The following is a 57671-nucleotide window of genomic DNA, read 5'->3' as shown; positions in this document are numbered from 1 at the left end:
GGCGACACCGGGCGCGAGGCGGGAACGGGGCGGATCGGGCGCCTGCTGGCCCCGGTGCTGGACGGCTTTGACCGCGGATTCGCGCGCTTCGCCGCGCTGTACGAGCGCACACTGGCCTCCGCGATGCGCCACCGCGCGCGCACGCTGGCCTTTGCCGTGGGGCTGCTGGCCGTGGGCGTGGGCGTGGGATTCCTTCTTCCGCGCGGGCTGCTGCCGGAGGTGGACCAGGGCGGCTTCCGGCTGCGGGTGGAGCTTCCCGAGGGGACGCCGCTGGAGCGCACGGCGGATGAAAGCGCGCGGCTGGAGCGGCGGGTGCGCGCCGACCCCGCGGTGCAGGCCGTGTTCAGCCGCGTGGGCCGGCAGCTGGCGGTGGCGGGGATGGACGACCGGCAGAGCGGATTGAACACCGCCGTGCTGGACGTGCGCCTGCGCGAGGGAGAGGCGACGGCGGACGCGCTCAAGCGGCTGCGCCCCGTGCTGGCCTCTCTGCCGCCGGGGTCGGTGGCGGTGGAGGCGGGACAGGCCACCGCGCTGGGGCGGCTGCTGGGCGGCGGCGAATCAGACCTGGCGGTGCGCGTGCGGGGGGAGAACCTGGACGCGGCGCTGGCCTACGCCGGGCAGCTGCAGCGCCGGCTGGCTTCCGAGCCCGCCGTGGTCAACGCGCGGCTGGGGACGGAGCTGGGGCAGCCGGAAATGCGGGTGGAGATCGACCGCGAGCGCGCCGCCGCCTTCGGCGTGGACCCGCGGCGCATCGCGCAGACGGTGGAAGGCTACATGAAGGGCACCGTGGCCACCGACCTGGTGGAGTTCGACCGCAAGGTGCCCATCGTCGTCCGCCTGCCGGACGAGGCGCGCCGGTCCGCCGCCACGCTGCAGGAGCTGCGGGTGGACGGGATTCCGCTGCGCGAGCTGGTGCGCGTGTACGACGCCGCCGGCCCCAGCGAAATCCGCCGCGTGGACCAGAACCGCATGGTGACGCTGCACGCGGACGCCGGCCCGGGCGGGGTGGACCACGCGGTGGAGCGGGTGCAGGCGCTGGTGGCCGCCACGCCGCCGCCGCGGGGTCTGCGCGTGGACATCGGGGGGGAGAACGAGGAGATGCAGCGCGGCTTCACGGGGCTGGCGTTCGCCTTTCTGCTCGCGCTCGTCCTGGTCTACATGCTCCTCGCGGCGGAGTTCGAGTCGCTGCTGCTGCCGTTCATCGTCCTGCTGGCCGTGCCGCTGGCCGCGGTGGGCGCCACCGTCGCGCTCTGGGTGACGGGCGCGGGGCTCAACACCATGAGCCTGATCGGGATGGTGATTCTGGTGGGGATCGTGGACAACGACGCCGTGGTCAAGGTGGACTTCATCATCCAGGCGCGAAAGCAGGGGATGACGCGCCACGAGGCCATTCACGCCGCAGGCCACGCGCGCATGCGCCCCATCGTGATGAACAGCATCACCGCCATGCTGGGACTGCTGCCGCTGGCGCTGGGCGTGGGCCCGGGCGCGGAGCTGCAGGCGCCGCTGGCGATCGCGGTGTTCGGCGGCCTGCTTTCCGCCACCGCGCTGACGCTGGTGGTGATCCCCGTCGCCTACGACGTGCTGGACGAGCTGAGCGAGCGCATCGCCGCGTGGATGGGGCGCGGTTCCGCGGCGGACGCGGAGCCCGCGGTGCCGGCCGGGCTGGCGGCGGGGGACTGATGGCCGTCCGCATCCTCCCCGCCCCGGGCCGCGCCCGGAGGAAGGGGCGCGCCGCATGATCCGCTTTTCCATCCGCCGGCCCGTGGCGGTGGGCATGCTGTACTGCGCGCTGGCGCTGCTGGGCGTGGCCTCGTGGTTCCGGGTGCCGCTGGAGCTGCTGCCGGACACGGAGCTTCCCCGGCTGCGCATTACCGCCACGTGGCGCGGCGCCTCGCCGGAGGTCACGGAGGCGTTCCTTACCTCGCCCATCGAGGCGGCCGTGCAGCAGGTGCGCGGGGTGGAAAAGGTGACCTCCACCTCCGAGGAGGGGCGCGGCCGGGTGGACGTGGAGTTCGCGCGCAGCGCCGACATGAACTTTGCGCGGATGGACCTGAGCGAGCGCCTGGCCGCCATGGACGCGTCGCTTCCGGAAGGCGCCGGCCGTCCGCTGGTGGAGCCGTACGTTCCCGAGGAGTTCGCCGAGCAGAACCGCCCGTTCCTGCGCTACACGCTCACCGGGCCCATGACGGCGGAAGCGCTGCGGACGGTGCTGGACGAGCAGGTGGCGCCGGAGCTGCGGCAGGTGGACGGGGTGGCCGCGGTGCAGGGCTTCGGCGGGCGCGCGCGCATGCTGGAGATCGCGCTGGACGAGCCGCGCATTCTGGCGCTGGGGCTGTCGCCGGAAACGGTGCGCCAGCGGGTGCGCGATCTGGAGGACGTGCGCGAGGCGGGAAGCGTGGAGCGGGGCGGAATGCGCTACACCGTCGCCATCCGCGAGCACGCGGGCTCCGCGGAGCGGCTGCGGTCGCTGCCGCTGGCCACGGACAAGGGGCGCATGGTGCGCCTGTCGGACGTGGCGACGGTGCGCGACACGTATGAGGATCCCACGACGCTGTACCGCATCAACGGGCACCCCGCCGTTTCCTTTCAGGTGGTCAAGGAGATCGGCACCAACGTGGTGCACGTGGCGGACGCGGCCAAGGCGCGCGCCGCCACCCTGGACGCGGCTCTTCCCGGCGGGGCGCGCCTCCTTCTGGACACGGACGAAAGCGAGGCCGTCCGCACCCAGCTGACGGACCTGCGCGGCCGGGCGCTCTCGTCGGCGCTGATCGTGTTCGTGGTCCTCTTCCTCTTCCTCCGCTCCGTCCGCTCGGCGGCCATCGTCTTTTCCAGCATCGCCTTTTCCGCCCTCATCACCCTCAACCTCATCTACTTCGGCGGGCTCACGCTGAACGTGCTGACGCTGATGGGGCTGGCGATGGGCTTCGGGCTCATCATCGACAACGCGGTGGTGGTGCTGGAGAACGTGTACACGCACGCCCGCACCGCGCCCGACGCCCCCACCGCCGCGGAGCGTGGCGCGCGCGAGATGGTGCTTCCCGTGCTCGCGGCCACGCTGACGACCATCATCGTCTTCATCCCCTTCGTGTACCTGCAGGGCGAGGTGCGGCTCTTTTACGTGCCGCTGGCCATCGTGGTGGGGTTCACCAACATCGCCTCGCTCTTCGTCACGTTCAGCTTCACCCCCGCGCTGGCCGGGCGGCTGCTGGCGGGACGGGTGCGCAGCATTCGCGAGCGCCCCGCGCCGGCGCGGCCGCCGCTGTACCTGCGCCTGTACGCGGCCATGCTGGGCGGCACGCTGCGCTGGCCCTGGGCGGCGGTGCTGGCGTCGGCGCTCATGCTGGGCGGATCGTGGCTGCTGTTTGACAAGTACGTCACCCGCGGCACCGTGTGGCGGGCGTGGGGAAGCCAGCAGTCGTACATCAGCATCAACTTCGACATGCCGCGCGGCGAGGAATTGGACCGCACGGACGAGCTGGTGCGCTCGTTCGAGGCGCGGCTGGCCGCCATGCCGGAGGTCGCCCGCTTCACGACACACGTGTACCCGCAGGCGGCGCAGGTGCGGGTGGACTTTCCCGACTCGCTGCAGGAAACCTCCGTCCCCATCTCCATCAAGGAGCAGATGGAGGCGTACAGCCACCTGTACGGCGGCACCGAGGTGCAGGTGCACGGCTACGGGCCGTCGTTCTACGGCGGGGGCGGGTCGCCGCCCAACTACAGCATCAAGGTGCTGGGCTACAACTACGAGCGGGTGCGCGAGATCGCCGAAGACGTGGGGCGCCGGCTGCAGCGCTTTTCGCGCATTCAGGATGTGGACACCAACTCGTCGGGCTCGTGGTTCACGCGCGACCGCGCCACGGAGGTGGTGCTGCGGGTGGACCGCGAGCGGATGGCGGCGCACGGCATCACCGCCGCGGAGCTGGTGCGCCGGGTGAACGCCGCCATCGGGCGCAACGGGCAGCGCGGGTTTCTGCGGCTGGGTGACGAGGAACTGACTTTTTCCGTCGCGCTGCAGGGGCACCAGGCCATGGACGTGGGGCAGATGCAGAACCTGCTGATCCCCGCGCCGGGCGGCGGCGCGGTGCGCGTGGGCGACGTGGCGCGGCTGGACGAGCGCGAGGTGCTCAACAGCATCGTCCGCGAGGACCAGCAGTACCAGCGCACGGTGAGCTACGAGTTCCGCGGCCCCAACAAGCTGGGCGACAAGGTGCACGCCGCGGTGATCCGCGCCACCCGCCTTCCCGCCGGCTACACGCTGGTGGGCAAGGAGGAGTGGAAGTGGTCGGATGACGAGCGGACGCAGATCTACGGGGTGCTGGGCATTTCACTGCTCCTCGTCTTCATGGTCACCGCCGCGCTGTTCGAGTCGCTGCGCCAGCCGCTGTGCGTGCTGCTGACCGTGCCGATGGCGCTGATCGGCGTGTTTCTCGTCTTCTTCTTTACGAACGCCAGCTTCTCGCGCGAGGCGTTCATCGGCGTGATCATGATGGGCGGCGTGGTGACCAACAACGCCACGCTGCTCGTGGATCACGTGAACCAGCTTCGCCGCGGCGGGGGGCTGCCGCTGCGCGAGGCGGTGCTGCGCGGTACGCTGGAGCGGGTGCGGCCCATTCTGATGACCAGCGCGGTCACCATCCTGGGGCTGCTGCCGCTGGTGCTGTTCAGCGAGGCGGCGGACGCCAACATCTGGAACGCGCTCGGCTATTCCCTGCTCGGCGGGCTGGCGAGCAGCACCGTCCTGGTGCTGACCGTGCTCCCCGCGCTGTACCTCCTTTTTGAGCGCGGCCCCGAGCGCCGCCGCCTGCGCGCTTCGCTGATCGAAATCGCCGGGGTCGCGGCGCCCGCCCGGGCCGAGACGGCGAACGTCTGATCGGCTGAGATCGGGCCTGCTGGACGGCTCTCGCGGAAGCAGATGATTTGCCGCAACAACTGCGGAAAGTCTCCCGAACAGATGGGGGACTTCACCTGCAACGGCGGGATCAGTCCCGTCGACCGTATCGGTGCGGAGCGCGCGCATCGTGAGCGAATGGAATCCGCCGCTCAAACAGCGGTAAGCCCCGACACCGGCCGCTGGCGCGTCCGGTTCGGGGCTTCAACTGCATTGTGGGATCGACAAGTCGTCCGCCTCCGCAGTCCGCGCAGGCGGACTTCGTGTTTTTCGAGGCGCGGTTTCAACCGCCGGGCGGTGATCCGCCGACACGCACGAACTCTCCGACCGTCGCGCCGCGGCCGCACGGACGACGCCACGCGCTGATCCCCGCGTGAGGGATTCGCGCCCGCAGGGCCGAGAACCCGGTTCGCGCGCGCACCGGGTTCGCTCGGCGAGATCAACCATGGCGCGAACCGGGGGCTCGGCGCCGTTGGCAACAGTTGTATCGTTGCCTACGGCGCGCGAAGCCCGACCCGGAGCGCAGCGCAGGGACACGCCCGCAACTTCTTTTTTTTCCAGCAGTTTCCCCGCCCGGAACGCCCCGTCCACACCATGCGCGCGGTTACGGCACCACCGTTGCGGCTGTAGCTTGCACCGGTCATCAGACGCGGCCGTATTCGCTCCAACCCGATTGCGCAGTGGACAAGACTTTTCGCAGGCTCTTCAAGCAGCACTTCGGCGCGCCGCCGGTGAGCATTCTCGAGATCGCCGGGGACGGCTCCGCGCGCAAGATGGTGCGCCTGGTGGGCGAAAACATGGAGACGGCGGTGGGCGTCGTGGGCCCGGACCCGGACGAGAACCGCGCGTTTCTGGCGTTTTCGCGCGCGTTCCGCGGCATCGGCCTTCCCGTCCCCGAGGTGTACGCGGTCGACAAGAAGGCCGGCGTGTACATCGAGGAGGACCTGGGCGAAACGACGCTGTTCGACGCCGTGAGCCAGGCCCGCCAGGCCGATCCGGACGCGGACTTCCCCGCCGCCATGCTCCCCGTCTACCGGCGCATCCTGGAGATCCTGCCGCAGTTTCAGGTGGAGGGCGGGCAGGCGGTGGACTACTCCGTGGCGTACCCGCGCGCGGCGTTCGACCGGCAATCCATTCTGTGGGACCTGAACTACTTCAAGTACCACTTTCTGAAGCTGGCGCACATTCCGTTTAACGAGGCGCGGCTGGAAAAGGATTTCCGCCGCTTCGCCACCTTCCTGCTGGGCGCCGACACGCGGCACTTTCTGTATCGCGACTTCCAGTCGCGCAACGTGATGGTGCGCGATGGCGAGCCCTGGTTCATCGACTACCAGGGCGGCCGCCGCGGCGCGCTGCAGTACGACGTGGCCTCGCTGCTGTACGACCCCAAGGTGGGCTTGACGGAGCCGCTGCGCGAGGAACTGCTGGAGCACTACCTGGAGCAGCTGGAAAAGCGGATGCCGGTGGACCGCGAGCGCTTTCGCCAGCACCTGCGCGGATACACGCTGGTGCGCATCCTCCAGGCAATGGGCGCGTACGGCTACCGCGGCTTCTTTGAGCGCAAGCCGCGCTTTCTGCAGAGCGTGCCGCAGGCCATCCGCAACGTGGAACGGCTGCTGGAAACGGGCTTCGTGCCGGTGGAGTTGCCGGAGCTTCGCGCCGTGCTGGAGACGATCTGCGGCAGCACCACGCTGCGAAAGAAGCAGCCCACGCCACAGCCCGGGCTGACCGTGTACACCGGCAGCTTCAGCTTCAAGCGCGGCTACCCGGACGATGCGGGCGGCCACGGCGGCGGCTTCGTGTTCGACTGCCGCGCAGTGCACAACCCGGGACGCTACACGGAATACGCCAGCCTGTGCGGCTGCGACGAGCCCGTGAAGGACTTTCTGGAAAGCCTGCCGGAAGTGGAGGATTTCTGGATGCACGTGCGCGGCCTGGCCGAGCACCACGTGGGCGTGTGGCTTACGCGCGGCTTCAGTTCGCTGAGCGTCAACTTCGGGTGCACCGGCGGGCAGCACCGCTCAGTGTATTTTTCCGAGCGGCTGGCCGCTTACCTGCGCGCCAACTATCCCTCGGTGCACGTGGTGGTTACGCACCGCGAGCAGGACCACTGGCCGGACCGGGAGCTGGCGATGGCGCAGATGGCCGGCGCCGCCGCCGGCGCGCAGGAGCGCGGCTGATGGACGCCATGATCCTGGCGGCGGGGCTGGGCACGCGCCTGCGCCCGCTGACGGACCACACGCCCAAGGCGATGATCGAGGTCGGCGGCGTGCCCATGCTGGAGCGCGTCGCCCGCCGCCTGATCGCCGCCGGCGCGGACCGGCTCATCATCAACACCGCGTACCTGGCCGAGCAGATCGAGGACTACGTCCGCGCGCACGACGGCTTTGGCGTGGAGGCCGTGTTTTCGCGCGAGGACCCGGGGCCGCTGGAAACCGGCGGCGCGCTGCTGGCAGCGCGTCCCCTGTTTCGCCGCGACGGGCCGTTCTTTCTGCACAACGCCGACATCGCCACCGACCTGTCGCTGGACGACCTGCTCGCCGCGCACCACGCGGCGGGCGATCCGCTGGTGACGGTGGCGGTGCTGGACCGGCCCTCCGCCCGCAAGCTGCTCTTTGACGAGGACGGACTTCTGGGGCGCGTGGATGAGAGCAAGGGCGTGGACCTGCGCGTGCGCCCGGCCCGCGGCGCCGTGACCGCGCTCCCGTTCGCGGGCGTGCACGTGCTTTCCCCGCGCTTTCTGGACCTGCTGACGGAGACCGGCGCGTTCAGCATCCTGGAGCCGTACCTGCGGCTTGCGGCCGCGGGCGAGCGGATCATGCCCTACCGCGTGGATGGCTGCGCCTGGCTGGACATCGGCCGCCCGGAGCAGCTGGAGGCGGCGCGCCAGCGCTTCCCCGCCTGACGACTCCGGTTACGCCAAGCTGAATCGGATTCAACGCCGCGCGACTCTCCGTCGCGCGGCGTTCTACGTATGCTCTGCCGTTCACGCCCCCGGCAGAGCAAGAACGCGTAAACCCTCCCTGCGTGCAGCGTCGCAGTGCTTCTGGTCCGCGCTTACGAACGTGAGTTCATCCTCTGCGGGGATGTTCTGCTGGACGAGCAACGCCGACGCGACGTGGAGCGCATCACCAGGACGAAGCTGCTGCCGCTCGATGATCGGGACCGCCTCACGCATGCATTCGGATACGGCATTCATGTGGATCGGGATCGCGCCGTTGAAGTCGGCTTGAACGCGAGGCAGCGTCCGCCGTAGGGCCGACACGCTAAGTCCCTTGCGTGCGGCAGACGGACCACGTGCGATCTGCTGCAGCGCGGAAACGGTTTCCGGCAACGCCAGATCGCAAACGAGTACGCGGTCTCTCGTGGAAACCTGAGCCGAGTTCCGGAACAGATCGCGGACGGTCTGAGAGCCCGGTTCTACCACGTAGAGTTTTACGATGGCGGAAGAGTCCAGAAAATATCGTTTCACAGACGGGTTGCCCGCCGGAGCCGGATGAGTGCTTCACTGGCCAATTCCCCCTCTACGTGGATTGGCTCCGGCAACTCCCAGTCGGGAGCCGGATTGGGAATACGGATCGTGACGCCACGCTCCGCCATGCAGCGCTGAAACGCCACGTCGTCCGGATGCGGCTCCGGCTTCACCGGATCAGGCGCTGAACCCACCTTCTTCTTGGACATTCGAATCTCCCGGGTTTTGCATTCCATTCCTGGGCGGTGAGGAACGCGTCCTTACCGCCAGCGATCCCGACTACGACGAACCAGGCTATCTGGACACCAGATACCGCGAGCAGCCAACGTGCTGACACGGTTTGGGGTCCCGGACCGCTACACCCTCTCCGCGAGCGGCTCTCCTGTTCAGATCTGCACACGGGCAGGCCCTCCTCTTCAGCCGCGCGGCACTGCCGTGCATCCCCGCTCACGAACACGAAAGGCAATCCGGTGCCCATCGTCTCACGTGCGGTCAGCGCAGCGGCGATGTGGACGGCATCCGCGCCCCGGACCTTTCGCCTGTCGACCACATCGGCCGCAAGCGGGATGCAGCTGCTTGCCGTGATGCTCACGGCTGCCTCGGTTTCCAGCATCTGTGCGCGTACCAGCGGCAGCGTGCGACGGTACGCGGCCGGACTGAGTCCTCTCCGGCCGGCGTTCGGCCCCGTGGAGATCTGCTGAAGCGCCGAGATGGTCTCCGGGAGCGCGAGGTCACATGCACAGATGCGTGCTCGCGGAGGATCGGCGGCTGCGCCACGCACGAGTTCCCGAACCGTCGACCAGCCCGGCTCAACCACGTACAGGCGGACGATCGCTGACGAATCCAGAAAATACAGCTTCACAGGCGTCCCGAACGGCGCAGTTCCACGAGCATGCGGCTCACCTCCTGTTCGGTGAACGGGAGAAAACGCAGAGCCTCCCAGTCGATCTTGACTCCAGTAGTCCGCACCGGCACGACAACTCCCGCCTCCTCCCACTTCTTCCGGCGGGCCTGCCAATCAAGCTCGGCCTGGACACTGTCATTGGTGCTTGCATGCGCCTCGGACATGATCTCCTCGGGGTTAGGTCGCAGATTTGACGGTCGGGATGTCCACCGAGCGGGTGGAATCGTCACGGCTGAGCGCGCGAGGTGGGGCCGCGCTTGCCGCTCGCACGCGATCGCGGACGGTGCGGGTGAACCAGCCGGCATGTCCGTCCCGTCATGCGGCGTTGTCCACTCCGTCAGGAGAACAAGATAAACTGTTCGCTCCGCACATCAAATACCGCGAGCCGCCACCGTGCGGACCCGTTTCCCGACATGACGAAAAACCACCCCGATGCCGGCGGGTGGCTTTCGATTGTCTACCGTGGTCCTGCCCTCGGATGCGGCGGGCCGGGCAGGGCCAGCCCGCAGGCCGACGGTCCGCGATACGATCAGGAGTACGGCGTCCAGCGCTCCCGGCCGTGGAAGTCGTAGCGCAGCTGCTGGTGGTCGCCAGCACCGGCGAGCGTCGGCCAGACAAAGCGGAAGTCGTAGATGTAGATGGGGAGCACCAGGTAGCGCCGCTCATCCAGATCGATGATGATCGTCCTGCGCTCGTACCGCTCGGCTATCCAGCTTGCGGCGAAATACCGCCCGTCCGGCGTAAAGGCGAAGTTGCACCCCCACGCCAGGCCGGGGAGGAGCACGCCGTCCGCGCGCAGCTCGTGGCAGCTATCGCCGTGCGGCGGCTCGCCCGCGTACCGCAGCGACACCTCGTGGCGGCCGTCCGGGCCGATCAGGGTGTAGTCGCCCATCCCCGCCCACACACTGTCGCCGTTGCCGGGCATCGGCATCACACGATCGTTCATCACAAATACCCAGGTTCGTCAGGCACGGCCGCAGGACGGTCCGCCCGAGACACGGCGTTCGGGTGGCGCGCATGAAAAAGCCGCCGCCCGGCACAGAGCCGGGCGGCGGCGGTCATCGTCACGATCGAACGTTTCAGCGGACGCCGGTCACGGGCGGCACCACCAGGCCGGCGCGGTTCACGCGCGGCTGCGACAGGGTGACGGCCTCGTCCTCGATGCGCTCGCGGTTGGTCCAGCGAAAGTACACGGCGGTGATGGCCAGCCAGAGCGTAAGCCCCCCCGGCACCCACATGATCACCCCGCCCAGCCGCTGGTCTTCCAGCGCCGACAGCGACGAAATCAGCCGCGGCGCCTCCACGTACCAGCTGTACAGCTCGCTCTGCGAAAACGTGATCAGCGCGGCGGAGACCATCATGGGAATCCCCACCAGGAACAGGTACACCATCTGAAGCACCGGCGCCACGCGCGGAAGCTCCGGCAGCGGGCTCATGACGGGCCACCACATGATCGTCCCCGTCACCATGATCATCAGGTGCATGGTGATGTGAACGTTGTGGTTGCGCATCATCAGGTCGTACGGACCGGGAAAGTGCCACGCCAGAAAGATGATGTTGTTGAGCGCAAAGGCGATCAGCGGAAAGGTGATGGCCCGCGCGGCCAAGTATCCCCACCGGCGGCGCACCAGCGGGCGCAGCATCCAGTCGGGGGTGCCGTACAGCAGAAAGGGCGGCATCATCAGAATCAGCACCAAGTGCTGAACCATGTGCGCGCTGAAGAGAAAGTAGTCGCTCAGCTCGTGCAGCGGGCCCTGCAGCGAGGCGAACATCATCAGCAGGCCGGCCGTGAACGAGGCCACCTTCCTGGCCGACACCGGCGACGCCCCCGCGAAGCGGTGCCGCAACGGCCCGATGGCCAGAAAGTAGGCGCCGCCCAGGAGCAGCCACCCCGCCATGAAGCTGGGGTAGACCTTCCATTCACTCCAGGAAAAGGTCTCGCCCCCGTGAAGCAGGGCGAGACCCAGAACCGCAGACTGCATTGCAGAACCTCGTACCGCGGTGAGGTCAGTGCGGCGTCGGCGACGCCTCACCCGTGCTGGGCGTGGTGGGCGCGCCGGGATTTTCCCGCGGCGCCGTGGCCGGCCCGTGCACCGACTCGTTGTTGGTCAGCGTTCCGTGACCCGGGTAGCGGGTCGCCGTTCCGTGCAGAATGTGGAACAGCATGATCATGCTGCCGATCACCAGGATCGCGAGCGCCGCCGGAAACAGGAATACCCCGGTGAACAGCTTGTGATCGAACTTGAGGTGCATGTAGTACGCGACCACCAGAATGAACTTGGCGGCCGACAGCACCAGGATGATGATGGCGGACATGCCGCTGCTGAGCGCGCCGCTGGTTTCACCCATGTACCCCAGCACCTCCAGCCCCGTCAGCACCAGCAGAATCAGGCCGATGATGAGGTAGAAGCGGTTGGTGGGATGCGCGTGCGCCCCGTGTGCCATCTCGTGCGTTTCGCTGCTCATCGGCTCGCTTACTTGATCAGGTACACGAGGGGGAAGATCACGATCCAGATTACGTCCACGAAGTGCCAGTACAGGCCGGCCAGCTCCACGTTGAGCGCCTTTTCCGGCCCGATGCGTCCGCGGTAGGCCATCCACGCCAGCGTCATCAGGTACAGCACGCCGGCGGTGACGTGGGCGCCGTGAAAGCCCGTGAGCAGGTAGAAGCTGCTGCTGAACAGGCTGGTGCCCAGCGTGAGCCCCTCGTGGTAGAAGTGCGTGAACTCGTAGACCTGGCACCCCAGGAAGATGCTGCCGCCAAAGGCCGTCATGAACAGCCAGAGCGCGCTCTTCATCCGCTCGCCGCGCTGCGTGTAGTTCAGCGCCAGCACCATGAACACCGAACTCACCAGCAGAATGAACGTGCTGGCGGTGGTGAGCGGCAGGTTGAAGATGCCGTGCCCCGGGTTTACGCAGGGCACGCCCTTCCAGCAGTCGCCGTGCGGCGTGGGCCCGGCGATGCTGTTGCCCTTGTACGCCATGTACGTGGCGATCAGCGAGCCGAACAGCAGGCACTCCGAGCCGATGAAGCCCCAGAAGGCGAGCTTGCGGTTGTCCAGCCCGGTGCTGGTGTCCAGGTGGGCCGGATGCGCGTGATCCAGCGCGTGAGTTTGGTTCATCGTCCGATGTTCAAGAAAGAGCGACGGCGTAGAAGCTGTTCCCGGTGCTCAGTGCCCGGTACCCGGTGCCGGACACTCTGGCACCGGGAACGGGGCACTTTCTGTTCAGTGCTCGTGGCTGTGCCCCGGCTCGAAGGCCCAGGCGTAGATGGCCACCACCGTCAGCAGCGCGCCCGCGGGCGTCATGAACCACAGATTGTGCGCCGCGCCGCCCACGTTGCGGAACAGCAGGCCGATGAAGATCATCGAAATACCGGCCGCCAGCACGATGGGCCAGTACGACGGGGGCGGCAGGTGGATGTCCTGGTGCGGCGACATCACGTTCACGTCCGATTCCGGATCGGCCACCTCGCCCACCTTGCGTCCCATCAGCGTCACCTGCTCCGTCTCTTCCTCCACCCGTCCATGCGGAATTCCGCTGGACTTGGCCGCGTCGCCCTCCCACAGGGGCATGCGCGAATGCACGATGGGGATCACGGCGAAGTTGTACACCGGCGGCGGCGAGGGAATGCTCCACTCCAGCGTGGAAGCGCCCCACGGGTTGGCCCCCGCGCGCCGCCCGAACTTCCACGACAGCGCCAGGTTGATGGCGAACACCAGGGTGCCCAGCGCCAGGATGAACGAGCCCGCCGAGATCAGGGCGTTCATCTCGTTGAAGCCCATGTTGTCGGCGTAGGTGAAGATGCGCCGCGGCATGCCCAGCATCCCCAGAAAGTGCATGGGGAAGAAGGTGATGTTCATGCCCACCAGGGTGAGCCAGAAGTGCACCTGGCCTGCGCGCTCGCTGAGCAGGCGGCCGAACACCTTGGGATACCAGTAGTAGATGCCGGACCACAGCCCCAGCACCGTGCCGCCGAAGAACACGTAGTGGATGTGCGCCACCACGAAGTACGTGTCGGTCTGCTGCAGGTCGCTGGGCGCCGCCGCGTGCATCACGCCCGAGATGCCGCCGATGGTGAACATGGCCAGGAAGGCCAGCGAAAACAGCATGGCGGTGGTGAAGCGGATGCTGCCGCCCCACAGCGTGCCCAGCCAGTTGAAGATCTTGATGCCCGTGGGAATCGCGATCAGCATGGTGGACAGCGAAAAGAAGCTGTCGGCGATGGGGCCCATGCCGGTGGCGAACATGTGGTGGCTCCACACGCCCCACCCCAGCCAGCCGATCAGCACGCCCGAGAACACCATGACGTTGTAGCCGAACAGCGGCTTGCGGCTGAAGGTGGGAATCACCTCCGACACCATGCCCATGATGGGCAGGATCAGGATGTACACCTCGGGGTGGCCGAACATCCAGAACAGGTGCTGCCACAGCAGCGGGTCGGCGCCCTTGTTGATGTCGTAGAAGGCGCTGCCGAACACGCGGTCAAACATCAGCTCGGTCACGGCGATGGTGAACACCGCCATGGCCGTGACGATCAGCACGTTGGTGATCAGCGTCATCCAGGTGAAGATCGGCATGCGCATGAGCCGCATTCCCGGCGCACGCATGTTGACGATCGTCACGATGAAGTTGAGCGACGCCAGGATCGACGACAGACCCAGGATCTGCAGGCCCAGGACGTAGAAGTCCATGTTGAGCCCGGGCGAAAACTGCTTGGTGGTGATGGGCGCGTACGCGAACCACCCCGAGTTGGGCCCCAGCTTCAGCAGCATGCCGGTGTTGAAGAACAGCACGCCGAACAGGTAGATCCAGTACGACAGCGCGTTCAACCGCGGGAACGCCACGTCCCGGGCGCCGATCTGCAGCGGCACCATGTAGTTGAACAGCGCCGCCGTAAGCGGCATCAGCGCGCCGAAGATCATCGTCAGCGCGTGCACCGTGAACAGCTGGTTGTACAGGTCGGCGCTGACGAAGTTGTTGTTGGGCACGGCCAGCTGCACCCGGATCAGCAGCGCCTCGAGGCCGCCGACCAGGAAGAAGAAGAACGCCGTGGCGCCGTACAGAATGCCGATGCGCTTGTGGTCGACCGTGGTGATCCAGCTCCACAGCCCCCGCGGCTCGGGGTGGGCGGCGGCCAGGCTGTGCGGAGCCGCCACCGTAGCGGTTGATGCCATTCCTACTCCATCGGGTTCGGGGCGCCGGACTGGCCCGGTCGCCTGATCACGGAAGCGCGCCCCCGCCGGGCGGGGGCGGGCGTAGCTGCCGGAGTGCCGCGCCTACTGCAGAGACTGCAGGTAGGCCACGATGTACGAGATCTGTTCGTCGGAAAGCGCGTTCTGAACGTCGCCCCCGAGCTGCGGCATCTTGGAACCCGGCTTCACGGCCGGCGCGTTCCGGATCCAGCTGTGCAGGTTGGCCGCGTTGTTCTCCATGATTCCCGCGGCCAGCGTGCGGCGCCGCCCGAAGTGCGTGAGCACCGGGCCGGTGCGCCCCACCATGGGCGTGCCCTTGATGACGTGGCAGCCGGCGCACACGCCCTGCGTCACCAGCTTCTTGCCCACCGCCACGGCCGAGGCGCTGTCGGTGGGCTCCACCGCGGGACGGGCCTCGTTTTCCAGCCACTGCCGGAAGCCGTCGGGGGTGTGAGCGATCAGGCGCATCTTCATGAGCGCGTGGCTGTCGCCGCAGAACTCGGCGCACTGGCCCATGTACACCCCCGGCTCGCGCGGGGTGAAGACGAGGCGGTTGACGCGGTTGGTGATCAGGTCGCGCTTGCCCGCCATCTGCGGCACCCAGAAGGAGTGCAGCACGTTGTCGCTTTCCAGCAGCAGCTGTACCGGCTGGCCCACGGGAACGTGGATTTCGTTGGCGGTGATGATGGTGTCGCGGCCCACCGCGTACTGGAACTCCCACCACCACTGCTTGCCGATGACCCGCACGTTGAGCGCGTTGGCCGGCGGTTCGGGCTGCGTGATGAAGATGGCGCGCACGGTGAACACCGCGATGACCGCCACGATCAGGGCGGGGAGCAGCGTCCACGCGATTTCGAGCGTGGTGTTGCCGTGGAACTGCTGCGCCTCGGGGCCGCCGGGGCGGTAGCGGAACTTCCACAGGATCCAGCCCATCAGGCCGAACGTCAGCAGGCCGACGACGATGCCCATCCACATGGTGAGGTGGAAGAGCCACATCTGCTCCGACGCCATTTCGGTGGCGGGGGCAAACGTCGTCTGCGGAAAGCGCGTCAGGTGGTCGTCGCCGCAGGCCGAGGCCAGCAGGAGGAGCACGGGGAGCAGCGCGGGCAGGCCGCTGCGCAGCGCCCGTCCGGGGCGCAGCCGGCGGAGGGACCCGGCGGCGGTCAGAACTGACTTCATCGGCTGTGGGTGTTCGGCGTTCTGCAAGGGTCCAGCGAGCCGGGGCGCGCGGGCGCGCGCGAGCCGTGCACAGGGCGGCGGCCCGGACCGGGCGCCATAATACGCCGCCCCTCCGGCGCGCGCCAGTATCCGCGCCGGGCATGCCGGCGCGGGGCGCACCCCGCCCTGTTTGGCGGGAATGTAAGGGGCGCGCCGGGGTCTGTATGTAGGGAAAGGGCCTACAAAAGCAGTGCGTGAGTGCGGGGTGCGTGAGTGCGTGAGTGCGAACGACGGAGAAGGGCCAGGAAGGCCCCGCGGATGAACCCGCCGGATCCCCGGCGCTGCTGCCTGGTCCGCCCTTCCATCCCCATCCGCGTTGCCACTTCCCGCGCACGCACAATCATCCTCCGCCTCGTACTCTCGCATCTTTTCGCACTAACGCACTCACGCACCCCGCACTCACGCACTTCCTCTCTTCCCCTCCCGCCCGCCCATGGTATGTTCACCGTTCATCCGCGCACCCTGAACCCGGCTTCATGGCACAGGCTAGATCACACGTCGGACAGCAGCGCCGCTCGCCCACGGAGGGACAGCCCACGTGGAGGCAGCGGCTGCGCGCCATGCGCAACCTTCCCCCGTTCATGGGAATGGTGTGGCGCACGCACCGCGGCTACGTGCTGGGAATCGCCGCGCTGCGCCTGCTGCGCGCATTCGTCCCCATCGCCACGCTCTGGATCGGCAAGCTGATCGTGGACGAGGTGGTGGCCGCCGCCGGCGCGGGCACGCCCGACTGGCGCCGCATCTCGTCCCTGGTGGCGCTGGAGTTCGGCATCGTTGTGGTGGGCGAGGTGGCGGCCCGCACGGGAACGCTGCTGGAAAGCCTGCTGGGCGACCTGTTCAGCAACCGCCTGAGCGTGCAGCTGATGGAGCACGCGGCGGATCTGGACCTGCAGCACTTCGAGGACCCCGTCTTCTACGACCGGCTGGAGCGCGCGCGGCGGCAGACGGTGGGGCGCATCGCGCTGCTGGCGCAGATGTTCGGCCTGGCGCAGGACGCGCTCACGCTGGTGACGCTCATCGGCACGCTGCTGGCCTTTTCGCCCCTGCTCTTCGTCCTCCTGGTCCTGACGGTGCTGCCGTCGTTCCTGGGCGAAACGCACTTCGCCGCGCTCGGCTATTCGCTGCTGTACCAGTGGACGCCGGAGCGGCGCAGGCTGGACTACTACCGCATGATCGGCGCGTCGGATACGACGGCAAAGGAAGTGAAGCTCTTTGGCCTGTCGCCCTTTCTGGTGGCGCAGTACCGCCTGCTTTCGGACCAGTTCTACGCCGCCAACCGCAGCCTCGCCATCCGCCGCAGCCTGGTGAGCACGGCGCTCACGGTGGTGTCCACGCTGGGGTACTATGCGGCCTACGGAACCATCGTGTACCGCACGGTGCTGGGACGGCTGACGCTGGGCAGCCTGACGCTGCTGGCGGGAACGTTCTCCCGCTCGCGCGACCTGATCCAGCGCATGCTGCTGTCCACGACGGACCTGTACGAGCAGGCGCTGTATCTGGACGACCTGTTCACCTTTCTGGCGATGCAGCCCACCATCCGCCGGCCGGACAACGCACGTCCATTTCCGCGGCCCATCCGCCAGGGATTCGAGTTCCGCGATGTGTGGTTCCGCTACCCGGGCACCGGCGACGACGCTGATGCGCCCGCCAATCCGCCGTCGGATGATCCGTCGTGGGTGCTGCGCGGAATCTCGCTCCGCATCGCGCCGGGCGAACGGCTGGCGCTGGTGGGCGAGAACGGCGCGGGAAAGACGACCATCACCAAGCTGCTCACGCGGCTGTACGAGCCCACGCGCGGCGTGCTGCTGCTGGACGGACATCCTCTGGGCGAGTACGACCCGGCGGAGCTGTACGACCAGGCCGGCGTCATCTTTCAGGACTTCGTGCGGTACGACATGACGGCCGAGGAAAACATCGCGGTCGGCCGCATCGGCGAGCTGGCGGCCGGCGGGGACGATGAGCATCCGCGCGTGGTGGACGCGGCGCGGCGCTCGCTGGCCTCGGAGGTGGTGGAGGCGCTGCCCGCCAGGTACCGGCAGATGCTGGGGCGGCGCTTCGAGGGCGGGGTGGACCTGTCCGGCGGGCAGTGGCAGAAGGTGGCGCTGGGGCGCGCGTACATGCGCGACGCGCAGCTCCTGATCCTCGACGAGCCGACGGCGGCGCTGGACGCCCGCGCCGAGTACGAGGTGTTCCAGCGCTTCACCGAGCTGACGGACGAGAAGATGGCGATCCTGATCTCGCACCGCTTTTCCACCGTGCGCATGGCGGACCGCATCATCGTGCTGGAGCACGGCCGCGTGCTGGAGGAAGGGACGCACGACGAACTCCTGGCCCTGGGCGGCCGCTACGCCGAGCTGTTCAACCTGCAGGCCGCGGGATACCGGTGAGCGCCGCGCCTCCCCTCGCCAACGACGACCTGCGCGGCGCGCTGGAGGAGGCGTGGTACTCCGACCGCGAGCACGTGGAGCGGATGACGTTCTCCGCGGCGATCATCTCCACCGCTCTCGACCGGTCCGGCCTGCGCGCCACGCTCGTCGGCGGAGGAGCCTTGGAATTCCACGTTCCCGACGCGTATCGAACGAGCGACCTGGACTTCGTGGTTGAACGCGGCACGCGGGAGACGATCAACGACGTCTTCCTTTCACTCGGATTGCGGCGGAGCGGGCGGCACTGGGTTCGCGATGACCTGTTCGTGGAAGTGCCCGGGAACTACATGGAGGAACCGGCTGACGAGGTGTCAGTCGGCCCGTTCACGTTGCGCGTTATCACGAAAGAAGCCCTGCTGGCCGAAAGAATCGTGGGTTTTCGCTACTGGAAGTACTGGGGACACGGTACGCAGGCCATCGAGATGCTGAGGGGCTTCGGCGACAGCCTGGATGAGGAATTCCTGCGGAATGCGCTCCGCAAAGAGGGCGCGAACGACGCCCTGGACCTGCTTCGCGCCATCTCTGACTCCGGGGAAACGATTACGCTGGCTGCGCTTGATAGGCTGTGGCATCTTCACTACCGTTAATGCAGGAGGCGCTCATGAAAATCGACGACATCGACATCTCGGAACTGCGCGCCATGTGGGCGAAGCGGCGCGCGGCGGCCGCCGAGGTCCGCTCTCGCATCGACCCCACGGGAATGACGCGGCCGGCGCGCGACCCGGATGAGCGCGCGTTCCTGCGGGAGCGCGGCGGGCTGGGGCCGTTCGTGGAGGTGGATGAGCCGGGCTGGCGCGAGTGGCGCAACCGGGGATCCACGCTCGACTGAAGCAGAGGGGCGGGGCCGCGGCGGCCTCGCCCTTCGCGCATCCACGATGACGGGTTCGTCCCGGCGACCTCGGGTGTGTACACTGTCTCGCGATACCGTGTCAGATCACGGCACCGGGGCGCGCCGTCCATCCGCCACGTTCCGCGTATCGAACGTGTTCGCTTGCACTTGAGCGATTGGGCGGACCGGGCACCCAAGTCGCATGGGCTCGGCACCGCCGCCGGGGCGACGCGCCTGCACCGCCGCGCGGCGTCCGGGGCTGGCGAGACCCGCCGCAACGGCCCGGCCGGACGGTCCCGAGCCGGCCAGCACTGAAACTCGCGGTACCGCCGGGGCGTACCCCGGTGGCTACCCGTCCCACCTACTCCCGACCGCCCGATCCCATGTTGCTGACTCTGGCCTTCGCGGCGCTGCTGCAGGGCACTCCCACGTTGCAGGATTCCACCTCCGCCTACCCGGACGCGGGCACGCGCCAGCTGGTGGCCGGCGCGCGCGAACGCCGCGCGCGAGTGGAGCGCACCATCGACGCCTACCAGGTCACCGCCCGGCAGCGCATTCACGTGGGCGTGGAGGCGCTGAGCCGCCAGCGCACGCTGTTCGGCCAGGAGATGGCGGCCCAGATCGAGTGGCGCCGCGGCCAGACCGGCACCGTGCGCATTCTGGGCGCGCGTGAGGCCTCGCCCAGTACGTCACGCGGCGTGAGCCTGCCCGACGACCTGATGAGCGAGGGGCCGGACCTGGCCTTTGACCCCGACCAGCTTCAGCTGGACATCTTCAGCTTCGGCATCAGCGTGGGTGCGCGGGATACGACGGCCGCGCGGCGCGAGCGCACCCGCGCGGCAGACGGCGAGGTGAGCGCGGGCACCGAGGTGGAGCGCGATTCCACGGGAAAGAAGACGGGCACTTCCGTGGAGATAGACGCCACGCCGGTGGACCCGCTGGGTGCGGGGAGCGAGGCGCACTACCGCTTCCGCTCCGGCGACACCACCACCGTGCGCCTCCCCGACGGAACGCGGCTGCAGATGGTGCAGCTGGAGATCATTCCCCGCCGCCGCGAGTTCCGCCTGCTGCGCGGCACGCTGTGGATCGACCTGCAGACGCACGGCGTGGTGCGCAGCGTGCTGACCACCGCGCGCCCGTTCGATCTGCGCCGCGACGTGGACGAGGACCTTCCCGGCGTGATCGACGCCGCGGGCCCCATCCGCGCCGTGGTGCGCTACGTGACGGTGGAGTACGCGCTTACGCAGGGCCGCTTCTGGCTTCCCCGCCTGATGGCGGTGGACCTGGAAGCGAACATGGGCGTGGTGGCCGGGCTGCCGGTGCGCTTTGAGCGGAGCTACGCCGACTACCAGGTGACGGCCAGCGCCGCCCCGCAGCAGGCACCGCGCCTGGCCGGCGCGCCGCGCGACACGATGGCCGAGCGCGTCTGCCGCAACGACGCCAAGGAGACGGGCGCCTCCTGCCGCTGCAACAGCGTGGCGTGCTCCCTGTGGCGGGTGGAGATCCCCGCCGACACCGCCGCGCTGCTGGCCAGCGCCGATCTGCCGGAGCCGCTGGCCGGCGGCTCCAGCAAGCTGATCACGGGCGAAGAGGTGGAATCGCTGGCCCGCGTGCTGGTGCCCGGCTTTGGCGACTTTGCGCCGGAGCTGCATACGGAAGTCGCCAGCCTGCGCATGCTTCGCTACAACCGCGTGGAGGCGCTTTCCGTGGGCGCGCGGGCGGACGTGGAGTACGGGCCGCTGACGGTGGATGGCGAGGCGCGCATCGGGCTGGCGGACCTGGAGCCCAAGGCGGAGCTGGGCGTAACGCGGCAGACGGCGTTCTGGAACACGCGGCTGGGCGGCTACCGGCGGCTGGTGGCGTTCGATCCGAGCACGAGCGGCCGCGCGCTGGGCCCGGGCAACTCGCTGTCCGCGCTGCTGCTGGGCCGCGACGAGTACGACTACTTTCTGGCCAGCGGCGCGGAAATCACCGGCAGCCCCATCCGCGCGGGGGCGTGGACGTACAACTGGCGCCTGTTCGGCGAGCACCAGCACCCGTCCACCCGCAACACGCAGATCTCGCTGGCCCGCGCATGGGAGGGGAGCGACGTGTTCCGCGACAACCGCGCGGCGGCGCGCGCCGACCAACTGGGCGCGGGGCTGTCGCTGCGGCGCGAGTTCGGCTCGGACCGCAGCCAGGCGCGGCTGACCACCGGCGTCGGCCTGGAAGGGCAGACGGGCGACTTTCAGTTCGGCCGCGGGCAGGCGTTCGCGCGCGTGACGTCCGGGCTGGGCGGGCGGCTGGGACTGGCGCTGGAAGGCGCGGCGGGAAGCACCACAGGCGACGTGCCGGTGCAGGGGCTGTGGTACCTGGGCGGAACGCAGAGCGTGCGCGGGTACCCGGGCGCGCTGCTGGGCGGAACGGCGTTCTGGCGCGCCCGCGCCGAGGTGGCCACGCCCACGCCCGCCGCGCGCATCGTGCTGTTCAGCGACGCGGGATGGGTGGGGCCGCGCGACGGGTGGGGCGGCGACCCCAACCTGCTGTCCGCCGGGATCGGTGCCAGCGTGCTGGACGGGCTGATTCGCCTGGACCTGTCGCGCGCCATTCGCGAGCCCAAGGGGTGGCGCGTGGACCTGTACCTGGACGCGGCGCTGTAATTGCGGCGGATCGGTCGATCGACGTCAGACGAGGGGCGGGCCCGCACGGGGTCCGCCCCTCGATTCGTTCGGCCCGGGAGCGGCTGGGGCGACTGAAGTCGCGGCAACAACGGCGCAAAGTCCGCCTGCGCGGACTGGAGCGGAAGGTCCGGCGCGGGTCGATCGACCTCGCGCGTGCGGCATCCAGGAGCGAATGAATTCGCCGCTGGAAAGGCACGAAGTCCACCTTCGTGGACTGGGGCGGAGAGCTCGGCATCCATCGCCATCATCCGCTGGGCGGTTGGTTCGGAGAGGCGGGGCGGATCACGACGTACATCCCGGAATCGGCCATTCGCACGACGGAGGGCGTGTCATCCACTGATTTTCATCATCCACCTGATGCGCGTGTTGATGGGACGGCACCGGGAGCGGGAGCGGGAGACGGATCGCGCGGTGGAGCATGGGACGGCGCATCCGGACCCGGGCCCTTGTGCGGCGGTGGGCACATGCGTTCATTGGACGATGACCCTCGGGTTCCCTCCCCATCGACGCCACCATGCGAACAATCCGCCCTTCCCTGCCCCGCGTCCCGGCGATCATCCCGGCCGCGCTGCTCGCATCCGCGCTGCTGGCCCCGCTCCCCGCGTCCGCATCGGCCAAAGGCGCGCCATCCTCCCTGATGGCGACACAGGCGGCCGACGGGACCATCCAGGGAGAGCTGGTGGAGGAGGGCACGGGACGCCCCATCGCGGGCGCGCTGGTGGTGCTGATGAACGAGGCCGGCGCGCGATTGACCGCCACGCTTACCGACACGGACGGCCGCTTCGTCCTCCGCGTGAGGAACGCCGGCCGCTACTCGCTCCGCGCCGAGCGGGTGGGGTACGCCACGACGACGTCGCGCACCATCGACCTGGAAGACGGAGCCACGGTCACGCAGCGGCTGACGGCCCGCGTGCGCGGCGTGGAGCTGCAGGGGATCGCGGTGCGCGCCCGCTCCCGTTGCGAGCGCACTCCGGACGCGGGGCCCGCCACGCAGCTGCTGTGGGAGGAGATCCGCAAGGCGCTGGAATCCACCGCGTGGACGCAACAGGAGGGGCTGCACACGTACGTGGTGCGCCACTGGACGCGCGACATGGGCCCGGTCACGCTGCGCATCGCGCGCGAAACCACGCGCATGGACACCACCGCCGCCTCCACGCCGTTCCGCACCGCGCCCGCCGCCGAGCTGCGCGACCGCGGCTGGGTGCAGGCCGAGGACGGCGAAACCGTCTTCTACGGCCCCGACGCCGCCGCGCTGCTCGCCCCCGAGTTCCTGGAAACGCACTGCTTTCGCGCGGTGCCTCACCCCACGGACGCCACCCGTGTGGGGCTGGCCTTTGAGCCCGTGCGCGGACGCGGACGCCCGGACGTGCGCGGCACGCTGTGGGTGGCGCGCGATTCGGCGGCGCTGCGGGAGATGGAGTTCGGCTACACGGGGCTGGAGGGCTCCGCGTACGACCGCCGCATGGGTGGCTGGGTGAACTTCGACCGGCTCGCCAGCGGCGCGTGGATCGTGCGCCGGTGGAACATCCGCACGCCCATGATCCGCGAATCGCGCCCCGGCGGCGCCATCGCCGAGCCGGAGCAGCAGATCGTGGCCTTTCGCGAGGACGGGGCGGAGATCATGGAGGTGCGCCCGCGCGGCGGCGAGGCGCGCATGCTGGGCGTGTTCGGCTCGCTGCGCGGAACGGTGTGGGACAGCACCGCGGCGGCGCCGCTGGCGGGCGCCCTCGTCTTTCTGGAAGGCACGGAGTACACCGCCGCCACCGACAGCACGGGTTCATACGTGATGGATGGCGTGCCGCCGGGCATCTACGGGCTTTCCTTTGCGCACGCGCGGCTGGATTCACTGGGGTACGAGCCGCCCTTCATGGACGCGGCGGTGGCGGAAAGCGCGGTGGGCCAGGCAGCGCTGGCCGTACCGTCCATGGGGCGCATCGTCGCGATGCAGTGCGCGGACAGCGCGGGCGCCGTGCTGTACGGCACGGTGAACAACGCGGCGAACGGCTTTCCGCTTCCCGCCGCCGCGGTGCGGCTGGCATGGCCGGACGATTCCGCGCCGGGCGGCCTGGCGCGCGCGGAGCGCACGACGGACACGCGCGGACGCTATCTGTTCTGCGGGCTCCCCGCCGGGGTGTCGGTGCGCGTTTCCGGCGAGTTCGTCGGCCGGCCGCTCCCCACGGCCACGCTGGCGCTAGCGCAGGACGCGCCACGCGAGCACGCCATCGCCGCGGACGCGCTGGGCCGCATCCAGGTGGGCGGATTCACCATGACGACGGGCGCGCGGGCCCCGGTGCGCGTCTCCGGCCGCCTGACCATGATCAACGGCGCCCCGCTGGCGTCCGGGATGTCGGTGCACCTGGTGCCCATGCGGCTGGCGGAAGGCGACACGGCCAGCCCGCGGCAGGTGCCCGTGCGGGAGAACGGCGAGTTCATCTTCGGCCGCGTGATCCCGGGCGAATACCAGATGGACGTGGTGGATGCCAGCCAGCGCATGCTCAGCCGGCCGCTCGCGGTGGGCGGCGGGGAGTCCATGCAGGTGGATCTGGAGATCGATCCCGCCACCTTCAGCATGGACCCGGTGATCGTCACGGCGCGGCCGCGCATGGGGGTGCTCACCTTCAACCGCGAGCAGATCGTGGCGGAGATGAAGCACTCCACGCATGCGATGGAGATGCTGCGGCGCGTGCGCGAGGTGATCGTAACGCCGTCGCGGTGCGTGGGGCTGCGGGCGGAGATGAACTACTATCGGCCCTACAGCCGGTCCACCCCCTATCGCCCGCTCTGCCGGCCCATGACCATCATCGTGGACGGCGTGCCGCTGGAGCCGCGCGACAACCTGCTGCGCGTGCTTCCGCTGGAGGAGATCGAGTCCATCGAGATCCTGAACCCGCACGCGGCCGCGAGCCGGTATCCAAACAATCCGCTGGGCGTGATGCTGGTGACTACTCGGCGGCCGGCCTCCCGTGCGCCGGCCGCGCCCTGAACGCGGGCCGTTGCGGACCGTCGCGAAAGGGTGGAGATTGAGAGATCATCTGTTTTCGACCCCCTACCGCATGCGTTCGATGAAGATCCTGATCCGCACCGCCCTCGCCGCCGCCGCGTTCGGCGCCTCCCCCGCGCTGGCCCAGGCCGGGGCGGAGCCTGAGCGCCCCCAGTTTCCCACCTGCGCGGAAGTCGGTGCGCTGCGCGTGGCGGTTTCCGTTCCCCCGGGCATGACGCAGGCGGAAACGGCGGCGCGCGTCGACCAGGCCAAGATGTTCCGCGAGGGGACGCAGGTGACGTATATCCCCACGGGCCGCCTTCCCCGCATGCTGAACCAGCGGGAGTTCGGAGAGCGCTTCGACGCGGTGATCGACGGATTTCTGCGGGAAAACCGCTCCGTGGACGGCAGCATGAGCATCATGCTGCAGGTAAACGCGGACGGCGTGGTGGAGCAGGTGACGCCCAACACCGGCAACCGCATGATGGACCGGCGGATGGACCGTCTGTGGCGGGAAGCGCGCTTTGAGCCGCTGGTGCTGGGTGGATGCCGGGCGCGGGCGTGGCTGCAGACGCCGCTCACGTTCAGCAGCGAGTACACGGGCGACTGGAACTCCATGGAGGCGCGGACCACCCCCACGCCGCGCTGATCTCGCCGCTGGTCCCGAGGTGAACGGAATCCCCGGACGATGCCGATGGCGTCGTCCGGGGATTCGTGCGTGGGCGGGCCCTCACCCCGCGTGCTGCGCACGACGACCCTCTCCCACGAACGGATGTGGGAGAGGGAGCACACCCCAGTGCCGTGCGGATCGGAAAGGCTCGTCGCGTCCGACGCCTGTAGGCCCCTCCCCCGGCCCTCCCCGTGCAAACTTCCGCACGGAGAGGGGAGAACTGCGACTCAGCGCGTTCCGGATGGTGCCGCGCGGTCGGAGAGGCCCCCTCTCCCCGGCCCTCTCCCCCGCTCCGCGGGAGAAAGGGAGACCTAAACGCGAGCGGCAGGCACTCGCGGACGGCGCCGTTCGATGCAGTTGAAGCCCCGAACGGCGCGCGAATAGCACCGTGTCGAGGGTTCCCGCTGTTCGAGCGGCGGATTCAGTCGCTGAACGAACTCCGCGCACGCGACGAACTCCGCTTCCCGCGCCCAACCATCCGCCCGCCAACAACCGTCCCCCAGGCTTTTTGGGGGACGGTGGGCCGGTGGTGCCGGCCCGGGTGGGGGCCGCCCTGAACTCCGCCGCGCGGCCGACAATTCCCATCAGCAGAAACGCCGGACAGGCTGCATCCCGGGCATGAAAAGCGCAGCCGCACGCGCGCGATTCCTGCACAGTGCAGAGTTCATGGATCACTCCGCCGCGCCGCTCCCCGTCTACCTGAACCGCGCCTCCGGCTCCGCGCCGGCGGTGCTGGCCGCCGTGCACGCCGATCCGCGCTTCGAGGCGCGCGAACTGGGGCCCGGCGACATCCGCGAGCAGCTTCGCGCCGCCGTCCGCACCGGGATCACGCGCATCGTGGTGGCCGGCGGCGACGGCACCGTGCTCTGCGCGGCGGAGGTGGCCGCGCAGACCGGCGTGGAGCTCGCCGTGCTCCCCGGCGGCACGCTGAACCACTTTTCGCACGACCTGGGACTCCCGGTTCAGGATATGGCCGCGTGCCTGGAGATCGCCGCGACGGGCGTTCCGCGCCGCATGGACCTGGGCGAGGTGAACGGCAACGCCATCCTCAACTCCAGCTCCGTGGGCGCGTACGTCACCTTTGTGCGCACCCGCGAGCGGCTGGAAAAGCGCGGCCTCAGCTACCGCACCGCCAGCGTGATCGGCGCGCTGCGCGTGTGGCGGCATCTGCGCGGCATGCGCGTGGAGATGCGCGTGGGCGAAGGCGAGCGCGCGGAGTGGCGCCGCTACCACTCGCCCATGGTGTACATCGGCATCGGCGAGCGGGACCTGGGGCGGCTTTCCCCGTTCACGCGGCTGCGCGGCGGGCGGCACACGCTGCACGTGATGATCGCGCGGCGGTCGGCGCGCGGGCGCATGGCGGCGCTGGCGTGGTCGGCGCTGCGGCGCGGGCTGGACGCGGCGGCGCGCACGGACAACCTCGACGCGCTTTTGGTGGACGAATGCGTGGTGCACCTGCGCCGCGACCACGTCACCATCGGCATCGACGGCGAACTGGTGAAGGTCAAGGCGCCGCTGCATTACCGGCTGAACCGCGACGCCTTTACCGTGATCGCGCCGCGGTCCGGCGGGCAGTTTTCACCGGCGGAGGGAGGATGAGATGACGGTTCACGCAACGTGGCGGGCCCCGGACAAGGATGTGGACAAGAACCACGACCACCGGCTGCAGGCGAGCGAGCGCAACGACCTTCCCGATTCCGCCTTTGCCCTGCCGCACCAGCGCAAGCTGCCGGTGACGGACGGGGGACACGTTCGCGCGGCGCTGGCGCGCTTTGATCAGGTGGAGGACATCAGCGACGCGGACCGCGAGCTCGCCTTCGCCAACCTGCGCAAGGCGGCGCGGCACTTTGGCGTAGAGGTGGCGGAGGATGAGTGGCGCGACCTCGGCCGCCGTCCGCACACGCGCAACCCGGCCCACGATTGACGAGGCTCCGCGCGCAACTGCGGATGATCTTCGGCGCCGTGCTCCTGGCCGGGTGCGCGGGACGGGCTCCGGCCGCCGCGCCGTCGTCCGCGGTGGACCCGCGCGCCTGCGCCGTGCCGATGACGGAGCAAACGCCGGAAGCGCAGGCGGTGGCGTGCGCGGAGGAGTTCATCGCCCGCAACGGGTACACCGACGCGGAGCCGGACACGGCGCGACTCGCAACGGAGTCCATCGAATGGGGACCGGCGGAAGAGACGCTGAAGAGGCGGCGTGGGTCGCTGGAGAGCCCTGCCGCCGGTGTCTGCGCCGATTCCGCCGGGTACCCATACACGGTCGTCTTCCGCCACCGATCGAGCCAGACCAGCGCCCGCGCCGTGACCATGACCGTGCGCTTTGACGAGATGCGGGTGCAGCACCGCGAGTTCATCCTGGCCAACGTGGCCGAGCGCCGCTTCGGTTGCCGTCCGCTCGATTGATCCCTGCTGGATGATGACAACGGGGCCGCTCGGTGCGACGAGCGGCCCCGCAACGTTGGGGCGCATCAGGATCGGCCGACGCAGGGTGGATTGCGCGGCGGCCGCGGGGCGCTAGGTTGCGGCTGGCAGTCCGTTCATCCACGTCCCCCCGCAGAATGAATCCGCCTCACCTTCGCGCCGCCCAGGTTGCCGACGCCGCCGCCCTCGCCGAGTTCGGGGCCCGCACCTTCTCCGACACGTTCGCGGCAGACAACGATCCGCAGGACATGGCCGCGTACCTGGCCTCGGCGTACACGCCCGAGCGCCTGGCCGAGGAACTGTCCGATCCGTGGATCGTAACGCTGGTGGCGGAACACGAAGGGGCGCTGGTGGCATACGCGCAGGTGGGCCGCGGTCACGCACCCGAGTGCGTGACCGGGGACGAGCCGGTGGAACTGCGGCGCTTTTACGTGGAAAAGGAGTGGCACGGCAGCGGGCTGGCCGCCGGAATGCTGGGCGAGGCCATGCGCGCCGCGGCGTACCTGGGCGGGCGCACCTTCTGGCTGGGCGTGTGGGAGCACAATCCCCGTGCAATGAAGTTCTACACGAAGCACGGCTTCACCGACGTGGGAAGCCACGTGTTTCAGCTGGGCTCGGACGCGCAGACGGACCGCATCATGGCCCGCGCGCTCCCGCCGGAAGTCCTGCAGTAAGTCACACCCGCGCGTCCCGGACGTTGATCTCTCCGGGCGGCTGATTGCGGCGCGAAGATCGGCCGTGACCGATACGGGATGATCCGCGTCGATGAAAACCGCGGCCGGCAGGACACCGGAGTTCGCCTTTCCGGACGCCGGCCGCACGCTCCGTGTGGGCGATCAAGATCGTTTGAAGTCGTGCGCGGCCGGGAGCGTTTCCCGCGCCGTCATCCTGAACCCGAGGCCGCTGCCGGATGTCGAGCCGTGCCGTCGTGAGCGCCGGAATGCTACTCTACCGGCGCGTAGGGCACACGATCGAGGTGTTTCTCGCCCACCCCGGCGGTCCGTTCTGGCGGCACCGCGACGCGGGCGCGTGGACCATTCCCAAGGGCCTGGTGGATGAGGGTGAGCAGCCGCTGCAGGCCGCCATCCGCGAGTTTCGCGAGGAGACGGGGATTGAGCCGGAGCCACCGTTTCTGCCGCTGGGGTTCATCCGCCAGAAGTCGGGAAAGACGGTTCACGCGTGGGGATGGGAGGGCGACGCCGATCCCGCCGCGGTGTTCAGCAACGAGGCAAAGACGGAATGGCCCCGCGGGTCGGGACGCTGGCTCACCTTTCCCGAAGTGGACCGCTGCGGATGGTTTTCGCCGGACGTGGCGCGCCAAAAGCTGAACGAGGCGCAATCCGAACTGGTCGGGCGCCTGGAAGCCAGCCTGGGAACCGCGCGTAAGCAGGCCTGAAGCGCGGCTGGCGGGCTCCCCGGCGGCCACCACCCGGGTTCGCATCACCCACCCACCCTCCCCCAGAACAGATTGGGGGAGGGTTTTTGTCGTCGCCTGGTTCCGTTGTGGGCTCAATCAACGGACGTGAAACCTGGCTTGCACGGACATCTCAAATCCCGGCGTGAGTTCTCCCCTCTCCGTGCGGCTGTTTGCACGGGGAGGGGCCGGGGGAGGGGCCTCCCAGCCGGCTACGAGCGGTACCATGCCCAGGCTATCGTCGCTTTTCATCATGCGGTGAGAAACAGCTTGGGCTCGTGGTGGCAGTGGTAGCAGACGAGCGGGTGCGGCGCGGCGATGCGGGCACCGGGCTTCAGCTGGATCGGGTGGTGGCAGCGCGGGCATGCACCCTCGAACGACATGACCCGATAGCGTCCGCTCCAACTCTTTCCCGTCATCCACGCGCCGATCAGAAACGGCAGCGCGGTCATGAACGGGTCAAAGAGGGTGATGATGAACATGGTGATGGAGCCGCTGATCCACGCCGTCGCGAATATCGCCGTCCTGCGCACGCGCGACCATCCCGTGGCGCGCACGACGGACAGATGGGCCGGCGCATCCGCGTGGCCGGCGAGCACGATGAGGGCGTTGGCGTGTGCAGCAGGTCGGGCGTCCATTACGTCATCTCCGCGCATCGGGGTGGGCCTGCCCGCAGCCTGTCCGGTTCCTGTGGATGGATGATGCACGCGCGCTCCCCGCGGGGACATCGGCAAAGCGGCGACGTTCCGTAAGGCTCTTCCCCACGTCTCGCGCCAATCCTGTCCCGACCGGCGCCAAATGTCAGGACGGCAGGCACTTGCGCGTTAGTCAGCGGCACCGCCCGCGCGGGGCCGGAAGCTTGCGTCCCAGGGGAACGACGCGGCGTGTGGCTGGTATGCTCATTCGCCGTGGCGGAGGATGTCCGGAAGAACGGATGCGAGATGACGAAGCTGTACGCGCTGGACCTTGTGATCGTGCTGGCCGGGGTGATTTTTGCCGCGCTGGTGCTGGATGGAGCGCTGCACCTGTACCGCCGCGCGCGCCTGCGCCGCCGGGGAGGCGGAGCCGTGGGCGTGGTGATTGACCGCGACGCGCGGGTGCTGGGGCGCTACCTGGACCCGTTCGCGCATCCGTGGCGCGCGGCGCGTCTGCACGGGCCGGAGTCGCCGTGGAGCCCGGCCGCGCGCTGGGGCGAGAGCGCGCTCGCGTGGGAGGGGTTCGGTGAAACGGAAGAAGAGGCGTTCATGCACGCCAACCGTCTGCGGCGGCGGCACCTGCAGCTGTTCGGCCTTCTGCAGCCGGGCGAGGACGACGGCCTTGCCGATGACCGAATCCTGGAATCGCCGCCGTACCTCTGAACATAGGGTCTCACGCAGAGGAGCAGAGGCGCAGAGAAAGAAGGTAGAGGCCCGCGGGTATCCCTGAGCGGATGAATCCGCCGCTCAAACGTCGCAAAGCCCCGACTCGCGGCCGCTGTCGCGTCCACGATCGGGGCTTCGACCGCATCCGGATCGACGCCATCGTTCCGTTCGTTCCGCCCAAAGCGTCGTCCTGAGGAGGCGCCGACGGAACACTCTGCCGCGCCGGAACTTGGCGCCGACGAAGGATCTGTCATCCGCCGGTCCAACCGTCCCGTATCCACCGATATCGCCCCGCATTGCGGTGAAGCCCCGAACGGCGCGCGAATGGCGCCGTGTCGGGGCTTTGCGCATTTGGAGCGGCGGATTCATCCGCTCAGGGAGCCTCGCTTCTCCTACTCTCCCCCACGCTCTGCGGCTCTGCGGCTCTGCGGCTCTGCGGCTCTGCGGCTCTGCGGCTCTGCGGCTCTGCGGCTCTGCGTGAGGCCCTTCCCTCAGAACTGCTGCTCGAAGCTCACCCAGAACCGCTCGTACAGCCGCTGCAGAACCGGCCGGCGGCGCCATTCCTCCAGCCGGATCTCGCGCGAACGCTCCAGGTCGCGCTCGAACGTGTCTTCGATCTGCTCCGCGAACCCGCGGTCCAGAATGCCGATCACGCTCTCCTGGTTCAACTCCTTGGAGCGGTTGTCCATGTTGGCCGAGCCCACCACCGACCACACGCTGTCCACCACCAGCGTCTTGGAGTGCATCATGGTGGGCTGGTACTCGTAGATGCGCACGCCCGCCTCCAGCAGTTCGCGGTAGAACGCGTGGCTGGCGTACCGCACGAACGGCGCGTCCGTCAGCCTGCTGGGGAGCAGAAGACGAACGTCCACGCCGGCGCGGGCGCGCTCCACCAGCGTGCGGCGCATGTTCACTTCGGGCAGAAAGTACGAGTTGGTCAGCCAGATGCGGTCCCGGGCGCACGCCAGCGTGAGGATGAAAAAGACGCGCAGCGTGTGCGCCACGCTGGCCGGCGTGCTGGTGACGTGCACGTGGCGCGTGAGTTCCTCCGCGCCGGGCTCGTCGTGCTCGGACGGATAGAACGCCTCGCCCACCAGGATCTCTCCCGTACCGCCGGACCACAGCTGAACGAACGACGACTGAAGGTTGGTGGCCAGGCAGCCGCGCACCTCCACCATCGTATCCCGCCAGTGATCCTCGTCCTGCGCGTCGCCCAGCCACACGTCGCTCACCGCCGCCCCGCCGGTGAACGCGATCTTGCCGTCCACGATGATGGCGCGCCGGTGGTTGCGCTTGTAGAACGCCGTCAGCCGCCCCCAGCGCGCGGGGTTGAAGAAGCGCACGCATCCGCCCGCCTTCTCCAACTCGCGGATGCGCTCCGGCGGCGTGCCGTGCGCGCCGAATCCGTCCAGCATCATGCGAACCTGCACGCCGGCGCGCGCCCGCTCCGTCAGCGCGTCGAACATGCGGTCCGACGCCTTGCCCGGCTCCCAGATGTAGACCATGAAGTTGATGCTGTGCCGCGCGCCCCGGATGGCATCGAGCATGGCGGGAAAGATCTCCACGCCGTTGTTCAGCAGCCGCGCCGAACCGCCCGTCATGGCGGGCGCGTTGACGGCGGAGGTGATGGCCTGCATGAAGCCGTCACTGTCCACCGGCGCGCACTCGGTGACGGTGTAGCGCGCCGGGCGGTTGAGGGCAAAGAACAGGGTGATGAATGCGCTGATGATCGCCATGCCGCCCACCACGGCCAGCAGGGCGACCCACCACGGAATTCCCCACAGCATTCGGGATGATTATCGGATAAGGTGTGCACCGGGCCCGCAGGTACGTTGCGGATGTGCAAACGCCCGGCCGTCTGCACGGCCGGGCGTCGTTTTCCGGATCGGGATGGGGCCCGCGTCAGGGGCGCGGGGTGCGGCTCTCGTACGTGCGCCAGGACAGGGCGGACGCCTCCTGATGCGCGGGGGGCGCGGCGGGGGACGGGGCCGGAGCGTCTCCGGCGCGGCGGTCGCGCACCACCACGGTCTCGATGATCTTGTCGTGGATCATCATCCGGTTCTTGTCCCAGTACACCTGCGCAAAGCCCAGCAGCCCCGTTACCAGCCCGGCGGCGTACCCGCCGAACCGCTCGAACGAGGTCCAGAAGTTCATCGGCTGGCCGTTCAGGCGCAGCACGCGGATGCCCATCATCCGCTTGCCGGGCGTCTGGCCGTTCCACAGCGCCACGAACGCCGTGAAGTAGAGACCCGACCAGCCGAAGCCGATCCCCATCTCGTCCAGAAAGCCCGTGATGCGCGAGACGATGCCGCGGTTCTGCGCCTGCTCCAGCTCCTTGCGCGTTTCGCCCAGCTGCCGGTGCAGGCTGGACTGCTCCGCGCGGAGTTCGCGCAGGCTATCCGCGGCCAGGCGGGAACCGAGGGCCGGACCCAGCGCCTTGACCGCGGCGGTGTCGCCGGCCTGCACGGCGGCTGCATAGGCGGCGGCAAGCGAGTCTACCCGCAGCACCGCCTTTCTGGGTGCGGGCAGCAGCGAATCCACGAGCGCGGCCAGCCAGGGCTTGTCGCCATCCTCGTTGCCCTCCGCCACAATCCCGCGGATCTCCTCGTCCTTGACGCCCGACGCACGCAGGCCGCGGATCACCTCCGGGGCCAGCCGGCGCGCTTCGGCCTCGTCATCCTCCATCAGCAGCCGCGCGATGCCCATCGCCTGCCGGCCCTTGACCGGCACGCCGGACGGGCCCGCGCTGGCGCTGACCAGGGTGGCGTCGGCCGCGCCGTCCAGCATGCCCTTGGCGAAGTCGCGCCCGCGGTTCCACAGGTTGAGGGCGAGGAGAAAGAGAAAGAGCCCGCCCAGGGCGCGAAAGGTTAGGCCCATTCCCCGCCCCATCCACTCCCGCTTGCCGGCCAGGCGCCCTGCGAAGCGGAACGCGACGTACGCGGCGGCCAGCCCCAGCAGCACTCCGCCGCCCGCGTGCACCAGCAGCGACACGGCGGTGAGGTCGATGAGCATGGCCGTAAGGCGGCGCGCGGGGCGGGCCAGCGGCAGGCCCACCAGCGCGGGATTGACGGAAAACGCGTCCGGGTTGATGACGTACGAGGAGTTGCTGCGCATCGTGGGATCGCGAGTACCGGGGCCGAACGGACGAGCACGGCTGCCCCGTACGGAACGGGCGGGCCGCGGGATTCAGAAGGGGAACCCAAAGCTAATGCGGGATTGTACTTGCGTCCAGCGGGACGAGCGTCGTGGCAGAGGAGAGGTTCCGCGCGGCCGGTGTTGGGCGAGCATGAGGCGAGAGGCGGGTTCGGCGCGGCCGCCATCCAGGAGCGAATGAATTCGCCGCTGGAAAAGCACGAAGTCCGCCTGCGCGGACTGTGGCGGCTGCGTCTGGCGTGTCGTGGCGAAGACGGGTGCCGCGGCGGAGTCAGACGGCGGCGGCTTCGAGGGCGGCGAGGCGCCACACGGGGCCGGAGCCGCCGCGGGCCTCGCGCAGCACGCGGAAACCGGCGTTCAGGAGGATGGCGCGCATCTCCGCAGTTGAGTACATGCGGCGGTAGGGCTGGCGCGTCAGGCGCATTCCCGCGTTCAGAAAGCGCATGCGGAAGTGCGCGCGGTTCCAGTCCAGCAGCAGCAGGCGCCCGCCGGTGTGCAGCGCCCGGCGCAGTTCGCGGGCGCCCGCATCGGCGTCCGGCCAGTCGTGCAGGGTGCTGGCGCTCACGACGGTGTGGAACGCGCCCTCCGCCACGGGGAGCGCGGCGGCGCTTCCGGCCGCGAATCCGCCCGCGCCCGCCTTGTCCGCGGCGGCGCGAAGCATCTCGGGCGAAAGGTCTACGCCCACGTACGCATCCACCCGCGCGCCCCAGCCGTACAGCGCGCGCGCCAGGTTCCCCGTTCCGCACCCCACGTCCAGCACGCGGCCAAGCGCCTGCCCCGCCAGCCAGGGACGCAGCAGCGCAAGGCTGTCGTGGTTGTAGCGCGCCCAGCGGCGGTCGTAGCGCGCGGCTGCCGCGTCGTAGTCGCGGCGGACCGGAGATGAAGGAGGCTGCATTCCGCGATCAGAAAAGAATCAGGGTGGATGAAGACGCGGAAGGCTGCGCCGGCGGGAAGTACGGTCTGTCGATGAAGCGCGAGTATCAAATCAAGCCGTCACACCTTCAGTCCGGACACCGGGCCCTGGTCGATGACGCGCGACGGACGACGGCGCCACCATTCATCCAGTACGGTCCTCCGACTTTGCCCAATTGCACTCCGCCCCGCGGCCATGGACCGCGGGGCGGAGGCGGTGTCCGTCAGCGGGCAGTCAGGGCGCGGTGGGCGTGCCGGCCGGGCTGGGCGTGGCGCCCTCTTCCACGACCTGTCCGCCGGCCGTCGGCGGGTTGGTGCCGGTGCCGGCCGTGTCCACCGCGGTGCCCGCCGCGGGCGCCGTGGTTCCCGTCATGCCGCCGCTCATCCCCGCGCTGTCCATGGGCGGGGTGGTGGCGTCCATGCCGGTGGTGGTGCCGGCGGCCGCGCCCGTGGCGCTCATGGTGTCCGCCGCCGCGCCCGTCTCGTTCTCGCTCGCGTCACCGCCGCCGCAGGCCGCCATCAGCAGCGCGGCGAGGGGAAGAACGGTCATCATCCGCATGTTCATCGTACGTCCTCATCCAACGTGAAAGCGTCACCGGCCGCACGGATGGGCCCGTGCGCGTCCGCGCCGCGGGCTCACGCCGGAACCGTGCCGGGCCGCCGCACAGACTCCATCCGCGGCACCGCATCCACCGCGAATCCTGTGCATCCCATCAACAATCACTCACCGGATGTGCGGCGTGGGGCGTCTCGAACTTGAATGCGTTCCCGCGGGTCACGACGCTTCTGTCCTGAGCGCCCGAAAGTTCAAGTACGTCGTTGAGGGCAATTGATGCACTCACCCCACGGGGAATCAATCAACGACGGAGAATGCAGATGGAAGACGTACCTGGACTTCAATGGATCGTTTGGCTGCTTCAGGCCTTGAACGCGATTCACAGGATTGCGCAGCGACGGCGGCCCGCCGGAGCGAAGACCGCCTGACGAACGAAGAGGCCGGGCTCCCGGATCGGGGGCCCGGCCTCGTTCATCAAAGGCCCGCGCGCGGTCAGTTGGTGTTGCGCAGGCCCTCGAGGTTGCGGCGGATGAGCACCGCGGCCAGGTCTCGCGCCCGCGCCGGCGAGAACGCCGGGGAGAGCGGAGCCAGCAGCCGCAGCGGCTGGCGGACGCGCCCGTGCGCCGCGCGAGTCATCAGCACCGGCTCGGCCGGGTCGAGCGCGGCGACGGCCGCCTCGTCGTCGGCGCGCACCACGTTCAGATTTTCGCCGCCGGCCATGCACCGCAGCCGCTCGCCGTAGCGCGGGTCCAGCACCACCGCCGTCAGCGGGCCCTGGCGCAGGCGATCCTCGGCCGCGCGCACGGTGTCGGGGTTGGCCTGCAGCACCACGACGGGAACGCCAGCCGCCTTGGCCGGCGCGTCCAGCAGCGCCACGTGGAACGGCGTGGTCACCACCACGTCCGTTTCGCGCAGCGCGCGCACCAGCGTGTCGCGGCGAAGCGTTTCATCCGCCACCAGACGCTCGGTGCGGAAGCCCCACTGGCCCTGCAGTTCCGTGGTCAGCGCCACCAGATCGTCCTCGGTGCCGTCCACGCACAGGCAGCGCACCGTGGCGCTTCCCGTCCACCGCTTCACCAGGTCGGGAAGCTGCGGCGCCTTGACCTGCATGGCCGCCGCGTCGCCAATGACGCCGGCCAGCCACTCCGCCGTCTCGTTGCTCAGCGGCTCCGCGGCCGGCGCGCCCGCGCCCACCACCACGCCATGGCGGGTGCGGATGTCCACCACGCCCTCGCCGGCCAGCCGGCGGTAGGCGGCGGACACGTAGCGATGGTCCTGCGAAGTGTGGCGCGCGACTTCGCGGATGCTGGGAAGCCGGTCGCCCGGGCGCAGGCGGCCCAGGTACAGCCCGGACGCGATCCCCTGCCGGATGCCTTCCACGAGTTCGCCGCCGTGCGCGCCGCCCAGCAGCACGCGCCGGGCCTCGTCTTCCGTCCAGTCCGCGGCGCGGGTGGGCGCGGCGGGGCGCTCCTCCGCGGGCACGTCCGTGGCGGCAAACATCAGCAGCGTGCCGCGCGAAACGCCGTCGTCCCCGGCCAGCGCCACCACCGAGGCAGCCAGTTCCACCGTTTCGCCGGCGCGCGTCCGCAGTTCCAGGTCCACACCCGCAGGCGCGCCGTCCGTCTTGGCGGCGGCCGCTTCCGCGGCGGACTCGGCGGCGCCGTCCGGCCCCGGAAGGGCGCGGCCGACCACTTCGTCCTCCGCCCAGCCGGTCAGGCGCTCGGCGGCGGCGCTCCACAGCAGCACCGTGCCGTCCACGTCCAGCACCACCCAGGGCACCTGAATGGCCTGCGCCGCTATGCGCAGCGTGTCGGCCGCATCCACCCGCGCGCCCTCGGACGCGCGGCGGGCGGTGATGTCGCGGATGGTCCAGTGCAGCCCGGGGTGTGCGCCCTGCGGCGCAAAGCGGGTCACCCGCACCTCCACCCACAGCGGCTCGGCGCCGCGCGGGGCCAGGCGCATTTCCCACTGCTGGGGGATGGACGAGGTGGCCGTGGTGGACAGGCGGGCGCGGAACTCGGCGCGGCTGTCTTCGGGGACGAAGACGGCCACCGGCTTGCCGCGCAGCAGGTCCGGCCGCACGCCCATCATGGCGCCACCCGCCCGGTTCACGTCGCGGATGGTGCCGCGGATGTCGGTGGCGAGAAGTGCGTCGGCCGCGCCGTCAAACATCTCGCGGTACCACTCGCTGCTCTTTTCCGCCGCCTGCCAGGCGTCCGCCAGCTGGCTCTGGTGCTGCCGCAGGTCCTCTTCCGTCACCCGCAGCTCTTCGATGGCGCACTCGAGTTCCGCGAGTGAGGTCCGCAGCAGCGGCTCCGAAACGGCTCGGCCCGCCTGATCGCGGAGAGCGGCCAGCCGGGTCGACATGACTTCGGCCTGATGCGGATCGGGATGGGTCGACATGGGCTTTCTTGGTACGGGACGACGGTACAGGAGCGGCGAGAACCCCAGGCGCGCTCCCATCAAATGTTTACACGCAGACGCGGGGCCACGCTGTCGACAAATGCCTGACGCGTGCAAGTCGCTGCTACAGATCGGGATCACCCGTTGCGACTGTCTCCCGCAACGGCGGAGACGCATTCCGCGCGCCCTCGCCGGAATTGACAGCGGAGAGGACGAAAACGTTTGGCGCAACAGGAAGGGCGGATGCTGACGCTGATCGAGGGCGGGCGGGTGTACGATCCCGATCCGCGGGGAGTGCAGTCGGTGCTGCTGGCCGATGGGCACGTGAGCAAGGTGGGCGACGTGAACCGGTCCGCGCTGGAGCGGCTGGGGACCGAGTACCAGATCATCAACGCGCGCGGCTGCATCGTGGCGCCGGGGCTCATCGACCCGCACAACCACCTGCTGGGCGGGAGCGGCGAAACGGGGTTCAGCACGCAGACCCCGGAGTTCTTCATCAGCGAAATCGTGCGCTTCGGCATTACCACCGTGGTGGGAACGCTGGGGGTGGACACCACGATGAAGACCATGGCCGGGCTGCTGGCCAAGGTAAAGGCGCTGCGCGAGCAGAAGCTGAACGCGTACTGCTGGACGGGCGGCTACGACGTGCCGCCCAACTCCATTCTGGCCAGCGTGCGCGAAGACATCATGTTCATCGACGAGGTGATCGGCGCGGGCGAGGTGGCGATTTCCGACGAGCGGGCGCTGGCGCCGGACCCGCGCGAGCTGGCGCGCACGGTGACGCACGCGCACATCGGCGGGATGCTGGCGCGCAAGGCGGGGCTCATGCACGTGCACGTGGGCGACCGCGACCGGCGGCTGGCGCCCATCCGCGAGGTGCTGGAGAACTTTGACGTGGAGCCGGACTGGTTCTACCTGACGCACGTGGAGCGCACGGAAAAGCTCATCCGCGAAGCGGCCGCGCTGGCGCAGAAGGGGATGCCCTGCGACGTGGACGTGGTGGAGCGCGAGCTGTACCGGTACCTGCGCTGGTGGAAGTCGCACGGCGGGCCGCCGGAGCTGCTGACCTGCTCGTCGGACGCCAGCATGACCAGCCCGCGCAACGTGTGGGAGCAGATGCGCGACTGCGTGCGCGAGCACGGCCATCCGCTGGAGGAAATTCTGCCCCTGGCCACGCGTAACACGGCCAGAATCCTGAAGCTGAAGAAGAAGGGCGAACTGCGCCGCGGCTGCGTGGGCGACGTGCTGCTGATCGACGAAGCCACGCTGGACATCGTTCACGTGCTGAGCCGGGGGACGTGGATGGTGCGCGACGGCGAGGTGGTGGAGCAGGAAAACTGGCTCAGGGACAGCGACCGCGAGATCCGCCTGCACGGCACCAAGGACGAAGAGGACGAGAGCGAGCCGGGCGGATCGAGCGAAGAAGAAGCTTATCAGAACGAGGAATCGTGACGGGCGGGGGCCCGGCGCGGCAAACGGACGAGGAGAGCGAGATGGCTGACCAGACGGAGCGGGGCATCGAGGGCGAGCACGACACCGAGCGGGACCAGGTTCCGCCGCGGGTGGGGCGGCTGCTGGTGATTGGCGGCGCGGAGGATCCGGTGGAAGGCGAGTGGACGATTCTTCCGCACTTCGTGGAGATGTGCGGCGGCAGGGACGCGCGTATCGTGGTGTGCTCGTCCCCGTCGGGAAAGCCGGAAGAGGTGGCGGACACGTACGAGACGATCTTCAACAAGATCGGTGTGGCCGAGGTGTACGAGGCGCCCATCCGCGACCGGCACGAGGCCGAGGACGAGGCGCTAATCAAGGCGACGCAGCGGGCCACGGGAATCTTCTTTACCGGCGGCGACCAGCTTCGGCTGACGGCGCTCATTTCCGGGACGTCGTTCTGCGAAACGATCCGCGAGCGGCTGTTCGGCGACGGGCTGGTGGTGGGGGGAACGAGCGCCGGCGCGGCGGCCATGAGCGGCGTGATGATCATCGGGGGGCGGCAGGACGGCACGGTGCGGCGCGAGGACGTGAGCCTGGCGCCGGGGCTGGGCTACTGGCGCGACACGGTGGTGGACACGCACTTCAACCAGCGCGGCCGGGTGAGCCGGCTGATGGCGATCTTTGCGCACAACCCCAACGTGATCGGCATCGGCATCGACGAGAACACGGCGGTGGACCTGACGCCGGGCGACCGCTTCACGGTGATCGGCGCGGGCGCGGTGATGGTGTTCAACGGGCGGGTGAGCCACACCAGCGCCCCCGACGCCGCGGACGACGAGACGCTGGCCATCACCGACGCGGTGATCCACACCCTTCCCGCCGGCTACGGCTTCGACCTGCGCAGCAAGCGCCCGCTGCTCCCCGGTGGCGAGACGATTCCTCAGATAGAAAGTGCGTGAGTGCGGGGTGCGTTAGTGCGTGAGTGCGACAGAAGAAGAAAAAGAAGTGCTCAGTGCCCGGTGCCCAGTGCCCGTGGCGGACCTGGCCGGTCGAAGCGCCCGGGAACCCGCACTTGGCACTTCCTTGCTGTTCGCACTAACGCACTCACGCACCCCGCACTCACGCACTTCAGTTGAAACGCCCCCGGCGCGCCAAGCGCGCCGGGGGCGTTTCAACTGCGGCGACGGTCAACCGCCGCTCAGAATCAGGATGCCGGACACGATCTTCCGTGGGTTCGGGGGATCAGCAGCATGCGTGAATGGATGGGGGCCACGGGTCAGAGAGCGACGCCGAGACCGTCTTCCGCTTCGGGCTGCTGACGCCCGCCCGAGGTCATGTAGCCGTTGTAAGACTCGGGGGCCTGGAAGCCGCCCGACGTCATGTAGCCGTTGTCGAACTTGGGCGCGCCGGAGTCGGCGGGGGCGAACGGATCGATCAGATGGTTCATGAGAAGTACCCGGTTGGATGTAGGGGAGAGATGCCGTCGTGACATCTGCGTACATTTTAACCCCTAATCCGCATAAGTCAACTATGTCTCTTTTCAAGACTTGCCTTGAGAGCGCCTGTTTATGCCGATCCTTTCGTCCGCTCGCGTTCCGTGGACGGGCGCAAATGTCCAGCACCCCCCACTTGCGCGCCCCGCAGCCCCGCGGCGCCCCCAAACATGCGCCAGAACACGGCCGGGGAGGATACCGGGACCGCTCCTGTTCCCGGCGCCGGATCGCGGCTGGACCGACGGCGGGACGGGATGATTGGCGGCGTCCGGGCGCATTCGGGGCGGCCACATCCGCGGGGGCCGATGTGGGTGCGCGTCCGCGGCTGTGAGCCCTCACCCCGCGTGCTGCGCACGACGATCCTCTCCCACGAACGGATGTGGGAGAGGGAGCACACCCCAGAATCGTGCGGAGCGGGAAAGTTGATCGCGTCCGAAGTCTCGCGAGGCCCCTCCCCCGGCCCCTCCCCGCTCCCCTCCCGGCCGAAGCAGAAGCGCGGAGAGGGGGGAACAACAACTAAACTCGATCCGGATGGTTCGGTGCGGCTGGAGAGGCCCCCTCTCCCCGGCCCTCTCCCCCGCTCCGCGGGAGAAAGGGAGACCTCAACGCGAGCGGCAGGCACGGCGCGGACAGCGCCGTTCGATGCAGTTGAAGCCCCGAACGGCGCGCGAATAGCGCCGTGTCGGGGGTTGAAACCGCGCCTCGAAACACACGAAGTCCGCCTCCGCGGACTGCGGCCGCAAACCAGTCTGCTCGCCCAAAACGCGGTTGAAGCCCCGAACCGGACGCGCCAGCGGCCGGTGTCGGGGCTTCCCGCTGTTTGAGCGGCGGATTCATCCGCTCCACGTAATTCGCTCGCCCGGCGATCTCCGCCACCCGCACCGAACCATCCGCCCGCCCAACCCTCCCCCAGTCTTTTTTGGGGGAGGGTGGGCCGGTGGTGCCGGCCCGGGTGGGGGCCGCCCGCGAACTCCGCCCACCGCACCTCACCCTCTCCCCCCGCACTTTCGCACTTCCGTACTTCCGTTCCCCTCCCGCACTCCCGCACTTACGCACTCACGCACCCCGCACTCACGCACTTCCGCACTCCCCTTGGCCCACCCCTTGCTGCCCGCGCGGGCGGAACCCACCCCGCCCCGACGCCCGTGCGTCGCCATCAGAACCGAACCGAGACATCGATGCCCGAGAGGATCGACGCCAGCCGCAGGGTCGTGATCGAGAACGTGGAGCCCGAGCTGGACGGCGGCCGCTACGCCGTCAAGCGCGAGGTGGGCGACACCGTGCAGGTGGAGGCCGACATCTTCAAGGAAGGGCACGACGCCCTTTCCGCGGCCGTCTGGTACCGCGCCGAGGACGAGGAAGGCTGGCGCGAGTCGCCCATGAAGTTCTGGGACAACGACCGCTGGCGCGGCTCGTTCACCCCCGACCGCAACTGCCGCTGGTTCTTTACCGTCGTCGCGTGGACGGACGTGTTCGGCACCTGGCAGAGCGACCTGCGCAAGAAGTACGACGCCGGCCAGGAAGTCCTGCTGGAGCTGTTCGAGGGCGCCCAGCTGATCGCCTCGGCCGCCGCGCCGCTGGCCCCCGGCGCCGACCGCGACCGCATGATCGCCTTTCTGGAGGAGATCGTGGGTGACGCGAAGATGGCGTCCGCCGGGCTCATCGAGCGTGACTCGTGGCCGGCGTTCCGCGACGGCGTGGAGGCCGCCGCCGATCTGACGCTGGCCGAGCGCGTGGCCGCGGCGCTGGATCCCGCGCTGCTGGAGCTGATGGCCCGCTATCCCCTGCGGCAGGACCTGACGCGCTACGACCGGGAGCTGCCGATCCAGGTGGACCGCGTGGCCGCCCGCTTCGCCGCGTGGTACGAGCTGTTTCCGCGCTCCATGTCCGACGACGAATCGCGCCACGGCACCTGGGACGACGTCATCGGCAAGCTGCCGTACGTACGCGACATGGGCTTCGACGTGCTGTACTTTCCGCCCATCCACCCCATCGGCCGCAAGTTCCGCAAGGGCAAGAACAACACGCTCAACCCGGGGCCGGACGAGCCGGGCGTACCCTACGCCGTGGGCTCGGAAGAGGGCGGGCACAAGGACGTGCACCCCGAGCTGGGGACCATGGAGGACTTCCGGCGCATGGTGGCCGCCGCGCGCGAGCACGGGCTGGAGATCGCGCTGGACTTCGCCATCCAGGTGTCTCCTGATCACCCGTACGCCAGGGAGCATCCGGGCTGGTTCAACCAGCGGCCGGACGGCACCATCATGTACGCGGAGAATCCGCCCAAGAAGTACCAGGACATCTATCCCCTGAACTTCTACGGGGATGACTGGGAGGCCCAGTGGGCGGAGTGGCGCGACGTAATCCTGCACTGGGCGGAGCAGGGGGTGAAGATCTTTCGCGTCGACAATCCGCACACCAAGCCGGTGCAGTTCTGGGAGTGGATGATCCGCCAGGTTCAGGAGCAGTATCCGGACGTGCTCTTTCTGAGCGAGGCGTTCACGCGGCCCAAGATGATGCGGGCGCTGGCCAAGGCGGGGTTCAGCCAGAGCTACACGTACTTCACGTGGCGCAACTTCAAGGGCGAGATCACGGAGTACTTCACGGAGCTCACGCAGGGGCCCATGAAGGAGTACTTCCGGGGCAACCTGTTCCCCAACACGCCCGACATCAACCCCGAGTTCCTGCAGCGCGGCGGCCGGCCGGCGCACATGATCCGGGCCGTGCTGGCGACCACGCTGTCGTCGGTGTACGGCATCTACAGCGGCTTCGAGCTGTGCGAGGCCACGCCGCTGGCGCCGGGCAAGGAAGAGTACCTGGACAGCGAAAAGTACCAGATCAAGGCGTGGGACTGGGACCGGCCGGGCAACATCCGCCCCCTGATCACGCGGCTCAACCAGGTGCGGCGGCAGAACCGCGCGCTGCAGGAGTACGACAACCTGCGCTTCTATCCTGCGGACAACGACAACATCCTGTTCTACGGCAAGATGACGGAGGACCGGACGTCGATGGTGTTCGTGGCGGTGAACCTGGACCCGTTCGCCGCGCACGAGACCATGCTGCACTTTCCGCTGCCGGACATGGGAATCGGGTGGAACGATCCGTGGGAGGTGGAGGAACTGCTGACCGGCGAGCGCCACTTCTGGCACGGCGGATCGCAGTGGGTGCGGCTGGATCCGGACGCGCCCGCGCGCATGTTCCGCGTGCGCGCGTGGAGAAGCAGCGAGCGGGGATTCGACTATTTCATGGAGCCGACGCTGGTGTAGGAGGGGAAGTGCGTGAGTGCGGGGTGCTGGGTGCGTGAGTGCGACAGAAGGGAAGTGCTCAGTGCTCAGTGCTCAGTGCCCGGTGCGTGATGCGCCGGGTGGAGGTGCGGAGGGCGGAGGGTGGTGCGGCGGCGGAGTGACGCCCTCACCCCGCGTGCTGCGCACGACGACCCTCTCCCACGAACGGATGTGGGAGAGGGAGCACACCCCAGTGCCGTGCGGGTCGGATGGTGCGGCGCGGCGGGGTTCCGTCCGGCGGTTGAAACCGCGCCTCGGAAAACACGAAGTCCGCCTCCGCGGACTGCGGCGGCAGACTCTGTTCTCCGCCCTATGCAGTTGAAGCCCCGAACGGCGCCTGTGGGCGTCGTGTCGGGGCTTCCCGCTTTTGGAGCGGCGGATTCATTCGCTCACTACACTCCGGGCATGGGCGACGGCCCGCGCTCACGCACCTCGTGGCTCTGCGCGCAGAGCCGCGCGAGGCGCTTAGAACCGCAGTTCCAGGCCGATGCCGCGGGCGGTGGTGCTGAGCGAAACGGTGGCGGGGCGGCCGCTGACCGTCACCGGGCTCCACTTCTCGTGCGAAAGGCCGCCCACAAAGGCGCCGACCGCGGCTCCGATGAGGGCGCCCACGCCCACGACGACGGGCGGCGAACCGAGAAAGTCTTCGTCCACGTCGGCGCAGTTGTCGCAGTCGTCGGTGCCTCCCAGCTGGATGACCCCGACGGTGAGCGCGGTGGCGCCCGCTCCGACCAGCGCCCCGATCCCGGCGGCGCGCAGCGTGCCACGTCCGCCGCTCGCGGTTCCGGCGCTGACTTCCAGCCGGGATACGAGGGCCAGCGGAACGACGGTGGACTGCCCGCCCTGCTGGATGGTGACGGAACCGGAGTCCACCGCCAGCAGCGTACCGACGCGAACGGCGTTGCGCCGGCCGCGTGCGCCCGCTTCGGGCGTGGTGGTCTGCGTGACGCGCACCCGCGTGCCGGGAGCGATCGCGGATGCCTCCTGCGCCGCCAGGTCCGCCGCGCCGGCGCACAGCAGGATGAGGACTGCCCAGAGATGTCGCATGAATACCACACGAAAAGGGAGGAAGGAGACGGGAACATACGCCTGTCCGCCGCCCCCGCGACAGACGCCCCCTGCCCCGCCCACTTTCGTACTTTCGTACTTTCGTACTTTCGTACTTTCGTACTTTCGTACTCTCCCGTACTTCCCCGTCCTCGCACTAACGCACCCAGCACCCCGCACTCACGCACTTCCCCCTTCGCCGCGGCCCGCCCCCTGCGTACCGGTCGCACTTTCTTCCGCATCACCCCAGACAGGATCATACCCATGCGCATGCATCGCTGGATTCCGGTGTTCACCCTGGCCGCCGCGCTCTCGGCGGGCGCGTGCAGCCGCGACAACGGCGGCGAGGCCAAGCTGGACTCCAACGACGGGATCGCCCCCGCCGCGGGCAACGCCACCGACGAGGGCCGCACCTCCGGCGGATCGGAAACCGCGCAGGAGCGCACCACCGTCGTGAACGACACCGCGCCCCACCGCCCCGGGGCCCCCAACAACCCTGCCACGGGCCACACACCCTGAGCGGGATCCAAGGTTTGTGCAACACATTTCGCGCGCGTTCCCGATCGGGAACGCGCGCGCTGTCTTGCAGGCACGGCTCTGGCCTACCCGCGCGGCCCTCCGCGGACCGACCCGCGGGCGAGGGAACCAGAACAGAAGGTGTACGTCATGTTGAACGCCGCGCTCCCCCTTCGTTTTCAGCTCCGCGTGCAGGTGCAGGCGCTGGTGAACGCCCTGCGCCGGCCCACCTCGGACGCCAGCAAGCTGCTGCGCCTGTCCTGCGGCGCGCTGGAAACGCTGGAGAAGTCAGACGTGATGGATGCGGAGCTGCGGCAGTCGCTGCTGCGGCTGTGCGCGGACCTGCGGGCCGGCCAGGCCGTGGACCGGCTGCAGCGCGCCGCCCTGCTGGACCGCGCCGCCGCGGCCGTGCACTGGACCCGGGCCGACTTCCGCCCGGCGCACGCGGCGCCGGCGCGCTGACCCGCGGCGGCGCGCGCGCACCGGAATGACGGTGCGCGCGGGGCCCCGTGTTTGCGGGCAGGGCGCGGGGCGCCTATAATCCGCCCGCTTTTCCCGCGGTCCGCCAAGGGCCGCACCGCCATCCCGGCCGGCGCGCGCACGGCGCGCCGGCGCACGAAAACATCACGGAGACCCATGGCCGACGCCGCACGCGGGACCGTTCTCCCCGTCCGCCACCAGCCGCCGCTTCCCCGCGAGCGGATGATCCTGTCCGAGGCGCCCGACGCCGAGGCCATCGAGATGGACGTGGTGATCGTGGGCGCGGGCCCGGCCGGCCTGGCGTGCGCCATCGAACTCGCGCGCCTGGTGCAGAAGGACGGCGAGGCCGGCGGATCGCTGGGCGAAACCCAGATCGCCGTGCTGGACAAGGCATCGGCGCTGGGCGAGCACAACCTGTCGGGCGCGGTGGTGAACCCGCGCGCCTTCCGGGAACTGTTCCCCGAGCTGACCGACGCCGACTTCCCCTTCCGCGATCCGGTGCGCGACGAAGCCGTCTATCTGATGACGGAAACGGGGCACTACCGCATCCCCACGCCGCCCCCCATGCACAACAAGGGGAACTACACGGCGTCCATCTCCGAAATCTGCCGCTGGCTGGGCGACAAGGCCGAGGGGCTGGGGGTGAACATCCTCCCCGGCTTCCCGGTGGACTCGCTGCTGGTGGAGGGGCAGAACGTCCGCGGGGTGCGCACCACGCCGGCCGGCCTCAGCCGCGACGGCAGCGCGGGGCCGGGCTCGGAGCCGCCCACCGACGTCACCGCGCGCGTCACCGTGCTGGCGGAAGGAACGCGCGGGCCGCTGGCCATGGCGTACCGTGAGTGGCAGGGGATCAAGAGCGAAAATCCGCAGATCTTTGCGCTGGGCGTAAAGGAACTGTGGGAAACCAAGGTGCCGCTCGACAAGATCGTCCACACGCTGGGGTGGCCGCTGCCGCGCGACGCCTTTGGCGGAAGCTGGATGTATCCCGTGGAGCCGAACCTGGTGTCCATCGGCCTGGTGGTGGGGCTGGATTACCGGCAGACCACGGTGGACGTGCACCAGATGCTGCAGCGCATGAAGCTGCACCCGCTGTTCCGGAAGTACCTGGAAGGCGGCGAAATGGTGGAGTGGGGCGCCAAGACCATTCCCGAGGGCGGGTTCTACGCCCTGTCGCAGCGCCGCTACGGCGACGGCGTGCTGATGGCCGGCGACACGGCGGGCTTTGTGGACGTGCCCTCGCTGAAGGGAATCCACTACGCCATGCAGAGCGGCATCTACGCGGCGCGCGCCATCTTCGCGGCGCTCCAGAAGGGCGACACCAGCGCCGCGGCACTGGCGCCGTACGATGCCATGGTGGACGGCAGCTACATCCGTGATGATCTGTACAAGAGCCGGAACCAGCGTCTGGCGTTCAAGGACGGCTTCTTCGTGGGCGGCGCCAAGGCGGCGCTGATGACGGTGACGGGCGGGCGCTTTCCCGGCGGCAAGATCACCATGCACGCCGACAACGAGGTGCCGCGCCAGGCCGGGCCGGAGCCGGCGTTCGTTCCGGACGGCAAGCTGACGTTCAGCAAGGTGGACGCGGTGTTCAAGTCGGGGAACGGGACCCGCGACGACATCCCGTCGCACCTGATCGTGGGCAAGGACATTCCGGCGGACGTGGCGCAGCTGTACGTGCACCTGTGCCCGGCCGGCGTGTACGAAATGAACGGCGACCGGCTGCAGGTGAACGCGCCCAACTGCATCGACTGCAAGGCGACGGACGTGATCGGCCCGCGCTGGACGCCGCGCGAGGGCGGCAGCGGCCCGGCGTACAAGAAGATGTAAGCAGGATGCTGGATGGATGACGGACGGGCCGGATGCAATGCGCATCCGGCCCGTCGCTTTTTCCGCCAGAGGCGGAGAATACGGCTGCACGCGGCTGCGGTGAAGGGAGGCCAGGCGTCACGAGAGGCGCGCACGATTGTTTTCATCCGCGACCGTATTTGTCATCCTGAGCGAAGCGCTGCACCGTTGTTTCCGCTGCACCAGACCATGGCGCGCAGTCGAAGGATCTTGCCACGGCATATGCGGGGCGCCCGGCAGGCGGGGATGGCATCAGACTCGAACTGCGGTGCTCGGAGCCGGCCATGTGGCAAGATCCTTCGACTCGCTGCTTGATGTGGAGCAGCCTGAGACCCTGCTTGGCCGCTCGCTCAGGATGACAAAGCGGGGACACATGCGCACCCTTCGCTGTCATCCTGAGCGAAGCGCCGCACCGTTGTTTCCGCTGCACCAGACCATCGCGCAGTCGAAGGATCTTGCCACGGCAGATGCCGGGCGCCCGGCAGGCGGGGATGGCATCAGACTCGAACCGCGGTGCTCGGAGCCGGCCATGTGGCAAGATCCTTCGACTCGCTGCTTGATGTGGGGCAGCCTGAGACCCTGCTTGGCCGCTCGCTCAGGATGACAAAGCGGGGGCACATCCGCACCCTTCGCTGTCATCCTGAGCGAAGCGCCGCACCGTTGTTTCCGCTGCACCAGACCATGGCGCGCAGTCGAAGGATCTTGCCACGGCAGATGCGGGGCGCCCGGCAGCCGGGGATGGCATCAGGCTCGAACCGCGGTGCTCGGAGCCGGCCATGTGGCAAGATCCTTCGACTCGCTGCGTGATGTGGGGCAGCCTGAGACCCTGCTTGACCGCTCGCCCAGGATGACAAAGCGGGGACACATGCGCACCCTTCGCTGTCATCCTGAGCGAAGCGCTGCACCGTTGTTTCCGCTGCACCGGACCATGGCGCGCAGTCGAAGGATCTTGCCACGGCGGATGCGGGGCGCCCGGCAGGCGGGGATGGCATCAGACTCGAACCGCGGTGCTCGGAGCCGGCCATGTGGCAAGATCCTTCGACTCGCTGCATGATGTGGAGCAGCCTGAAACCCCGATTGGCCGCTCGCTCAGGATGACAAAGCGGGGCATATCACGCCCACCCGTTCAACCTCTCTGGTGCACAACTACTACGCCTACATTCTGTCAGGCCCGACGGGGGTGCTGTACACGGGGGTCACGAACGACCTCGTGCGCCGCGTACGCGAGCACCGGGAGAAGCGCGCTCCGGGATTCACCTCGCGGTACGGAGTCGCGCGCCTCGTCTGGTTTGAGCACACGACCGACATCACGGCCGCGCTCGCCCGCGAGAAGCAGATCAAGGGCTGGTCACGGGCAAAGAAGATCGCGCTGATCCGAACCCCAAACCCCGAGTTCCTGGACCTGGCACCCACAATCGGCATCGTCGACGGCGATGATTGAGCGGCGGGTTGGAGCGGCGGCGCGGGTGGGCGCGATGCGTCAGATGAGACGCGTGGAGGAAAGCTGCTCCGCAATCGGTCCGTGGCATGCACTCGTGCCGCGCCGCTCGCCGGGACGTGTGAAGCCGGCGAAACGGCGCGCTCCCTGCGCCGAATCCAACCTGAATCGGGAGGTTTGCGGATGTACAAGCGGCTGATGATCGTGCCCATGATCGCCCTGATGGCGGCGTGCGGCGGTGGCGACGAGACGAGCGACACCGGCGCGGAAGGCACCACCACCGGCGGCTCGGAGGCCACCTCGGCCCCGGCCACCACCACCACCGATCCGTCGATGACGGCGCCCGGCACCGCCCCCACCGGCACCATGTCCGGCGACACCATGGGCATGGGCACCGGCGGCGCGGCGGGCGCGACCGGCGCGGCTCCCAGCACCGGCGGCGCGGCCGGCGCCACCACGGGCGGAACGACGGGCGGCGCCATGGGCGGCACCGGCACCACGAGCGGATCTACCGGCACCACCGGCGGCACCGCGGGAACGACCGGCGGCACCACGGGCGGCACCACCACGCCCTGATCGTCCCGGTCCTGAACGCCTAAACCGCCCCGCGCCATGCTTTGGCGCGGGGCGGTTTCGTTTCTCCTCTCGATGGACACCCGTGCCGCACAGCGCGCGTCCGCCCATCCCACCTTTTTCCCCGCGACCCCCGCGACCCCCGCGACCTCCGCGTGAGGGCGGTTCATCCCGTCACGCGATCGCGATCCGCCCCGCGACGCAACGGAGGCCGGCCGGTGGACCGCGATCAGTCCGCCACGTTGCTTTCGCGCGGGCCGCCCTCCACCACGGGGATGTCTTCGCTGCCGGTGACCAGCACCCGGCGGATCATCTCCGCGCGCTCCAGCGTTTCGCGCGTCTGCTCGTCGTAGCGCACGGCCAGCATGGGCTGGCTGCGGTCGCGCATGCGATCGGCCATGCGCGCGGTGAGGGCGGCGCGCTCTTCCAGCGCGCGGTACGCCGTCCACAGCGCGGCGTCAAGCGCGGCGCTCTGCCCGGCCAGCAGGTTTTCCATCGAGTACGCGTGCCCCACCCGGCAGCGGAACCGCGTAAGCTCGCCGTCCTGCACCTCCCACAGCACGCCGTGGCACTCCGGGCAGGCAAAGGCCGACGGCTCGCCGGCGCGCGGCGTTTCCAGCGCGTCCGGATCCATTTCGGCCACGCGCACCTCGGTTTCGTACAACGCGCGCGACCGGTCGTCCTCAGGTGTCTCCACGGTCTCCCCCGCCTTCTGGATCAGCAGTTGGGCGATCTCGGCGAGCGGCGCCACGTGATCTACGGGCGCGTTGCGGATGGCGCTGGCGGGCATTCCGGAATACAGCGCATCATCCGGGTCCTGCACGAGCGCGAGGCCGCCCCGCTTCTTGACGGCGATCATCCCCGCGCTTCCGTCGTCCAGATTGCCGCTGAGCACCACGGCCATCACCCGGTTGCCGTACGCGCGCGCGGCGCTGCGAAAGAGCGGGTCCACCGCCGGGCGCGACATGTTCTCGCGCGGGCCCCGCACCAGGCGCATGTGCCCGGTTTCAATGATGAGGTGCAGGTCCGGCGGGGCCACGTACACGCGCCCCAGTTCGATGGGCGCCCCATCCACCGCGTGCTCCGCCAGCATTCCTCCGCGGCGCGAAATGATGCGGGGAAGCACGCTGGTGACGTGCGGGGGAAAGTGCACGACCACGAACACGGCCGCGGGAAAGTCGCGGGGCAGCGCTTCGATGAGCGACGACACGGCCTCGACTCCACCCGCCGAGGCGCCGATCACCACAATGTCACGTTCGGCCAAAAGCAGTTCTCCTGAGCGTTCCGATTCACCGGAGTGCTGGGAGCAAGACCCATGCTCCAGCGACACGCACCAGCGCCTCCGTGTGATTGACATTCCCGCGTACTCCGCGCACCTTGCGACGTTGTGCGCTCCCAATCCCCTTCGATGCCACACTAAGTGCCGATCAACGATCCGGGCTCGCCGCCCGGCGGGCTCCCCGTGGTGGCGCTGGTGGCCTCCATGGGCGGGCTGGCGGCGCTTTCGGAGGTGCTGGGCGCCCTTCCCGCGGACTTCGGCGCGGCGGTGGTGGTGCTGCAGCACGTGGAGGCCGGGCGCCTGAGCCTGCTCCCGGAGATCCTTGCCGGACGCACGCCCCTGCGCGTCCGCGCGGCGGTGCACGGCGCCGAGCTGGAGAACGGGCACGTGTACGTGGCGCCCTCCGGCCGCCACCTCTCCATCCTCCGCGGACGCACGCTGGCGCTGGACGAACACGCCCCCGTCAACTTCTCGCGGCCTTCGGCCGATGTACTGCTGTCGTCGCTGGCCGCGGCCGGCGTGCCCATGGTGGCCGTGGTGCTCACCGGGCGCGGATCGGACGGTGCCCGCGGCGCGCTGCACGTGCGCCAAGGCGGCGGTACGGTCCTCGCCTCCGACCAGCAGAGTTCCGTGAGCTATGGAATGCCCGGCGCGGCGGACGCGGCGGGCGCGGTGGACGAAGTGCTTCCCCTGCCGCGGATTGCCCCGCGGCTGGTGGAACTGATTTCTCAACTGGTGCAACCCTACGAATGACCTCGCAGCCCCGGGATCCCTCGTTCGAATCGCTGGTGGACTTTCTGAAGGAAACCCGCGGCTTCGATTTTACTGGATACAAGCGCTCCACGCTCACCCGCCGGGTGGAGCGGCGCATGCTGACGCTGGAAATCGCCACGTACGAAGCGTACCGCGACCACCTGGAACTGCACCCCGAGGAGTACGGGGAGCTGTTCAACACCATCCTCATCAACGTCACCTCGTTCTTTCGCGATCCGGACGCGTGGAGCACGCTGGGCCGGGATTTCCTTCCCGCCCTGCTGCGCGACCGCGGCCCCGAGGCGCCCATCCGCGTGTGGAGCGCCGGGTGCGCCAGTGGCGAGGAGACGTACAGCCTGGTGATGATGCTGGCCGAGGCGCTGGGGGTGGAGGCGTTCCGCGAGCGCGTCAAGGTGTACGCCACCGACCGCGACGACGACGCCCTGGCCCACGCCCGCGCCGCCGTATACGACGCCAAGACGCTGGAAGACCTCCCCGTCGGCTACCGCGAGCGCTACTTCGAGCCGGTGGGCGCGGGCTACGTGTTTCGCGCGGACCTGCGGCGGCAGGTGATCTTCGGCAAGCACGACCTGGTGCACGACGCGCCCATTTCGCACCTGGACCTGCTGGCCTGCCGCAACGTGATGATGTACTTCAACTCCGAAGTACAGGCCAGCATTCTGGCGCGCTTTCACTTTGCCCTCAAGCCCGACGGGCTGCTCTTTCTGGGCAAGGCCGAGATGATGCGCTCGCACGGCGGCCTCTTCATCCCCGCGCACCTGAGTTCGCGCGTGTTCCGCAAGGCGGTGCCGGGAAGCGCGCGCGACCGCCTGCTGCTCATGGGGCGCACCGGAGCCAACGCGCAGGGCTCCGGGGCCCGCGTGCCCCCGGCCTCCGCGGTGGTGGCTCACCAGGTGGCGCTGCGCGACGCGGCGCTCAACGCCGGCCCGGTGGCGCAGCTGGTGGTGGGCGCCGCGGGGCAGCTGCTGCTGGCCAACGACGCCGCGCGCCGCCTGTTCGGCATCGGCCCCGGCGACGTGGGGCGCCCGCTGCACGACCTCAAGGTCTCGTACCGCCCGGTGGAGCTGCGCTCGCGCATCGAGCAGGCGGTGAGCGAACAGCGCTCCATCCTCATCAGCAACGTGGAGCACGCCGCGGGCGACGAAGTGCGCAGCTTTGACGTACAGGTCACCCCGCTGGACAACAGCGACGGCCGGCTGGGCGTATCCATCACCTTCGTGGACGTCACCCGCCACACGCGGCTCAAGGCCGAGGTGGACGAAGCCGGGCAGGCGCTGGAAACGGCGTTCGAGGAGCTTCAAAGCACCAACGAAGAGCTGGAGACCACCAACGAGGAGCTGCAGAGCACCATCGAGGAACTCGAGACCACCAACGAGGAGCTCCAGAGCACCAACGAAGAACTGGAGACGATGAACGAGGAGCTCCAGAGCACCAACGAGGAGCTGGAAACCACCAACGACGAACTGCACCGCCGCACCTCGTCGCTCAATGACGTGAACGCGTACCTGGCCTCGGTGCTCACCAGCCTGCGCGCCGGTGTGGTGGTGGTGGACCGCGACATGCTCGTGCAGGTGTGGAACCGCAGCATGGAAGAGCTGTGGGGGCTGCGCGCCGACGAGGTGAACGGGCAGCCGCTTCTGCACCTGGACATCGGGCTTCCCGTGGAGCAGCTCAAGGCGCCGCTGCGCGCTATTCTGGAGGCTCGCGCGGACTTTCAGGAGTCGGAGCTGGACGCCGTGAACCGGCGCGGGCGACCGGTGCGCTGCCACATTGCCATGTCGCCCCTGCTTTCCAGCGCCGGCGAAATCCGCGGCACGGTGATTCTGCTGGAAGACAGGCCCGCCTCCCCCCCTCCCGCGTAGGCCCGCGTCCATGCCCGACAGCAGCGACCGCTACCACGAACAGGTCCGCCGCTCCCTGGAGCGGCTGGTGGCGCTGCAACGGGAGCTTCCGGATCCGGACGCCGCGGCCGGCGGGCCGCCGGGCGACGTCCGCGAATCGCTCGAAGCGCTGTACACCGCGCTGGAGGAGCTGCACGTGGCGGAAGAGGAGCTCCGCGTGCAGCACGAGCAGCTGGAGCTGGCGCAGGTGGAGGCGGCGCTGGAGCGGCAGCGCTACCTGGAGCTGTTTCACATGGCGCCGGACCCGTACCTGGTGACCACGGTGGACGGCACCATCATGGACGCCAACTACGCGGCGGCGGAACTGGCCGGGATTCCCGCCCACCTCCTGGCGGGCAAGCCGTTCACCACGCTGGTGACGCCGGAGGCGCGGCGAACCTTTCGCTCCGTCCTGTCGCGCGCCGTTCCCCTGGGACGGCTGGACGACTGGGAGGTGCGCGTCCGTCCCCGCGGGGACGGGCCGGCGGTGGACGTGTCGTGCAGCGTAAGCGTGGTCAGCGACGAGCAGGGCAACGCCACCTCGCTGCGATGGATTCTGCGCGACATCAGCGAGCGGCGCCGCGCGGAGCACACGGCGCGCGCCCTGGCCCGCGAAGAAGCCGCCCACGCCGAGGCCGAGGCCGGGCGCGCGCGGCTGCAGGGCGTGCTGGAAAGCATCAGCGACGCCTTCGTGGGCGTGGACTCGTCGTGGAACATCACCTGGGTCAACCGCCGCGCGGCGGAAATGTGGCACCGCTCGCGTGAGCAGCTGCAGGGGCGCGGGCTGTGGCGCGAACTGTCCGCCGCGGTGGGGACGGAGCCGCACACGGCGCTGCTGCGCGCCATGGACACGCGCGAACGGGTGGAGCGCGAAACGCGCTTTCCCATCGGGCGGCGGTGGATCGAACTGCGCGCGTATCCGGCGGAAGAAGGGGGGATGTCCATCTTCTTTCGCGACATCACCACCCGGCGCGAGAACGAGGCCGAGCGGCAGCGGCTGCTGGCCCAAGCGCAGGCCCAGCGCGCGCTGCTGACCACGGCGCTGCACAACATCCCCGGCGGCGTCGTGATCGCGGAGGCGCCGGACGGGCGCATCGTGCTGCACAACGCCGAGGCGGAGCGCATTCTGGCCCATCCGCTGCACCAGGAAGGCGGCCTGACGGACCTTCCGCTGCATTACGGCAACCTGCTCCCCGACGGCTCGCCCGCGCCGGCGGAGGCGTATCCGCTCCCCCGCGCGCTGGCGGGGGAAATGGTGCGCGACGAGGAGTGGATGTACCGCCTGGGGACGGGGGAGATCGCCATCCTGAGGTGCAGCGCCGCCCCGGTGCACGATCCGGACGGCAACGTGGCGGCCGCGGTGTGCACCTTCTTCGACATCACCGAATCGCTCCGCATCGAGCGCACCGACCGCTTTCTGGCCGAGGCGGGCGAGGTGCTGTCGTCGTCGCTGAACGCGTCGGAGGTGGTGCAGCAGCTGGCGCGCGTCTGCGCGGGGACCATCGCGGACTATTCCATCGTCCACCTGGTGGATGAGGAAAAGGGCGTTCGCGCCGCGGGCGTCGCGCACGCCGACCGGACCCGGCAGGAGCTGCTGCTGGGGCTGCTGCGCCGCTTTCCCCACGCGCCCGATCCGGAGGTGCACCCGGTGGTGCAGGCGCTGCGGACGGGCCGGCCGGAGCTGATGTCGTCCGTTGATGAAGGGGTGATGGCGCGCGTGTGCGGCGGGGCGGACCACCGCGAAATGATGCGCGCGCTGGGGCTGTCGTCCGCCATGGTGGTGCCGCTGCGGGCCAAGGACCGGGTGCTGGGGGTCATCAGCCTGGCACGCGGCGGGGGCGCCCCGTACGGCGCGCGCGACCTGGCCGCGGCGGAGGAGCTGGCGCGCCGCGCCGCGCTCGCGCTGGAGAACGCGCGGCTGTACGAGCAGGCGCAGGCCGCCGTGCGCGCGCGCGACGACGTAATGGCCGTGGTGTCGCACGACCTGCGCAACCCCATCAACGCGGTGGTGATGGCGTCGGCGGTGCTGCAGGAGTTCGGCGACACGTCGCGCCTTACGGAGCGCGACCGCAAGCAGCTGGACGTCATTCGCCGCAGCGCCGAGCAGATGAACGCGCTCGTGCAGGACCTGCTGGAGGTGGCGTCGCTGGAAAGCGGGGCGATGGTGATGAACCCGCGGCCGGTGCAGCCGCTGGTCCTGCTGTCCGCCGCGGACGAGATGTTCGCGGGGACGGCGCAGGAGCGCGGGCTGGAGCTCAACTGCATTCGCCCGGACGGGGTGCCCGCCGTGTCGGCGGATTACGGGCGGGTGCTGCAGGTGCTGAGCAACCTGCTGGGGAACGCGCTCAAGTTCACCCCGTCCGGCGGGCGCGTGGAGCTGAGCGCGGTGCGCGTCGCCGGATACGTGCGGTTCTGGGTGACGGACACCGGCCCGGGCATTGAGCGCGACCACCTGCCGCGCCTGTTTGACCGGTTCTGGCAGGCGCGCCGGGGGCACGGGGCCGGCGCGGGGCTGGGGCTGTCGATCGCGCGCTCCATCGTGGAGGCGCACGGGGGGCAGATCTGGGCGGAAAGCACGCCCGGCGAGGGCACCACGTTCCACTTTACGCTCCCCGTGGCGCAGCCGGGGGAGTAGACGGCGCGCGGATTCAGGGACGGCGCCCGGGCGGACCGGCATCACCGGCGCACCGGCCGGGCGAAGATCGGTGCCGGATGACCCCGGCGCGGCAGGCGCGCTTCAGGGCGGCCCCCACCCGGGCTCGTACTACTCGCCCACCCTCCCCCAAAAAAGACTGGGGGAGGGTTGGGGCGGGCGGATGGTTCAGCGCGGAGAGCGGAATTGGCGTGGCGCCCAGAGTATCCTGAGCGAATGAATCCGCCGCTCCAACAGCGGGAAGCCCCGACACGGCGCTATTCGCGCGCCGTTCGGGGCTTCAACTGCATCAGGGGGATGGTCCGGTGCATCACGGACGGTTGGACCGGCGGATGGTAGATCCTTCGTCGGCGCCAACCATCAGCGCGGCAGAGAGTTCCGTCGGCGCCTCCTCAGGATGACATGGTGGTGAGCGGGACGGCACGTGTCGCCCGATGCCGGTGGATAGCGGCCGATGTCGGTGGTTGGCCCGGTGGATGGCGGCGGGTACCGGCGGATGGCGGTGCCGGGATCCCGGACGCAGTTGAAGCCCCGGGCGTGGACGCGACAGCGGGCATGAGCCGGGGGTTCCCGCTGTTTGAGCGGCGGATTCATTCGCTCAACGAGGCCGGGGACGCGCGCGCCGATCCTCCATCGCGCCGATCCGTCATCGCGCCGATCCGTCATCGCGCCGATCCTCCATCGCGCCGATCCTCCATCGCCCCGATCCGTCATCGCGCCGATCCGTCATCGCGCCGATCCGTCATCAACCCTCGCCGGCGGGCGGACTCCCGTGGCTGCGTGCCGAACCCGCCGCGGCGCTGAGGTCTCCCTTCCCCCAGGGGTTTTTGGGGGAAGGGCCGGGGATGGGGGCCTCTCTCCGCCCGCGCCGCCCCGTCCGCGACGAACAACACCGGTGTGTGCTCCCTCCCCACATCCGTTCGTGGGAGAGGGTCGTCGCGCGCAGCGCGCGCGGTGAGGGGCCCCAAGATGTTTCCCGGCACGCGGATGAGCTTCCCGCGGACGGGCCGCGCACGCCGTTCACTTTCCCCGCATCCGCAACAGTTGACGCCACACCGCGCGATCTGTCTAACTTGTTGCGCGGCAACGAGGAACAGATTATCATTCCGTTCTTGCCATCCTCTTCCCCTCTGATGCTGGACCGAGCGCGGAAACGTCACCGCGCCGGCACACTCATGTGGCGACCCGCACGTGACCAACACGACCAGCTCCCCCGCGGAGCCGCGCTCCCCGCAGCAGCGCACGCAGGAAATCGTACAGCGCGCACGCGACATCATTGACCGAACCCGCGACCTGATCCGCCGCACCCAGAGCACGCTGGCCGAGCAGGAGCGCGACACGCCTCCGTCCGGCGAGTAGGGCCGGGCCGGCACATAAAGCACCATCACGGGCGGGGGGGGGGGGGGGGGGGCCCCCCCCCCCCCCCCGGGTTTTTTCTAGGGGGCCCGGGGCGGGGCCGGGCGGCGCGGGGGGGTTTGGCGGGCAAAGGGATAAAAAATATAGAGGGGGCGGGGGGGGC

Annotated in this window: 47 protein-coding genes (1 of these 47 running past the window's edge); 28 read left to right on the top strand and 19 right to left on the bottom strand. The window is 69.4% G+C overall.

What is annotated here, in order from left to right:
- From HNQ61_RS26025 to HNQ61_RS26010, 4 genes are all read left to right on the top strand, one after another.
- Positions 1 to 1683, top strand: partial view of an efflux RND transporter permease subunit gene (locus HNQ61_RS26025; protein ID WP_170035258.1) — the 3' portion only. Its footprint begins 1485 nt before the window's first position; only the last 1683 of its 3168 coding nucleotides appear in the window; its start codon lies off the left edge, out of view; its stop codon occupies positions 1681 to 1683.
- A gap of 55 nt (positions 1684 to 1738) precedes the next feature.
- Positions 1739 to 4873 (top strand): efflux RND transporter permease subunit, encoded by a 3135-nt coding sequence (locus HNQ61_RS26020; RefSeq protein ID WP_170035257.1) that lies wholly within the window; start codon positions 1739 to 1741, stop codon positions 4871 to 4873.
- Between the two features lie 698 nt (positions 4874 to 5571).
- The gene (locus HNQ61_RS26015) at positions 5572 to 7071 is read left to right on the top strand and encodes a RapZ C-terminal domain-containing protein (protein WP_170035256.1); all 1500 of its coding nucleotides are present in this window, start codon (positions 5572 to 5574) and stop codon (positions 7069 to 7071) included.
- The gene (locus tag HNQ61_RS26010) at positions 7071 to 7796 is read left to right on the top strand and encodes a nucleotidyltransferase family protein (RefSeq protein WP_170035255.1); all 726 of its coding nucleotides are present in this window, start codon (positions 7071 to 7073) and stop codon (positions 7794 to 7796) included. The genes HNQ61_RS26015 and HNQ61_RS26010 overlap by 1 nt, the downstream gene beginning before the upstream one ends.
- 81 nt (positions 7797 to 7877) lie before the next feature.
- Here HNQ61_RS26010 and HNQ61_RS26005 read toward each other — a convergent pair whose 3' ends face one another.
- From HNQ61_RS26005 to coxB, 10 genes are all read right to left on the bottom strand, one after another.
- Positions 7878 to 8363 carry a PIN domain-containing protein gene (locus tag HNQ61_RS26005; protein WP_170035254.1) on the bottom strand — a complete coding sequence of 162 codons (486 nt, stop codon included), beginning with the start codon at positions 8361 to 8363 and terminating at the stop codon, positions 7878 to 7880.
- The gene (locus tag HNQ61_RS26000; RefSeq protein WP_170035253.1) at positions 8360 to 8572 is read right to left on the bottom strand and encodes a hypothetical protein; all 213 of its coding nucleotides are present in this window, start codon (positions 8570 to 8572) and stop codon (positions 8360 to 8362) included. Before HNQ61_RS26000 ends, HNQ61_RS26005 begins: the two co-directional genes overlap by 4 nt.
- Complete coding sequence (locus HNQ61_RS25995; RefSeq protein ID WP_170035252.1) at positions 8533 to 9225, bottom strand: PIN domain-containing protein; 693 nt, start codon at positions 9223 to 9225, stop codon at positions 8533 to 8535. Before HNQ61_RS25995 ends, HNQ61_RS26000 begins: the two co-directional genes overlap by 40 nt.
- Entirely contained in the window at positions 9222 to 9431 is a 210-nt protein-coding gene (locus HNQ61_RS25990) for a hypothetical protein (RefSeq protein WP_170035251.1), read from the bottom strand. Before HNQ61_RS25990 ends, HNQ61_RS25995 begins: the two co-directional genes overlap by 4 nt.
- Positions 9432 to 9796: 365 nt before the next feature.
- Complete coding sequence (locus HNQ61_RS25985; RefSeq protein ID WP_205761573.1) at positions 9797 to 10213, bottom strand: hypothetical protein; 417 nt, start codon at positions 10211 to 10213, stop codon at positions 9797 to 9799.
- A gap of 133 nt (positions 10214 to 10346) precedes the next feature.
- Positions 10347 to 11249: a cytochrome c oxidase assembly protein gene (locus tag HNQ61_RS25980; protein WP_170035250.1), complete on the bottom strand. Its 903-nt coding sequence runs from the start codon at positions 11247 to 11249 to the stop codon at positions 10347 to 10349.
- 25 nt (positions 11250 to 11274) lie between these two features.
- Entirely contained in the window at positions 11275 to 11733 is a 459-nt protein-coding gene (locus HNQ61_RS25975; protein ID WP_170035249.1) for a cytochrome C oxidase subunit IV family protein, read from the bottom strand.
- A gap of 8 nt (positions 11734 to 11741) precedes the next feature.
- Entirely contained in the window at positions 11742 to 12389 is a 648-nt protein-coding gene (locus HNQ61_RS25970) for a cytochrome c oxidase subunit 3 (RefSeq protein WP_170035248.1), read from the bottom strand.
- Between the two features lie 105 nt (positions 12390 to 12494).
- Positions 12495 to 14444 carry a cytochrome c oxidase subunit I gene (gene ctaD / locus HNQ61_RS25965; RefSeq protein WP_170035247.1) on the bottom strand — a complete coding sequence of 650 codons (1950 nt, stop codon included), beginning with the start codon at positions 14442 to 14444 and terminating at the stop codon, positions 12495 to 12497.
- Positions 14445 to 14546: 102 nt separating this feature from the next.
- Positions 14547 to 15641: a cytochrome c oxidase subunit II gene (gene coxB, locus HNQ61_RS25960; RefSeq protein WP_170035246.1), complete on the bottom strand. Its 1095-nt coding sequence runs from the start codon at positions 15639 to 15641 to the stop codon at positions 14547 to 14549.
- Positions 15642 to 16156: 515 nt separating this feature from the next.
- On the opposite strand from coxB, the gene HNQ61_RS25955 reads away from it, so the two are divergent.
- The 11 genes from HNQ61_RS25955 (at position 16157) to HNQ61_RS25905 (ending at position 29059) form a co-directional block, all read left to right on the top strand.
- A complete protein-coding gene (locus tag HNQ61_RS25955; protein ID WP_170035245.1) occupies positions 16157 to 18067 on the top strand; it encodes an ABC transporter ATP-binding protein in 1911 nt (636 codons plus the stop codon).
- Entirely contained in the window at positions 18064 to 18693 is a 630-nt protein-coding gene (locus HNQ61_RS25950) for a hypothetical protein (RefSeq protein WP_170035244.1), read from the top strand. The genes HNQ61_RS25955 and HNQ61_RS25950 overlap by 4 nt, the downstream gene beginning before the upstream one ends.
- A 14-nt stretch (positions 18694 to 18707) precedes the next feature.
- Positions 18708 to 18935 carry a hypothetical protein gene (locus HNQ61_RS25945; protein ID WP_170035243.1) on the top strand — a complete coding sequence of 76 codons (228 nt, stop codon included), beginning with the start codon at positions 18708 to 18710 and terminating at the stop codon, positions 18933 to 18935.
- Positions 18936 to 19318: 383 nt separating this feature from the next.
- Positions 19319 to 21574, top strand: a complete 2256-nt coding sequence (locus HNQ61_RS25940) for a BamA/TamA family outer membrane protein (RefSeq protein WP_170035242.1) — start codon at positions 19319 to 19321, stop codon at positions 21572 to 21574.
- A 535-nt stretch (positions 21575 to 22109) separates the two neighbouring features.
- Positions 22110 to 24578 carry a carboxypeptidase regulatory-like domain-containing protein gene (locus tag HNQ61_RS25935; RefSeq protein WP_170035241.1) on the top strand — a complete coding sequence of 823 codons (2469 nt, stop codon included), beginning with the start codon at positions 22110 to 22112 and terminating at the stop codon, positions 24576 to 24578.
- Between the two features lie 79 nt (positions 24579 to 24657).
- Positions 24658 to 25224 (top strand): energy transducer TonB, encoded by a 567-nt coding sequence (locus HNQ61_RS25930; protein ID WP_170035240.1) that lies wholly within the window; start codon positions 24658 to 24660, stop codon positions 25222 to 25224.
- Positions 25225 to 25911: 687 nt separating this feature from the next.
- Positions 25912 to 26844, top strand: a complete 933-nt coding sequence (locus HNQ61_RS25925; RefSeq protein WP_170035239.1) for a diacylglycerol/lipid kinase family protein — start codon at positions 25912 to 25914, stop codon at positions 26842 to 26844.
- 1 nt (position 26845) lies between these two features.
- The gene (locus HNQ61_RS25920; protein WP_205761571.1) at positions 26846 to 27169 is read left to right on the top strand and encodes a DUF6582 domain-containing protein; all 324 of its coding nucleotides are present in this window, start codon (positions 26846 to 26848) and stop codon (positions 27167 to 27169) included.
- Positions 27166 to 27645 (top strand): hypothetical protein, encoded by a 480-nt coding sequence (locus HNQ61_RS25915; RefSeq protein WP_170035238.1) that lies wholly within the window; start codon positions 27166 to 27168, stop codon positions 27643 to 27645. Before HNQ61_RS25920 ends, HNQ61_RS25915 begins: the two co-directional genes overlap by 4 nt.
- Before the next feature lie 155 nt (positions 27646 to 27800).
- Positions 27801 to 28337 (top strand): GNAT family N-acetyltransferase, encoded by a 537-nt coding sequence (locus HNQ61_RS25910; protein ID WP_170035237.1) that lies wholly within the window; start codon positions 27801 to 27803, stop codon positions 28335 to 28337.
- A gap of 266 nt (positions 28338 to 28603) precedes the next feature.
- A complete protein-coding gene (locus HNQ61_RS25905; protein ID WP_205761569.1) occupies positions 28604 to 29059 on the top strand; it encodes an NUDIX hydrolase in 456 nt (151 codons plus the stop codon).
- A 269-nt stretch (positions 29060 to 29328) separates the two neighbouring features.
- Here HNQ61_RS25905 and HNQ61_RS25900 read toward each other — a convergent pair whose 3' ends face one another.
- Positions 29329 to 29715 (bottom strand): hypothetical protein, encoded by a 387-nt coding sequence (locus tag HNQ61_RS25900; protein WP_170035235.1) that lies wholly within the window; start codon positions 29713 to 29715, stop codon positions 29329 to 29331.
- A gap of 303 nt (positions 29716 to 30018) precedes the next feature.
- Between HNQ61_RS25900 and HNQ61_RS25895 the strand changes: the two genes are divergently transcribed.
- Positions 30019 to 30435, top strand: a complete 417-nt coding sequence (locus HNQ61_RS25895) for a hypothetical protein (RefSeq protein ID WP_170035234.1) — start codon at positions 30019 to 30021, stop codon at positions 30433 to 30435.
- A gap of 494 nt (positions 30436 to 30929) precedes the next feature.
- On the opposite strand, the gene HNQ61_RS25890 is transcribed toward HNQ61_RS25895, so the two are convergent.
- The 5 genes from HNQ61_RS25890 to HNQ61_RS25870 all read right to left on the bottom strand — a co-directional run bounded on the left by HNQ61_RS25890 (position 30930) and on the right by HNQ61_RS25870 (position 37462).
- Positions 30930 to 32225 carry a phospholipase D-like domain-containing protein gene (locus tag HNQ61_RS25890; RefSeq protein WP_170035233.1) on the bottom strand — a complete coding sequence of 432 codons (1296 nt, stop codon included), beginning with the start codon at positions 32223 to 32225 and terminating at the stop codon, positions 30930 to 30932.
- Positions 32226 to 32340: 115 nt separating this feature from the next.
- Positions 32341 to 33552, bottom strand: a complete 1212-nt coding sequence (locus HNQ61_RS25885) for an RDD family protein (RefSeq protein WP_170035232.1) — start codon at positions 33550 to 33552, stop codon at positions 32341 to 32343.
- A gap of 310 nt (positions 33553 to 33862) precedes the next feature.
- The gene (locus HNQ61_RS25880; protein ID WP_170035231.1) at positions 33863 to 34486 is read right to left on the bottom strand and encodes a class I SAM-dependent methyltransferase; all 624 of its coding nucleotides are present in this window, start codon (positions 34484 to 34486) and stop codon (positions 33863 to 33865) included.
- Positions 34487 to 34738: 252 nt separating this feature from the next.
- A complete protein-coding gene (locus tag HNQ61_RS25875; protein ID WP_170035230.1) occupies positions 34739 to 35068 on the bottom strand; it encodes a hypothetical protein in 330 nt (109 codons plus the stop codon).
- A gap of 483 nt (positions 35069 to 35551) precedes the next feature.
- Positions 35552 to 37462, bottom strand: coding sequence for a PAS domain S-box protein (locus HNQ61_RS25870; RefSeq protein ID WP_170035229.1), 1911 nt, complete (start codon positions 37460 to 37462; stop codon positions 35552 to 35554).
- A gap of 243 nt (positions 37463 to 37705) precedes the next feature.
- Here HNQ61_RS25870 and HNQ61_RS25865 point away from each other — a divergent pair, with 243 nt between their 5' ends.
- Positions 37706 to 38914 carry an amidohydrolase family protein gene (locus HNQ61_RS25865; protein WP_170035228.1) on the top strand — a complete coding sequence of 403 codons (1209 nt, stop codon included), beginning with the start codon at positions 37706 to 37708 and terminating at the stop codon, positions 38912 to 38914.
- 41 nt (positions 38915 to 38955) lie between these two features.
- Positions 38956 to 39852 carry a cyanophycinase gene (locus HNQ61_RS25860; RefSeq protein ID WP_170035227.1) on the top strand — a complete coding sequence of 299 codons (897 nt, stop codon included), beginning with the start codon at positions 38956 to 38958 and terminating at the stop codon, positions 39850 to 39852.
- 317 nt (positions 39853 to 40169) lie between these two features.
- Here HNQ61_RS25860 and HNQ61_RS25855 read toward each other — a convergent pair whose 3' ends face one another.
- On the bottom strand, positions 40170 to 40340 hold the full coding sequence (locus HNQ61_RS25855; RefSeq protein ID WP_170035226.1) for a hypothetical protein: 171 nt from the start codon (positions 40338 to 40340) through the stop codon (positions 40170 to 40172).
- 1224 nt (positions 40341 to 41564) lie between these two features.
- On the opposite strand from HNQ61_RS25855, the gene HNQ61_RS25850 reads away from it, so the two are divergent.
- A complete protein-coding gene (locus tag HNQ61_RS25850; RefSeq protein ID WP_170035225.1) occupies positions 41565 to 43649 on the top strand; it encodes an alpha-1,4-glucan--maltose-1-phosphate maltosyltransferase in 2085 nt (694 codons plus the stop codon).
- Positions 43650 to 44132: 483 nt separating this feature from the next.
- Here the strand turns inward: HNQ61_RS25850 and HNQ61_RS25845 are convergent, their stop codons facing one another.
- Positions 44133 to 44714 (bottom strand): hypothetical protein, encoded by a 582-nt coding sequence (locus tag HNQ61_RS25845; RefSeq protein ID WP_170035224.1) that lies wholly within the window; start codon positions 44712 to 44714, stop codon positions 44133 to 44135.
- A 264-nt stretch (positions 44715 to 44978) separates the two neighbouring features.
- Here HNQ61_RS25845 and HNQ61_RS25840 point away from each other — a divergent pair, with 264 nt between their 5' ends.
- The 5 genes from HNQ61_RS25840 to HNQ61_RS25820 all read left to right on the top strand — a co-directional run bounded on the left by HNQ61_RS25840 (position 44979) and on the right by HNQ61_RS25820 (position 49569).
- The gene (locus HNQ61_RS25840) at positions 44979 to 45233 is read left to right on the top strand and encodes a hypothetical protein (RefSeq protein ID WP_170035223.1); all 255 of its coding nucleotides are present in this window, start codon (positions 44979 to 44981) and stop codon (positions 45231 to 45233) included.
- 147 nt (positions 45234 to 45380) lie between these two features.
- Positions 45381 to 45692, top strand: a complete 312-nt coding sequence (locus tag HNQ61_RS25835) for a hypothetical protein (RefSeq protein ID WP_170035222.1) — start codon at positions 45381 to 45383, stop codon at positions 45690 to 45692.
- Positions 45693 to 45866: 174 nt separating this feature from the next.
- Complete coding sequence (locus HNQ61_RS25830) at positions 45867 to 47537, top strand: electron transfer flavoprotein-ubiquinone oxidoreductase (RefSeq protein ID WP_170035221.1); 1671 nt, start codon at positions 45867 to 45869, stop codon at positions 47535 to 47537.
- 1156 nt (positions 47538 to 48693) lie between these two features.
- The gene (locus HNQ61_RS25825; protein WP_170035220.1) at positions 48694 to 48996 is read left to right on the top strand and encodes a GIY-YIG nuclease family protein; all 303 of its coding nucleotides are present in this window, start codon (positions 48694 to 48696) and stop codon (positions 48994 to 48996) included.
- Between the two features lie 180 nt (positions 48997 to 49176).
- The gene (locus HNQ61_RS25820; RefSeq protein ID WP_170035219.1) at positions 49177 to 49569 is read left to right on the top strand and encodes a hypothetical protein; all 393 of its coding nucleotides are present in this window, start codon (positions 49177 to 49179) and stop codon (positions 49567 to 49569) included.
- A 226-nt stretch (positions 49570 to 49795) separates the two neighbouring features.
- Here HNQ61_RS25820 and HNQ61_RS25815 read toward each other — a convergent pair whose 3' ends face one another.
- On the bottom strand, positions 49796 to 50830 hold the full coding sequence (locus HNQ61_RS25815) for a chemotaxis protein CheB (RefSeq protein WP_170035218.1): 1035 nt from the start codon (positions 50828 to 50830) through the stop codon (positions 49796 to 49798).
- A gap of 156 nt (positions 50831 to 50986) precedes the next feature.
- On the opposite strand from HNQ61_RS25815, the gene HNQ61_RS25810 reads away from it, so the two are divergent.
- The 4 genes from HNQ61_RS25810 (at position 50987) to HNQ61_RS25795 (ending at position 57511) form a co-directional block, all read left to right on the top strand.
- Complete coding sequence (locus HNQ61_RS25810; RefSeq protein ID WP_205761567.1) at positions 50987 to 51598, top strand: chemotaxis protein CheB; 612 nt, start codon at positions 50987 to 50989, stop codon at positions 51596 to 51598.
- Positions 51595 to 53481, top strand: a complete 1887-nt coding sequence (locus tag HNQ61_RS25805) for a CheR family methyltransferase (RefSeq protein ID WP_170035217.1) — start codon at positions 51595 to 51597, stop codon at positions 53479 to 53481. Before HNQ61_RS25810 ends, HNQ61_RS25805 begins: the two co-directional genes overlap by 4 nt.
- Positions 53482 to 53491: 10 nt before the next feature.
- A complete protein-coding gene (locus tag HNQ61_RS25800) occupies positions 53492 to 56134 on the top strand; it encodes a PAS domain-containing sensor histidine kinase (RefSeq protein WP_170035216.1) in 2643 nt (880 codons plus the stop codon).
- 1209 nt (positions 56135 to 57343) lie between these two features.
- Positions 57344 to 57511, top strand: coding sequence for a hypothetical protein (locus HNQ61_RS25795; RefSeq protein WP_170035215.1), 168 nt, complete (start codon positions 57344 to 57346; stop codon positions 57509 to 57511).
- Positions 57512 to 57671 lie beyond the last annotated feature (160 nt).

It is taken from the genome of Longimicrobium terrae (genome assembly GCF_014202995.1).
Classification (GTDB): domain Bacteria; phylum Gemmatimonadota; class Gemmatimonadetes; order Longimicrobiales; family Longimicrobiaceae; genus Longimicrobium; species Longimicrobium terrae.
This window is presented reverse-complemented; position numbering and strand designations above follow the sequence as displayed.

What these genes read in the sequence shown, in the direction of transcription:
- HNQ61_RS26020 (WP_170035257.1), top strand. Translation starts at nt 1,739, where the DNA reads ATGATCCGCTTTTCCATCCGCCGGCCCGTGGCGGTGGGCATGCTGTAC.
- HNQ61_RS26010 (WP_170035255.1), top strand. Translation starts at nt 7,071, where the DNA reads ATGGACGCCATGATCCTGGCGGCGGGGCTGGGCACGCGCCTGCGCCCG.
- HNQ61_RS26000 (WP_170035253.1), bottom strand. Translation starts at nt 8,572, where the DNA reads ATGTCCAAGAAGAAGGTGGGTTCAGCGCCTGATCCGGTGAAGCCGGAG.
- HNQ61_RS25990 (WP_170035251.1), bottom strand. Translation starts at nt 9,431, where the DNA reads ATGTCCGAGGCGCATGCAAGCACCAATGACAGTGTCCAGGCCGAGCTT.
- HNQ61_RS25985 (WP_205761573.1), bottom strand. Translation starts at nt 10,213, where the DNA reads ATGAACGATCGTGTGATGCCGATGCCCGGCAACGGCGACAGTGTGTGG.
- HNQ61_RS25980 (WP_170035250.1), bottom strand. Translation starts at nt 11,249, where the DNA reads ATGCAGTCTGCGGTTCTGGGTCTCGCCCTGCTTCACGGGGGCGAGACC.
- HNQ61_RS25975 (WP_170035249.1), bottom strand. Translation starts at nt 11,733, where the DNA reads ATGAGCAGCGAAACGCACGAGATGGCACACGGGGCGCACGCGCATCCC.
- HNQ61_RS25970 (WP_170035248.1), bottom strand. Translation starts at nt 12,389, where the DNA reads ATGAACCAAACTCACGCGCTGGATCACGCGCATCCGGCCCACCTGGAC.
- ctaD (WP_170035247.1), bottom strand. Translation starts at nt 14,444, where the DNA reads ATGGCATCAACCGCTACGGTGGCGGCTCCGCACAGCCTGGCCGCCGCC.
- coxB (WP_170035246.1), bottom strand. Translation starts at nt 15,641, where the DNA reads ATGAAGTCAGTTCTGACCGCCGCCGGGTCCCTCCGCCGGCTGCGCCCC.
- HNQ61_RS25955 (WP_170035245.1), top strand. Translation starts at nt 16,157, where the DNA reads ATGGCACAGGCTAGATCACACGTCGGACAGCAGCGCCGCTCGCCCACG.
- HNQ61_RS25945 (WP_170035243.1), top strand. Translation starts at nt 18,708, where the DNA reads ATGAAAATCGACGACATCGACATCTCGGAACTGCGCGCCATGTGGGCG.
- HNQ61_RS25940 (WP_170035242.1), top strand. Translation starts at nt 19,319, where the DNA reads ATGTTGCTGACTCTGGCCTTCGCGGCGCTGCTGCAGGGCACTCCCACG.
- HNQ61_RS25935 (WP_170035241.1), top strand. Translation starts at nt 22,110, where the DNA reads ATGCGAACAATCCGCCCTTCCCTGCCCCGCGTCCCGGCGATCATCCCG.
- HNQ61_RS25930 (WP_170035240.1), top strand. Translation starts at nt 24,658, where the DNA reads ATGAAGATCCTGATCCGCACCGCCCTCGCCGCCGCCGCGTTCGGCGCC.
- HNQ61_RS25925 (WP_170035239.1), top strand. Translation starts at nt 25,912, where the DNA reads ATGGATCACTCCGCCGCGCCGCTCCCCGTCTACCTGAACCGCGCCTCC.
- HNQ61_RS25920 (WP_205761571.1), top strand. Translation starts at nt 26,846, where the DNA reads ATGACGGTTCACGCAACGTGGCGGGCCCCGGACAAGGATGTGGACAAG.
- HNQ61_RS25910 (WP_170035237.1), top strand. Translation starts at nt 27,801, where the DNA reads ATGAATCCGCCTCACCTTCGCGCCGCCCAGGTTGCCGACGCCGCCGCC.
- HNQ61_RS25905 (WP_205761569.1), top strand. Translation starts at nt 28,604, where the DNA reads ATGCTACTCTACCGGCGCGTAGGGCACACGATCGAGGTGTTTCTCGCC.
- HNQ61_RS25900 (WP_170035235.1), bottom strand. Translation starts at nt 29,715, where the DNA reads ATGGACGCCCGACCTGCTGCACACGCCAACGCCCTCATCGTGCTCGCC.
- HNQ61_RS25895 (WP_170035234.1), top strand. Translation starts at nt 30,019, where the DNA reads ATGACGAAGCTGTACGCGCTGGACCTTGTGATCGTGCTGGCCGGGGTG.
- HNQ61_RS25890 (WP_170035233.1), bottom strand. Translation starts at nt 32,225, where the DNA reads ATGCTGTGGGGAATTCCGTGGTGGGTCGCCCTGCTGGCCGTGGTGGGC.
- HNQ61_RS25885 (WP_170035232.1), bottom strand. Translation starts at nt 33,552, where the DNA reads ATGCGCAGCAACTCCTCGTACGTCATCAACCCGGACGCGTTTTCCGTC.
- HNQ61_RS25880 (WP_170035231.1), bottom strand. Translation starts at nt 34,486, where the DNA reads ATGCAGCCTCCTTCATCTCCGGTCCGCCGCGACTACGACGCGGCAGCC.
- HNQ61_RS25875 (WP_170035230.1), bottom strand. Translation starts at nt 35,068, where the DNA reads ATGAACATGCGGATGATGACCGTTCTTCCCCTCGCCGCGCTGCTGATG.
- HNQ61_RS25870 (WP_170035229.1), bottom strand. Translation starts at nt 37,462, where the DNA reads ATGTCGACCCATCCCGATCCGCATCAGGCCGAAGTCATGTCGACCCGG.
- HNQ61_RS25865 (WP_170035228.1), top strand. Translation starts at nt 37,706, where the DNA reads ATGCTGACGCTGATCGAGGGCGGGCGGGTGTACGATCCCGATCCGCGG.
- HNQ61_RS25860 (WP_170035227.1), top strand. Translation starts at nt 38,956, where the DNA reads ATGGCTGACCAGACGGAGCGGGGCATCGAGGGCGAGCACGACACCGAG.
- HNQ61_RS25855 (WP_170035226.1), bottom strand. Translation starts at nt 40,340, where the DNA reads ATGAACCATCTGATCGATCCGTTCGCCCCCGCCGACTCCGGCGCGCCC.
- HNQ61_RS25850 (WP_170035225.1), top strand. Translation starts at nt 41,565, where the DNA reads ATGCCCGAGAGGATCGACGCCAGCCGCAGGGTCGTGATCGAGAACGTG.
- HNQ61_RS25845 (WP_170035224.1), bottom strand. Translation starts at nt 44,714, where the DNA reads ATGCGACATCTCTGGGCAGTCCTCATCCTGCTGTGCGCCGGCGCGGCG.
- HNQ61_RS25840 (WP_170035223.1), top strand. Translation starts at nt 44,979, where the DNA reads ATGCGCATGCATCGCTGGATTCCGGTGTTCACCCTGGCCGCCGCGCTC.
- HNQ61_RS25835 (WP_170035222.1), top strand. Translation starts at nt 45,381, where the DNA reads ATGTTGAACGCCGCGCTCCCCCTTCGTTTTCAGCTCCGCGTGCAGGTG.
- HNQ61_RS25830 (WP_170035221.1), top strand. Translation starts at nt 45,867, where the DNA reads ATGGCCGACGCCGCACGCGGGACCGTTCTCCCCGTCCGCCACCAGCCG.
- HNQ61_RS25820 (WP_170035219.1), top strand. Translation starts at nt 49,177, where the DNA reads ATGTACAAGCGGCTGATGATCGTGCCCATGATCGCCCTGATGGCGGCG.
- HNQ61_RS25805 (WP_170035217.1), top strand. Translation starts at nt 51,595, where the DNA reads ATGACCTCGCAGCCCCGGGATCCCTCGTTCGAATCGCTGGTGGACTTT.
- HNQ61_RS25800 (WP_170035216.1), top strand. Translation starts at nt 53,492, where the DNA reads ATGCCCGACAGCAGCGACCGCTACCACGAACAGGTCCGCCGCTCCCTG.